General features: G+C 56.8%; 53 protein-coding genes and 1 other RNA gene (2 of these 54 running past the window's edge). 23 read left to right on the top strand and 31 right to left on the bottom strand.

From position 1 onward, the window contains the following. From crcB to gyrA, 13 genes are all read right to left on the bottom strand, one after another. Positions 1-137, bottom strand: the 5' portion of a protein-coding gene (gene crcB / locus AC1RMF_RS08805; RefSeq protein ID WP_342621124.1) for a fluoride efflux transporter CrcB. The gene continues 262 nt to the left of window position 1, outside the view; 137 of the gene's 399 nt are visible here — the first part of the coding sequence; it begins with the start codon at positions 135-137; its stop codon lies beyond the left edge, outside the window. Then, the gene (locus tag AC1RMF_RS08800) at positions 137-427 is read right to left on the bottom strand and encodes a ComEA family DNA-binding protein (protein WP_342616940.1); all 291 of its coding nucleotides are present in this window, start codon (positions 425-427) and stop codon (positions 137-139) included. The genes crcB and AC1RMF_RS08800 overlap by 1 nt, the downstream gene beginning before the upstream one ends. A 5-nt stretch (positions 428-432) precedes the next feature. Continuing rightward, positions 433-1449 carry an ADP-glyceromanno-heptose 6-epimerase gene (gene rfaD / locus AC1RMF_RS08795; protein WP_493141168.1) on the bottom strand — a complete coding sequence of 339 codons (1017 nt, stop codon included), beginning with the start codon at positions 1447-1449 and terminating at the stop codon, positions 433-435. Beyond that, positions 1446-2375, bottom strand: a complete 930-nt coding sequence (rfaE1, locus tag AC1RMF_RS08790) for a D-glycero-beta-D-manno-heptose-7-phosphate kinase (RefSeq protein ID WP_493141167.1) — start codon at positions 2373-2375, stop codon at positions 1446-1448. The genes rfaD and rfaE1 overlap by 4 nt, the downstream gene beginning before the upstream one ends. Positions 2376-2393: 18 nt before the next feature. Then, positions 2394-3551: a lipopolysaccharide assembly protein LapB gene (gene lapB, locus AC1RMF_RS08785; protein ID WP_493141166.1), complete on the bottom strand. Its 1158-nt coding sequence runs from the start codon at positions 3549-3551 to the stop codon at positions 2394-2396. After that, complete coding sequence (locus AC1RMF_RS08780) at positions 3541-3867, bottom strand: LapA family protein (RefSeq protein WP_342616944.1); 327 nt, start codon at positions 3865-3867, stop codon at positions 3541-3543. Before AC1RMF_RS08780 ends, lapB begins: the two co-directional genes overlap by 11 nt. A 39-nt stretch (positions 3868-3906) precedes the next feature. Further along, positions 3907-4230: an integration host factor subunit beta gene (locus AC1RMF_RS08775; RefSeq protein WP_493141165.1), complete on the bottom strand. Its 324-nt coding sequence runs from the start codon at positions 4228-4230 to the stop codon at positions 3907-3909. Positions 4231-4312: 82 nt separating this feature from the next. Next, positions 4313-5992 (bottom strand): 30S ribosomal protein S1, encoded by a 1680-nt coding sequence (gene rpsA / locus AC1RMF_RS08770; protein WP_342616946.1) that lies wholly within the window; start codon positions 5990-5992, stop codon positions 4313-4315. A 121-nt stretch (positions 5993-6113) separates the two neighbouring features. After that, positions 6114-8132 carry a bifunctional 3-phosphoshikimate 1-carboxyvinyltransferase/cytidylate kinase gene (locus AC1RMF_RS08765; protein ID WP_493141286.1) on the bottom strand — a complete coding sequence of 673 codons (2019 nt, stop codon included), beginning with the start codon at positions 8130-8132 and terminating at the stop codon, positions 6114-6116. Beyond that, positions 8132-9007 (bottom strand): prephenate dehydrogenase, encoded by an 876-nt coding sequence (locus AC1RMF_RS08760; RefSeq protein ID WP_342616948.1) that lies wholly within the window; start codon positions 9005-9007, stop codon positions 8132-8134. Before AC1RMF_RS08760 ends, AC1RMF_RS08765 begins: the two co-directional genes overlap by 1 nt. A gap of 17 nt (positions 9008-9024) precedes the next feature. Then, positions 9025-10107 carry a prephenate dehydratase gene (gene pheA / locus AC1RMF_RS08755; RefSeq protein WP_493141164.1) on the bottom strand — a complete coding sequence of 361 codons (1083 nt, stop codon included), beginning with the start codon at positions 10105-10107 and terminating at the stop codon, positions 9025-9027. 6 nt (positions 10108-10113) lie between these two features. Beyond that, complete coding sequence (gene serC, locus AC1RMF_RS08750) at positions 10114-11241, bottom strand: 3-phosphoserine/phosphohydroxythreonine transaminase (protein ID WP_493141163.1); 1128 nt, start codon at positions 11239-11241, stop codon at positions 10114-10116. A 14-nt stretch (positions 11242-11255) separates the two neighbouring features. Continuing rightward, positions 11256-13883, bottom strand: a complete 2628-nt coding sequence (gyrA, locus tag AC1RMF_RS08745; protein ID WP_493141162.1) for a DNA gyrase subunit A — start codon at positions 13881-13883, stop codon at positions 11256-11258. Between the two features lie 242 nt (positions 13884-14125). On the opposite strand from gyrA, the gene ompA reads away from it, so the two are divergent. From ompA to AC1RMF_RS08720, 5 genes are all read left to right on the top strand, one after another. Next, positions 14126-14782, top strand: a complete 657-nt coding sequence (gene ompA / locus AC1RMF_RS08740) for an outer membrane protein OmpA (protein ID WP_493141161.1) — start codon at positions 14126-14128, stop codon at positions 14780-14782. Between the two features lie 71 nt (positions 14783-14853). Further along, entirely contained in the window at positions 14854-15567 is a 714-nt protein-coding gene (ubiG, locus tag AC1RMF_RS08735; protein WP_493141160.1) for a bifunctional 2-polyprenyl-6-hydroxyphenol methylase/3-demethylubiquinol 3-O-methyltransferase UbiG, read from the top strand. A 5-nt stretch (positions 15568-15572) separates the two neighbouring features. Continuing rightward, positions 15573-16241, top strand: coding sequence for an HAD family hydrolase (locus AC1RMF_RS08730; RefSeq protein WP_493141159.1), 669 nt, complete (start codon positions 15573-15575; stop codon positions 16239-16241). 12 nt (positions 16242-16253) lie between these two features. Continuing rightward, positions 16254-16630, top strand: a transfer-messenger RNA (tmRNA) gene (ssrA, locus tag AC1RMF_RS08725). 194 nt (positions 16631-16824) lie between these two features. Continuing rightward, the gene (locus tag AC1RMF_RS08720) at positions 16825-18300 is read left to right on the top strand and encodes a tyrosine-type recombinase/integrase (protein WP_493141158.1); all 1476 of its coding nucleotides are present in this window, start codon (positions 16825-16827) and stop codon (positions 18298-18300) included. A gap of 93 nt (positions 18301-18393) precedes the next feature. Here AC1RMF_RS08720 and AC1RMF_RS08715 read toward each other — a convergent pair whose 3' ends face one another. The 5 genes from AC1RMF_RS08715 to AC1RMF_RS08695 form a co-directional block, all read right to left on the bottom strand. Beyond that, positions 18394-19533, bottom strand: a complete 1140-nt coding sequence (locus AC1RMF_RS08715; RefSeq protein WP_493141157.1) for a YagK/YfjJ domain-containing protein — start codon at positions 19531-19533, stop codon at positions 18394-18396. A gap of 10 nt (positions 19534-19543) precedes the next feature. After that, positions 19544-20635, bottom strand: a complete 1092-nt coding sequence (locus tag AC1RMF_RS08710; protein WP_493141156.1) for a hypothetical protein — start codon at positions 20633-20635, stop codon at positions 19544-19546. A gap of 337 nt (positions 20636-20972) precedes the next feature. Beyond that, entirely contained in the window at positions 20973-21188 is a 216-nt protein-coding gene (locus AC1RMF_RS08705) for an AlpA family phage regulatory protein (protein ID WP_493141155.1), read from the bottom strand. A 731-nt stretch (positions 21189-21919) separates the two neighbouring features. Beyond that, positions 21920-22600, bottom strand: a complete 681-nt coding sequence (locus tag AC1RMF_RS08700) for a hypothetical protein (protein ID WP_493141154.1) — start codon at positions 22598-22600, stop codon at positions 21920-21922. Between the two features lie 510 nt (positions 22601-23110). Then, positions 23111-24085 carry a hypothetical protein gene (locus tag AC1RMF_RS08695; protein WP_493141153.1) on the bottom strand — a complete coding sequence of 325 codons (975 nt, stop codon included), beginning with the start codon at positions 24083-24085 and terminating at the stop codon, positions 23111-23113. 212 nt (positions 24086-24297) lie between these two features. Between AC1RMF_RS08695 and AC1RMF_RS08690 the strand changes: the two genes are divergently transcribed. Beyond that, positions 24298-24624 (top strand): helix-turn-helix domain-containing protein, encoded by a 327-nt coding sequence (locus tag AC1RMF_RS08690; protein WP_493141152.1) that lies wholly within the window; start codon positions 24298-24300, stop codon positions 24622-24624. Between the two features lies 1 nt (position 24625). On the opposite strand, the gene AC1RMF_RS08685 is transcribed toward AC1RMF_RS08690, so the two are convergent. From AC1RMF_RS08685 to AC1RMF_RS08665, 5 genes are all read right to left on the bottom strand, one after another. Next, entirely contained in the window at positions 24626-25258 is a 633-nt protein-coding gene (locus AC1RMF_RS08685; protein WP_493141151.1) for a hypothetical protein, read from the bottom strand. 61 nt (positions 25259-25319) lie between these two features. Beyond that, complete coding sequence (locus AC1RMF_RS08680; protein WP_493141150.1) at positions 25320-26255, bottom strand: recombination directionality factor; 936 nt, start codon at positions 26253-26255, stop codon at positions 25320-25322. A 166-nt stretch (positions 26256-26421) separates the two neighbouring features. Continuing rightward, entirely contained in the window at positions 26422-27420 is a 999-nt protein-coding gene (locus AC1RMF_RS08675) for a YqaJ viral recombinase family nuclease (RefSeq protein ID WP_493141149.1), read from the bottom strand. Between the two features lie 278 nt (positions 27421-27698). After that, on the bottom strand, positions 27699-28667 hold the full coding sequence (locus AC1RMF_RS08670; protein WP_493141148.1) for a DUF932 domain-containing protein: 969 nt from the start codon (positions 28665-28667) through the stop codon (positions 27699-27701). A 120-nt stretch (positions 28668-28787) separates the two neighbouring features. Beyond that, complete coding sequence (locus AC1RMF_RS08665; RefSeq protein WP_493141147.1) at positions 28788-29120, bottom strand: hypothetical protein; 333 nt, start codon at positions 29118-29120, stop codon at positions 28788-28790. Positions 29121-30503: 1383 nt separating this feature from the next. Between AC1RMF_RS08665 and AC1RMF_RS08660 the strand changes: the two genes are divergently transcribed. From AC1RMF_RS08660 to AC1RMF_RS08650, 3 genes are read left to right on the top strand one after another with little or no spacing between them, the layout of a single operon-like run. After that, complete coding sequence (locus tag AC1RMF_RS08660; protein WP_493141146.1) at positions 30504-32576, top strand: AAA family ATPase; 2073 nt, start codon at positions 30504-30506, stop codon at positions 32574-32576. After that, positions 32573-33220, top strand: coding sequence for a hypothetical protein (locus AC1RMF_RS08655; RefSeq protein WP_493141145.1), 648 nt, complete (start codon positions 32573-32575; stop codon positions 33218-33220). The genes AC1RMF_RS08660 and AC1RMF_RS08655 overlap by 4 nt, the downstream gene beginning before the upstream one ends. Beyond that, the gene (locus tag AC1RMF_RS08650; protein ID WP_493141144.1) at positions 33217-34293 is read left to right on the top strand and encodes a hypothetical protein; all 1077 of its coding nucleotides are present in this window, start codon (positions 33217-33219) and stop codon (positions 34291-34293) included. The genes AC1RMF_RS08655 and AC1RMF_RS08650 overlap by 4 nt, the downstream gene beginning before the upstream one ends. A 13-nt stretch (positions 34294-34306) precedes the next feature. Here the strand turns inward: AC1RMF_RS08650 and AC1RMF_RS08645 are convergent, their stop codons facing one another. The 4 genes from AC1RMF_RS08645 to AC1RMF_RS08630 form a co-directional block, all read right to left on the bottom strand. Further along, positions 34307-35488 carry a hypothetical protein gene (locus AC1RMF_RS08645; RefSeq protein ID WP_493141143.1) on the bottom strand — a complete coding sequence of 394 codons (1182 nt, stop codon included), beginning with the start codon at positions 35486-35488 and terminating at the stop codon, positions 34307-34309. Position 35489: 1 nt separating this feature from the next. Next, positions 35490-36185, bottom strand: coding sequence for a hypothetical protein (locus AC1RMF_RS08640; protein WP_493141142.1), 696 nt, complete (start codon positions 36183-36185; stop codon positions 35490-35492). After that, positions 36178-38208 carry an AAA family ATPase gene (locus AC1RMF_RS08635; protein ID WP_493141141.1) on the bottom strand — a complete coding sequence of 677 codons (2031 nt, stop codon included), beginning with the start codon at positions 38206-38208 and terminating at the stop codon, positions 36178-36180. The genes AC1RMF_RS08640 and AC1RMF_RS08635 overlap by 8 nt, the downstream gene beginning before the upstream one ends. Before the next feature lie 137 nt (positions 38209-38345). Then, positions 38346-39686 (bottom strand): SAM-dependent methyltransferase, encoded by a 1341-nt coding sequence (locus tag AC1RMF_RS08630; RefSeq protein WP_493141140.1) that lies wholly within the window; start codon positions 39684-39686, stop codon positions 38346-38348. 66 nt (positions 39687-39752) lie between these two features. Between AC1RMF_RS08630 and AC1RMF_RS08625 the strand changes: the two genes are divergently transcribed. From AC1RMF_RS08625 to AC1RMF_RS08610, 4 genes are all read left to right on the top strand, one after another. Next, positions 39753-40709 (top strand): site-specific integrase, encoded by a 957-nt coding sequence (locus AC1RMF_RS08625; RefSeq protein ID WP_493141139.1) that lies wholly within the window; start codon positions 39753-39755, stop codon positions 40707-40709. Positions 40710-40815: 106 nt separating this feature from the next. Continuing rightward, positions 40816-43227: a Rho GTPase-activating protein gene (locus tag AC1RMF_RS08620; RefSeq protein ID WP_493141138.1), complete on the top strand. Its 2412-nt coding sequence runs from the start codon at positions 40816-40818 to the stop codon at positions 43225-43227. Between the two features lie 14 nt (positions 43228-43241). Next, a complete protein-coding gene (locus AC1RMF_RS08615) occupies positions 43242-44261 on the top strand; it encodes a hypothetical protein (RefSeq protein WP_493141137.1) in 1020 nt (339 codons plus the stop codon). A gap of 431 nt (positions 44262-44692) precedes the next feature. After that, the gene (locus tag AC1RMF_RS08610; RefSeq protein ID WP_493141285.1) at positions 44693-44971 is read left to right on the top strand and encodes a DUF2835 family protein; all 279 of its coding nucleotides are present in this window, start codon (positions 44693-44695) and stop codon (positions 44969-44971) included. 120 nt (positions 44972-45091) lie between these two features. Here AC1RMF_RS08610 and AC1RMF_RS08605 read toward each other — a convergent pair whose 3' ends face one another. Further along, positions 45092-45370: a hypothetical protein gene (locus tag AC1RMF_RS08605; RefSeq protein WP_342616990.1), complete on the bottom strand. Its 279-nt coding sequence runs from the start codon at positions 45368-45370 to the stop codon at positions 45092-45094. A gap of 141 nt (positions 45371-45511) precedes the next feature. Beyond that, positions 45512-45970 (bottom strand): lytic transglycosylase domain-containing protein, encoded by a 459-nt coding sequence (locus AC1RMF_RS08600; RefSeq protein WP_493141136.1) that lies wholly within the window; start codon positions 45968-45970, stop codon positions 45512-45514. 212 nt (positions 45971-46182) lie between these two features. On the opposite strand from AC1RMF_RS08600, the gene AC1RMF_RS08595 reads away from it, so the two are divergent. After that, the gene (locus AC1RMF_RS08595) at positions 46183-46935 is read left to right on the top strand and encodes a FliA/WhiG family RNA polymerase sigma factor (RefSeq protein ID WP_342616992.1); all 753 of its coding nucleotides are present in this window, start codon (positions 46183-46185) and stop codon (positions 46933-46935) included. Here the strand turns inward: AC1RMF_RS08595 and AC1RMF_RS08590 are convergent. After that, positions 46918-47169, bottom strand: coding sequence for a 4Fe-4S dicluster domain-containing protein (locus AC1RMF_RS08590; RefSeq protein ID WP_493141284.1), 252 nt, complete (start codon positions 47167-47169; stop codon positions 46918-46920). The genes AC1RMF_RS08595 and AC1RMF_RS08590 overlap by 18 nt on opposite strands. 67 nt (positions 47170-47236) lie before the next feature. Here AC1RMF_RS08590 and AC1RMF_RS08585 point away from each other — a divergent pair, with 67 nt between their 5' ends. The 8 genes from AC1RMF_RS08585 to ntrC all read left to right on the top strand — a co-directional run bounded on the left by AC1RMF_RS08585 (position 47237) and on the right by ntrC (position 55486). After that, complete coding sequence (locus AC1RMF_RS08585) at positions 47237-47983, top strand: pseudouridine synthase (RefSeq protein WP_493141135.1); 747 nt, start codon at positions 47237-47239, stop codon at positions 47981-47983. After that, positions 47980-48771, top strand: coding sequence for a polysaccharide deacetylase family protein (locus tag AC1RMF_RS08580; RefSeq protein ID WP_493141134.1), 792 nt, complete (start codon positions 47980-47982; stop codon positions 48769-48771). Before AC1RMF_RS08585 ends, AC1RMF_RS08580 begins: the two co-directional genes overlap by 4 nt. 32 nt (positions 48772-48803) lie before the next feature. After that, the gene (locus tag AC1RMF_RS08575; protein WP_493141133.1) at positions 48804-49700 is read left to right on the top strand and encodes an EI24 domain-containing protein; all 897 of its coding nucleotides are present in this window, start codon (positions 48804-48806) and stop codon (positions 49698-49700) included. 11 nt (positions 49701-49711) lie between these two features. Then, positions 49712-50521 (top strand): competence/damage-inducible protein A, encoded by an 810-nt coding sequence (locus tag AC1RMF_RS08570; RefSeq protein WP_342616997.1) that lies wholly within the window; start codon positions 49712-49714, stop codon positions 50519-50521. A 210-nt stretch (positions 50522-50731) separates the two neighbouring features. Further along, positions 50732-52147, top strand: coding sequence for a type I glutamate--ammonia ligase (glnA, locus tag AC1RMF_RS08565; RefSeq protein WP_342616998.1), 1416 nt, complete (start codon positions 50732-50734; stop codon positions 52145-52147). Between the two features lie 188 nt (positions 52148-52335). Next, a complete protein-coding gene (locus AC1RMF_RS08560) occupies positions 52336-52836 on the top strand; it encodes a hypothetical protein (protein ID WP_342616999.1) in 501 nt (166 codons plus the stop codon). A gap of 56 nt (positions 52837-52892) precedes the next feature. After that, positions 52893-53942, top strand: a complete 1050-nt coding sequence (glnL, locus tag AC1RMF_RS08555; protein WP_342617000.1) for a nitrogen regulation protein NR(II) — start codon at positions 52893-52895, stop codon at positions 53940-53942. 26 nt (positions 53943-53968) lie between these two features. After that, positions 53969-55486 (top strand): nitrogen regulation protein NR(I), encoded by a 1518-nt coding sequence (gene ntrC / locus AC1RMF_RS08550; protein ID WP_493141132.1) that lies wholly within the window; start codon positions 53969-53971, stop codon positions 55484-55486. Here the strand turns inward: ntrC and xth are convergent. Next, positions 55478-56260: an exodeoxyribonuclease III gene (xth, locus tag AC1RMF_RS08545; protein ID WP_493141283.1), complete on the bottom strand. Its 783-nt coding sequence runs from the start codon at positions 56258-56260 to the stop codon at positions 55478-55480. The two genes, ntrC and xth, sit on opposite strands and share 9 nt — an antisense overlap. 86 nt (positions 56261-56346) lie before the next feature. On the opposite strand from xth, the gene AC1RMF_RS08540 reads away from it, so the two are divergent. Next, on the top strand, positions 56347-56897 hold the start of the coding sequence (locus AC1RMF_RS08540) for a bifunctional metallophosphatase/5'-nucleotidase (RefSeq protein ID WP_493141131.1). Its footprint extends 1294 nt past the window's final position; only the first 551 of its 1845 coding nucleotides appear in the window; its start codon is at positions 56347-56349; its stop codon lies beyond the right edge, outside the window.

Below are 56897 nucleotides of genomic sequence, written 5' to 3'. Positions count from 1 at the left end.
AAATTGGCCGCCAAGGTGCCCAGCGGGATGACGGTGCCGGGAATGGTCATGGATGTCGGCAGGAACAGCAGGCTCAATTGCCAACGGGCCAGCGCGCCCAGGCTGGCGCCCACGCATATGGCAAGTATGGAAGGCATCATGGCGTCTTGCTTTCTGCACCGTTGGAGTCATAGGGCTGCTGGTTGACGGTGAGGCCTCCGGCAGACAGCTTCTCGGCACTGGCGGGTTTGATACCTTTGACGCGTTTCATCAGGTCGGCCCAGTCCTTGAACGGGCCCGCCTCGCGCGCTTTCAGAATGCGGGCGGTGCTGCTGGGGCCCAGGCCTTTCACGCTGTCGAGTTCAGCCTCATTGGCGCTGTTGATCTCTACCGCCATGGCCGATACGCACAGCGCACAGCACCAGCAGGCCATCAAGTACTTCAACATGGGTCTCAGCTCCGGGACAGCCATTCCACGTATTTGGCAACGCCGGTCTGCACATCCACAAACTGGTGGTCGCAGCCGGTGGCACGCAGTGCGCTCAGGTCGGCCTGGGTATAGCACTGGTATTTGCCGCGCAGCGCATCGGGGAAGGCTATGTACTCGAGCAACCCCTGCTGCACCATGGCGTCCAGCGACAACGCACTTTCACCACGGCTGGCCCGCAGGGTGTTGACCACGGAGCTGGCCACGTCGTTGAAAGGTTGTGCGCGGCCAGAGCCCAGATTGAAGATGCCGCATTGCTCGGGATGGTCAAAGAACCACAGATTGACTGCCACCACGTCATCGATGAAGACGAAGTCGCGCATCTGGCCACCAGGTGCATAGCCGCCGTATTCCCCAAACAGCTTGACCCGTCCCTCGGTCTTGAACTGGTTGAACTGGTGAAAAGCCACACTGGCCATGCGTGCCTTGTGCTGCTCCCGTGGACCGTAGACGTTGAAGTAGCGAAAGCCCACGACCTGGTGCGTGCGGCCCGCCTTGGTGCGCTCAAAGTGCACACCGCATTCGCGGCGCATGCGCTGGTCAAACAGCAGCTTGGAGTAGCCGTACACGTTCAGCGGCGCTTCAAAGGCGGGGTCTTCGCGGAAGGTGTCGGAACCGCCGTAGGTGGCGGCGGACGAGGCATACAACAGCCGGGCGCCGCGCTTCTGGCAGGCCTGGAACAGGTTCCATGACAGGGTGTAGTTGTTACCCATCATGTATTTGCCGTCCTGCTCCATGGTGTCACTGCAGGCACCTTCGTGGAAGACGGCTTCCACCTGGCCGAAATGTCCACCGGCATAGGCGCTGTAGAAGTCATCAGCGTCCACATAGTCGGAGATTTTCAGGTCGGCAATGTTGCGGAACTTGTCGCCCAGGGTGAGGTCGTCCACGGCGATGACGTCGTCAATGCCACGGGCGTTCAGGCCTTTGATGATGTTGCTGCCAATGAACCCGGCAGCTCCGGTTACAACGATGCGGGTCATGCAAATAGTTCCTCGTAAGACACGGTAGCCGTTCCAAATTTGCCCACCACGATACCACCGGCGCGGTTGGCCAGGGGCATGGCTTCGCGCAGGCTCATGCCAGCGCCCACCAGCACGGCCATGGTGGCGATGACGGTGTCACCGGCACCTGTGACGTCGAACACTTCGCGGGCCTGTGCGCTCACGTTGAGTTCGCCGTTGGCGTCAAACAAGGTCATGCCTTCTTCGCTACGCGTGAGCAAGACGGCATCCAGATGCAGTTGTGTGCGCAGATTATGTGCCTTGGTGCGTAGATCGGCTTCGTCATTCCAGTGTCCGATCACTTGCTGCAGCTCAGCGCGGTTGGGGGTAATGATGGTGGCGTTCTGGTAGCGCGCATAGTCGCTGCCCTTGGGATCTACCAGTATCGGCTTGCCCAAGGCGCGGGCGCGCGAAATCATGTCCACTACATGGGCCAGACCACCCTTGCCGTAGTCGGAGAACAGAACGGCATTGTGCGCGGGCAATATGCTTTCAAAGGTCGCGGTTTGGCCGGCCAGGATTTCATTCTTGGGCGTGTTCTCGAAGTCTAGGCGGATGAGCTGCTGCTGCCTGCCGATGACGCGGAGCTTGACGGTGGTCTTGAGGTCGGCATCGCGGCCGAAATAGGTTTCGATGCCGGTGTTGGCGACCAGGTCTTCCAGGTGGTGACTGGCGTCATCGTCCCCGACCACGGTCAGCAGACTTGCATGCGCACCCAGACTCACGGCGTTGTAGGCCACGTTGGCGGCACCGCCAGCGCGCTCCTCTTCACGGGTCACGCGCACCACGGGCACCGGTGCCTCAGGGCTGATGCGGTCCACCGCACCGTACCAATAGCGGTCCAGCATCACGTCGCCCACGACGAGGACGCGGGCCTTGGCAATTTGTTCTTTTGTAATGGTCATCAACGACACCAGTCTTGTCTAAAGTTCTTCCACTCGCAGAGCCGGATAGCTGTCCCACGCCTGGCATCCCGGGCATTGCCAGAAGTGCCGTTTGGCTTCAAAGCCGCAGGCCGCACAGCGATAGCGGGTAAGGGGTTTGACGGCATGGTCCAGCGCGCGCTGCACCTGAGGGTGAAACTGTTCGTGCTCCAGCTTTTCGCCGGCAATCCATTTGGCCGCGGCTACCAGCGAGGGCTCTTTTTCGAGGTGACGCGCATACCACTGACGCGCGGTGACGGCGTTGTCACCATTGGCCGCCTCCAGGTTGACGATGGCATCCAGCACGTCGATGCAGGCGCTTTGTTCGTAACGTGTCTTGAGCAGTGCCAGCGCCGGAGCAATGGCGTGCGCGGCAATGGCTGCGTCTGCCAGCATGGGGGCGATCAGGGGTGTTGCAGCCGGTGATTGCAGCATGGCCTCGGTCAGCGTGGCCAGGGCTGCTTCGTGGTTTCCCTGAGCGCGTTGCAGGGTGGCCAGATCCATGCGCGGACGGGGCGCCTGGGGCGCGGTTTCCATCGCTTGGCGCAGCAAGGACATGGCCTCGGCGGGCTGTTGCGCCGTTATCTGTGCTGCTGCCTGTTCGCACAGGTAATGCGCTTGTCGGCCAGCAAAACTTCCTTGGCCTGCCGCTTCGAGCTTGCTGGCAATGCCTGCTGCATGCTCCCAGTCGCGAGAGCGCTCGTAATTAGCCAGCAGGGCCAGTCGTGCCTGGGCCTCAAATCGCGTGCCCTCGAGCTTGAGCAAGGCCTCTTCGGCACGATCGAGCAGACCGGCCTTGAGGTAGTCCAGGGCCAGTGCGTGCTGGGCGCGGTGGCGGTCGTCTGCAACCAGGTCGCCACGCGAAAGCAGATGCTGGTGCACGCGCACCGCACGCTCATACTCACCACGGCGGCGAAACAGGTTGCCCAACGCGAAGTGCAATTCGGAGGTGTCCGGATCACTTTGTACCGCCTCGATGAAGGCGTCAATGGCCTGGTCCTGCTGCTCATTGAGCAGAAAATTCAGACCCTTGAAATAGGCCTTTGGCGCCTGGCGGCTTTCCAGGCGCAACTGGCGCAGATCCAGGCGAGAGGCCAGCCACCCTAACAGAAACACTACTGGTAATGCCAGCAGCAACAAGCTGAAATCAAACTCCATGGAGGTTCGAGTCGCTGTAGTCCGAGACTGCGGAGGCTGCTGCAACAGGCTTCTTTGCCGGCGCTTCGGCAGGCGGTTGTACGACGGCCTGGGTGCTGCGGTGCTGGCGCCACCAGCGCGGAGCCATGCCCAGTACCCCGATCAGCACACCGAGCGCGAAAGCGCCCAAGACGACGAGCACCATGGGCGCGGTCCACTTCTGTCCGAAGAAGAAGCGCACCGTCACGTCGCCCTGGTTATTGAGTGCGAATGCGAACAGGGTAAAAAAAATGGCTGCTTTAAGTGTCCACTTAAAGAGCCATGCAATTGGTTTCATTGATCTCCTCGGGGCTGAGGTGATTCTACTAGCCGGGGGTCAAGCCTTGCGCCTGGCTTCCAGCACCAGTTCCATTTCGGCGGTGCGTTGGTCCACTGCTTCACGCAGAGCCTTGCCGGGTTTGAAATGCGGCACCCGCTTTTCAGGAATGGCCACACTTTCGCCGCTGCGCGGATTGCGTCCGATGCGGGGAGGGCGGCGGTTGATGGAGAAGCTGCCAAAGCCACGGATTTCTATGCGGTGTCCACGTACCAGCGCGTCGTTCATGGCGTCCAGAATGGCCTTGACGGCAAACTCGGCGTCGCGGTGGGTCAGTTGACCGAAACGATTGGCCAGTTCTTCAACGAGGTCGGAGCGGGTCATCTGTGGGTGCAATAGGTAGGGGTAAGAAAAAACGACCGGTGCAAATACCGCACCGGCCGTTCAATCGGTCAACAGCTAAAGATTAGTTGTTGTCCAGCTTGGCGCGCAGCAGGGCGCCCAGGCTGGTCGTACCAGCATTTTCGCGAGCCGACTGTTGGCTCAGGGATTGCATGGCTTCGTTCTGGTCAGCCATGTCCTTGGCCTTGATGGACAACTGGATGTTGCGGGTCTTGCGATCCACATTCACCACCACAGCGGTCACTTCGTCGCCTTCCTTCAGCACGTTGCGAGCGTCTTCCACGCGGTCGCGGCTGATTTCGGAGGCACGCAGGTAACCGATGATGTCATCACCCAGGTCGATCTCAGCGCCCTTGGCGTCAACGGTCTTGACCTTACCGGTAACGGTCTGGCCCTTGTCGTTGATCGACACGAAGGTGGTGAAAGGATCGGAGTCGAGTTGTTTGATGCCCAGGGAGATGCGTTCGCGGTCCACATCCACAGCCAGCACCAGAGCTTCCACTTCCTGGCCCTTCTTGTATTCGCGCACGGCGGTTTCGCCGGGCTCGTTCCAGGACAGGTCGGACAGGTGCACCAGGCCGTCGATACCGGCAGCCAGACCCACGAACACGCCGAAGTCGGTGATCGACTTGATCGGGCCCTTGACGCGGTCGCCGCGCTTGGTGTTCTGGGCAAATTCTTGCCAGGGGTTGGCCTTGCATTGCTTCATGCCCAGGGAGATGCGACGCTTGTCTTCGTCGATTTCCAGAACCATGACTTCGACTTCGTCACCCAGGGCAACGATCTTGGAAGGCGCAACGTTCTTGTTGGTCCAGTCCATTTCGGACACGTGCACCAGACCTTCGATGCCGGGTTCGAGTTCCACAAACGCGCCGTAGTCGGCGATGTTGGTGATCTTGCCGAACATGCGGGTACCTTGGGGGTAGCGGCGGTTGACGCCCATCCAGGGATCGTCGCCCATTTGCTTGAGGCCCAGGGACACGCGGTTCTTTTCGGTGTCGAACTTGAGGATCTTGGCGGTGATTTCCTGACCGGCTTGCACCACTTCAGAGGGATGACGGACACGGCGCCATGCCATGTCAGTGATGTGCAGCAGACCGTCGATGCCGCCCAGGTCCACGAACGCACCGTATTCGGTGATGTTCTTGACCACACCTTGCACCACGGAACCTTCCTTGAGGGTGTGCATCAGCTTGGCGCGTTCTTCGCCCATGGATGCTTCCACCACGGCACGGCGGCTCAGCACCACGTTGTTGCGCTTGCGATCCAGCTTGATGACCTTGAATTCCATGGTCTTGTTTTCGTACGGAGACAGATCCTTGGTAGGACGTGTGTCGACGAGGGAGCCGGGCAGGAAAGCGCGGATGCCATTGACCAGAACAGTCAGGCCGCCCTTGACCTTGCCTGAGGTGGTGCCGGTGACGAATTCGCCGGATTCCAGGGCCTTTTCCAGGCTCATCCAGGAAGCCAGACGCTTGGCCTTGTCGCGGGAGAGGATGGTGTCGCCATAGCCGTTTTCAACGGAGTCGATGGCCACGGACACGAAGTCGCCAACCTGGACTTCGATTTCGCCCTTGTCACTCTTGAACTCTTCGATTGGCACGTAGGCTTCGGACTTGAGTCCGGCGTTGACAACGACGAAGCTGTGCTCGATACGAACTACTTCAGCGGTGATCACTTCACCTGTACGCATCTCGGAGCGTTGCAGGGATTCTTCAAATAGGGCTGCGAAAGATTCAGACATGTAGTTTGTGGTTTGCACCACGGGGTTAAGTTATCGATCCCCTTGGCCAGTGCGCTGCCGCGCGAGGCGAGCCTTGGGGGCCACGCAAAGGCGTGAGCCTTTGCTTTTCCGGTTCAACCCTTCAGGCGGACCTGAAAGGCTGCTTGCCTTGCCACCACTCCAACACGATTTCGACGGATTTTTCGACCGTCAGATCCGAGTTGTCGAGCAGCTTGGCATCCTCAGCCGGCTTCAAAGGTGCAACGCTGCGGGTTGTGTCCCGCGCATCGCGCGCTTCCAAGTCGGCACGAAGGTCTTGTAGTGTAGCTGAAATTCCCTTTGAAATCAACTGCTTATATCTGCGTTCCGCGCGGCATGCGGCGCTGGCGGTGAGAAACACCTTGAGCGGGGCAGTCGGGAAAATGACGGTTCCCATGTCGCGCCCATCGGCAACCAGGCCGGGCAACTTGCGGAAATTACGCTGGAAGTCGACCAGGGCCTCTCGCACCATGGGAAAAGCGGAGACCTTGGACGCATTCATGCCCGCTTCTTCGGTACGGATGGCATCGCTCACGTCTTCGCTGCCGTCGGAGGATTGCAGCAGGATGCGGCTGCCCTCAAAGCGGATGGGCAGGGCGCGCACGATGGCCGCAATGCGCTCCTGGTTGGCAACTTCCAACGAAATTCCGGCGCGCGTCGCAACCAGCCCGGTGATGCGGTAGAGCGAGCCGGAGTCCAGGAAGTGGTAGCCCAGAATCCGCGCCAATTCGGCCGCCAATGTTCCTTTGCCGGACGCCGTGGGGCCGTCCATGCACAGTACCGGGATGCGCTGCGTGTCTGCGTGAGCCACCGAAAACAGCGTTTCGAAGTAGTCGGGAAAGGTCTTTGCCACACACTTGGGGTCTTCAATGCGCACCGGCAACCCGGCCGGGTTGAAGGCAGCCAATGAAAAACACATGGCAACCCGGTGGTCGTCATAGGTGTGAATGGTTCCGGCCTTCCAATGACCCGCATCTGCCGGTGGCGTCACGCGGATGAAGTCGGCACCTTCTTCCACCGAGGCGCCCAGCTTGCGCAATTCAGTCGCCATGGCCGCAATGCGATCCGTTTCCTTGACGCGCCAGCTGGCGATATTGCGTAAGGTGGTTGTGCCACGGGCGTACAAGGCCATGACAGCCAAAGTCATGGCGGCATCCGGGATGTGGTTGCAGTCCAGGTCAATGGCCTTCAGAGGCCAGGAACCGCGGCGGATATTCAGCCAGTTGGGGCCGCTTTCAATCAGTGCGCCCATCTTCTGGGCGGCTTCCATGAAGCGGATGTCACCTTGAATGGAGTCGGCACCCACACCTTGCACGCGAATGCCGTTGTTGCCCGGCGTACCCGAGGCTATGGCGCCAAGGGCGATGAAATAGCTGGCGCTGGACGCGTCTGCTTCCACGTGCAGGTCACCGGGTGAGCGCAACTTGCAGCCAGCCGGAATAGTGAAGCGCTGCCAACCATCGCGCTGAACCTGTACACCGAATCGGGACAACAGGTTAAGCGTGATCTCGATGTAGGGCCGCGAGATCAGTTCACCTAAGACCTCGATGACGATGTCTTTTTGCGCCACCAGGGGCAGCGCCATCAGCAGCGCCGTCAAGAACTGGCTGGATACATCGCCGCGTACCCGAATGGGCTGATCCAGACACAGAGTGGGCTGGCCGATGTGAAGCGGCGGAAAGCCATCCTGACCCAGGTAATCGATGTGGCATCCAAGTTGGCGCAGTGCATCCACCAGATCACCAATGGGGCGCTCATGCATGCGCGGAATGCCACCCAGTTCAAAGTCGCCACCCAGTACAGCCAAAGCCGCCGTGAGCGGGCGCATTGCTGTGCCGGCGTTGCCCAGGAACAGCTTGGCTTGGGCATTGAGCAGCTTGCCGCCCAGACCGGTGATCTCCACCGTGCTGCCGCTTTGGTTGATCTGGCACCCCAGTGTCCGGAGTGCCACCAGCATCACGCGGGTGTCGTCACTGTCCAGCAGATCGTGGATGGCGGTCTTGCCCTCGCACAGGGCCGCCAGTAGCAACACCCGGTTGGAGATGCTCTTGGAGCCGGGCAGGGTGACGGTGCCGGAAGCTCCGCGTAGCGGGGGGAGGTCGAGAAAGGCGGTGGAAAACATCAGGATTTGTTTCTGGAGTTCATGCTCCATTGGGCGCGGGTCAGGCTGGCCTGTTCAATCAGACTTTCCAGACCTTGGGCATCGCTGCTGGAAATCATGGCTTCCAGCGCCTGCAGGCTGCGTTGAAAAAGCTGGCTTTGCGCCAGCAACTCTTCCCGGTTGGACAGCAAGATGTCGCGCCAGACTTTGGGCTCGCTGGCCGCAATGCGGGTGAAGTCCCGAAAGCCGGGGCCGGCCAGGGACAGGTATTCCTTACCTTGAGGTTGGCCGGATATGGCGTTCATGAGCGCAAAGGCAATCAGATGCGGCAGGTGGCTGACTGACGCGAAGGCAGCGTCGTGTTGCTCCGGTGACATGGTCTGCACGTTGCAACCCAGGCGGCTCCAGACTTCGATGGCCTTTTGCAGCTGCGGCGCCGCAGTGCGTTCAGTGGGAGTGAGGATGACCTGCTTGCCGACGTACAGGTCGGGATCGGAGTGTTCCACACCGGAAACTTCCTTGCCTGCAATCGGATGGGCTGGCACAAACAAATCCACGTGCTCACGCAGGGCGCGCCGGGCGGCATCCACCACATCGCGTTTGGTCGATCCCACGTCCATGATCAGCATGTCGGGCGTGACCAAGTGCTTGATGGCCTTGAAGCTGGCTTCTGTGGCTGCCACCGGCACGGCAATCAAGACAATGTCTGCTCCAGAGACTGCCAGCAGCGCAGAGGGCGCTTCGATATCGATGATGCCCATCTTGCGGGCGCGCTCGGTGGTGCTGGGCGATTTGCTGTATCCCACCACGCGTTTGACCAACCCGGCATTCTTCAGCGCCAGGGCGAAAGATCCGCCCATCAGGCCGCATCCGATCAATCCAAGCTGTTCAAACATGTGCGTTCCTGTGTCGGCTAGTCGGCAAGTGGGTAGGTGCCCAGCACTTTGTAGAAAGCACAAATACCACGCAGGTCCTGCAAGGCGGCAGCGACATTGGGCTCGGACGGATGGCCTTGCAGATCAATGTAGAAAAAGTACTCCCACTGGCCGGAGCGGGCCGGGCGGGATTCAAAGCGTGTCATGGATACGCCATGCTCCTTGAGCGGCACCAGCATGTCGTGCACCGCACCGGGACGGTTGGGCACAGACACAACCAGGCTGGTGCAGTCCTTGCCGGAGGCCTGGGGTGCCGGCATGACGGCAGGCAGGCAGACCATGACAAAACGTGTACGGTTGAAGGCCTCGTCCTGAATGGCTTGTGCTGCCGTGTGCAGACCGAACTCGGCTCCGGCACGCTCACTGGCAATGGCGGCCCAGGCCGGGTTGGCGGCTGCCAGGCGCGCGCCTTCAGCATTGCTGGATACGGCCCTGCGCTCGGCATTGGGCAGGTGCGTGCTGAGCCACTGCTGGCACTGCGCCAGGGCCTGCGGATGGGCCAGCACGACTTCGATGTTCTCCAGCGAAGCCTGGGTGCGCAGCAAATGGTGACGCACCAGCAGGCTGATTTCGCCGACGATGTGCAGCGGTGAGTTCAGCAGCAGATCAAGCGAGCGCGTCACCACGCCTTCGGTACTGTTCTCCACCGGGATGACGCCGAACTCCGCTGCGCCCGAGGACGCAGCATGGAACACTTCGTCAAAATTGGCACAGGGCACGTGCTGGATGCTGGAGCCAAAGAAGCGCAGGGCTGCTTCTTCGCTATACGTGCCCTTGGGGCCCAGGTAGGCCACGCGCTGGGGTGCTTCCAGCGCGCGGCAGGCAGACATGATTTCGCGCCAGATCAGCGCCAGACTGGAGTCCTTGATGGGGCCCTTGTTGGCACTCTGCACACCATGGATGACCTGGGCTTCGCGCTCAGGACGGAAGACGGCAGAACCTTCGGCGCGCTTGATTTCACCCACTTCGTTGGCCAAGGAGGCGCGGCGGTTGAGGGCTGCTAACAGCTCCTGGTCTACAGCGTCGATCAGGACGCGCAATTCGGAAAGCGTTTTGGCCATAGTGCTCTAACCGTGGGTCCGTTCAAACTCTTGCATATAGGAAACCAGCGCCTGCACACCTTCGAGCGGCATGGCGTTGTAGATGCTGGCGCGCATGCCGCCAACTGACTTGTGCCCCTTGAGCTGGAGCAGGCCAGCGTCCTTGGCGCCGATGAGAAAGGCCTCGTTCAACGACTCGTCGCGCAAGAAGAAAGGCACGTTCATACGTGAGCGGCATTCCTTCTGCACCCTATTGAAATACAGCCCAGACGCATCAATGGTGCGGTACAACAACTCTGCCTTGGCCTTGTTGGCTGCTTCCATGGCCACCACACCACCCTGGCGTTTGAGCCATTGGAAAATCAGCCCCGCCATGTAGATGGCGTAGGTAGGCGGCGTGTTGTACATCGACTGGTTCTTGGCGACGGTCTGGTAGTTGAACGCGCTGGGGCAGATGGCCATTGCATGGCCCAGCAGATCTTCACGTACCACCACCAATGTCAGTCCCGCCGGGCCCAGATTCTTCTGGGCGCCGCCAAAAGCCAATCCCACGCGGCTCCAGTCCACGCCGCGCGAAGCGACATGGGAGGAGAAGTCGATGACCAATTCGGCCTTGGAGCCCAGCGCTTTCAGATCGGGCAGCGTATGGAATTCGATACCGTTGATAGTCTCGTTGGAGCAGATGTGCACATAGCTGGCGCTCTCGCTGAGCTCCCAGGTCTGTGGTGCCGGGATGTGGGTAAAGCCTTCAGACTTGCCACTGGCGGCAATGTGTGCGTTGCAGTACTTGCCAGCTTCCGTAAAAGACTTCTCGCTCCAGCTGCCGGTCAGCACAAAGTCGGCACCGCCGGTTTGCGAAGCGCCTGACCGCAGAGTGCAGAGGTTCAGCGGGACGATGGCGTTTTCGGCCAGTCCGCCGCCTTGCATGAACAGAATTTGGAAGTTGGCTGGCACCGCAAGCAGCTCACGCAGATCGGCCTCCGCCTGCGTGTAGATGGAAATGAATTCCTTGCCACGGTGGCTCATTTCCATCACGCCCATGCCGCAGCGCTTGCCGCTGGCATCCGGCCAGTTGAGCATCTCGTCAGCGGCCTGGGTCAGGACTTCCTGCGGCATGGTCGCAGGTCCGGCGGAAAAGTTGTATGGGCGTTGCATTCGTCCCGCCTCTGTTATGCGGTTTCGTCTGCAGGGCCCTCGTCCGCATCTGCCGCCTGGGCATCGTTTTCCACGATGCGCTGCAGACCGCTCAGCTTGGAGCCTTCGTCCAGACCGATCAGGGTGACGCCTTGTGTCGCGCGACCCAGTTCACGGATTTCAGCAACACGGGTGCGAACCAACACGCCCTTGTCGGTGATGAGCATGATCTCGTCATCCACATGCACCAAGGTGGCTGCGACCACCTTGCCATTACGCTCGGATTGCTGGATGGCGATCATCCCCTTGGTGCCGCGTCCATGGCGGGTGTACTCGGTGATGCTGGTGCGTTTGCCGTAGCCGTTTTCGGTGGCGGTCAGAACGCTTTGTTCCTCATCTTCGGCAACCAGCATGGCAATCACGCCCTGGCCGTCTTCCAACATCATGCCGCGCACGCCGCGGGCATTGCGACCCATGGGGCGCACATCGTTTTCATCAAAGCGCACCGCCTTGCCGCCATCGCTGAACAGCATCACGTCGTGCTTGCCGTCGGTGAGCGCGGCACCGATCAAGTAGTCGCCTTCGTCCAAGTCCACGGCAATGATGCCGGCCTTGCGCGGGTTGCTGAATTCATCAAGCGCGGTCTTCTTGACCGTGCCCATGCTGGTGGCCATGAACACATATTGGTCGGCAGGGAAGCTGCGCTTTTCTCCAGTCAGCGGCAGTACCACCGTGATCTTTTCGCCGTCCTGCAGCGGGAACATGTTGACGATAGGGCGACCGCGCGATCCGCGCGATCCCTGCGGAACTTCCCAGACCTTGAGCCAGTACAGGCGGCCCCGGTTGGAGAAGCACAGGATGTAGTCGTGGGTGTTGGCCACGAAGAGCTGGTCGACCCAATCGTCTTCCTTGGTGGCGGTGGCCTGCTTGCCACGGCCACCACGCTTTTGCGCCCGGTATTCGCCCAATGGCTGGCTCTTGATATAGCCACTGTGGCTCATGGTCACCACCATGTCGGTCGGGGTGATCAGATCTTCCGTGGAGAGGTCAAAAGAGGAGTGCTCGACCAGACTGCGACGCGCGCCCAGCTTGGTCTGGCCGAATTCCTGTTTGACGTGGCCCAGCTCTTCACCAATGATGGTGGAGACGCGCTCAGGCTTGGCCAGAATGTCCAGCAGGTCTTCGATCTCGGCCATGACTTCCTTGTACTCGGCCACGATCTTGTCCTGCTCCAGCCCAGTCAGGCGTTGCAGACGCATCTGCAGAATTTCCTGGGCTTGCGTGTCAGACAGGCGATACAGGCCGTCGGAGCCCATACCGTACTGCTTTTCCAGACCGTCTGGCCGGTAGTCATCGGCATTCACCACGCCTCCGTCCGCACGGGTGCGGGTGAGCATCTCGCGCACCAACTGGCTGTCCCAAGGGCGGTTCATCAACTCGACCTTGGCCACCGGCGGTGTGGGTGATTCCCGGATGATGCGGATGAACTCGTCGATGTTTGCCAGCGCCACGGCCAGGCCTTCCAGCACATGTCCGCGTTCACGCGCCTTGCGCAAGTTGAACACTGTGCGGCGTGTCACCACTTCGCGCCGGTGATTCAGGAAGACCTCAATCAGGTCTTTCAGGTTGCACAGCTTGGGTTGGCCATTGACCAAGGCCACCATGTTGATGCCAAAGGTGTCCTGTAGCTGGGTTTGCTTGTAGAGGTTGTTCAGCACCACTTCCGGCACTTCACCGCGCTTGAGTTCGATAACCAGTCGCATGCCGGATTTGTCCGACTCGTCCTGGATATGGCTGATGCCCTCGATCTTCTTCTCATGCACCAGTTCGGCCATGCGTTCCTGCAGCGTCTTCTTGTTGACTTGGTAGGGCAGCTCATCCACGATGATGGCCTGGCGCTGACCTTTGTCAATTTCCTCAAAATGGCAGCGGGCCCGCATCACCACACGACCTCGGCCGGTGCGATAGCCTTCCTTGACCCCGTTGATTCCGTAAATAATGCCTGCGGTCGGGAAGTCCGGCGCCGGAATGATGTCCATCAAATCATCAATGCTGGCTTCGGGGTTGCGAAGCATGTGCAGGCAGGCATCCACCACTTCGTTGAGGTTGTGGGGGGGGATGTTGGTCGCCATGCCGACGGCAATACCGCCGGAGCCATTGACCAGCAGGTTGGGGATGCGGGTCGGCAACACCAGCGGCTCTTTTTCTGAACCGTCATAGTTTGGCCCGAAGTCCACCGTTTCCTTGTCCAGATCGGCCAGCAACTCGTGTGCGATCTTGGCCAGCCGGATTTCGGTGTAACGCATGGCCGCCGCGTTGTCGCCATCTACCGAGCCGAAATTGCCCTGGCCATCGACCAGCATATGGCGCATGGAAAAATCCTGGGCCATCCGCACAATGGTGTCATACACGGATTGGTCGCCGTGCGGGTGGTATTTACCGATCACGTCACCGACGATACGGGCCGACTTTTTGTAGGCCCTATTCCAGTCGTTGTTGAGTTCGTGCATGGCAAACAACACACGTCTGTGCACCGGCTTGAGGCCATCCCGTGCGTCGGGCAAAGCGCGACCCACAATCACGCTCATGGCGTAGTCTAGGTAACTGCGCCGCATTTCCTCTTCGAGGCTGATGGGCAGGGTTTCTTTGGCGAACTGGGTCATGGAGGATTGTGGCTATGTCTGGGACAACCCGACATTGTACGTTCCACCTTCTGGGGTGGTTTGCCCGGTACCTCAACCTGTAATAAGGTGTTTTTTGCATATGGTTTCCCGGGCATATGCTTAGGAAAATTGCTGCGACTGTGGCACAATGGCGGCTAACGCTCTGGGGCTGAGGAAGCCAATCAGGACGTTTTCAATTTAATCGCAGCCCCGCTGCAGTTTGCTCAGTACAAAGGAAAGTCATGAAACTAATCAATAAAGTGGCAATTGTCATCGCTACCGCAGCACTTGCTTCCGTGGCGGGCGCTCAAGAAATCCATAACTGGAAAAGCGGCGCTGGCGATGTCTGGAAAGACGCTGCTGGTGAATGCTGGCGCGATGGCAGCTGGACTCCCGCAACTGCTGCTCCCGATTGTGATGGCGCGATTGCTCCCAAGGCTGCCGAACCAGCTCCCGCTCCTGCACCTGCACCCGCTCCGGCAGCTGCTCCCGAGCCAGCTCCCAAGGCTGCTGCACCAGCACCTGCTCCTGTAGTTGCAGCTCCCGCCAAGGTCACTTACGCTGCTGAAGCTTTCTTCGACTTTGACAAGTCCGTGCTCAAGCCCGAAGGCAAGGCCAAGTTGGACGATCTGGTGAGCAAGGTCAAGGCCATCAACCTGGAAGTGATCATTGCAGTGGGTCACACCGACTCTGTTGGTACCGACGCATACAACCAGAAGCTGTCGGTTGCACGTTCTGAAGCTGTCAAGGCTTACCTGGTGTCCAAGGGCATCGAAAAGAACCGCGTGTACACCGAAGGCAAGGGCGAGAAGAACCCCGTTGCTGACAACAAGACTTCTGAAGGACGCGCCAAGAACCGCCGCGTTGAAATCGAAGTGGTTGGAACACGTGCCAACTAATCTGGCTTAGTCCACTTAGTGAAAGAGCCCGCTTCGGCGGGCTTTTTTCATGGCCGATGGATAATGCACGCATGAACACACACGTCAACGCTGACCCGGCCGAATTGGCCAAATTCTCGGATCTCGCCCACCGCTGGTGGGACCAGGAGAGTGAATTCCGGCCCTTGCATCAGATCAACCCTTTGCGCCTTGAGTGGATCAACGGTATTTGCCCGGTGCAGGGATTGAAGACAGTGGACGTCGGTTGCGGCGGCGGCATATTGACCGACTCCCTTGCACGTAAAGGGGCGCAGGCTTTGGGCATCGATTTGTCTACCAAGGCATTGAGGGTCGCACAACTGCATGCCATGGAAGCCCAGACGCCGAACGTCAGCTACCGCGAGGTAAGTGCCGAGGCGCTGGCTGAAGAGGCTCCTGCCCAATTTGACATGGTTACCTGCATGGAAATGTTGGAGCACGTTCCAGACCCGGCGTCTATCGTCAAGGCCTGCGCGACTTTGGTGAAGCCGGGCGGCTGGGTCTTCTTTTCAACGCTCAATCGCAGTGCAAAATCCTTCCTGCTGGCCATTGTGGGTGCCGAATATGTGCTCAATATGCTGCCCAGAGGTACGCATGAATACGCAAAAATGGTGCGTCCCAACGAGTTGGCGTCCTATTGTCGAGGAGCGGAGTTGGATTTGCGCCACACAAAGGGTATGTCTTACAACCCTTTGACCAAGCGCTACTGGCTCAATAGTGATACCAGTGTGAACTACCTGATCGCCACGCAAAGGCCAATGGCGTAACCCCCATGCGTTTTGAGAACGTGACCGCCGTGCTGTTTGATCTGGACGGCACTTTGATAGACAGCGCCCCTGATTTGGGCGCAGCGGCAGATCAGATGCGGGTAAGCCGCGGTCTGCCATCTTTGCCACTGGAGGCATATCGCCACATGGCCGGCGCAGGTGCTCGAGGGATGCTGTCTGTGGCCTTTGGATTGACACCAAAGGATGCCGAATTCGAGGCGTTCCGGGAGGAGTTCTTCAGCAATTACGAAGCCTGCATGACTCAGCGCACTTATGTGTTTGAGGGAATTGCCGACATGCTCGACGATTTGAGACGACGCGGGCTGCTTTGGGGCGTGGTGACTAACAAGTCCGCCCGCTTTACTGATCCCTTGACGCGCGCAATGCCTTTATTTGCAACAGCCAGTACGGTGATCAGCGGAGACACAACTCCGTACTCCAAACCTCATCCAGAGCCCTTGCTGGAAGCGGCGCGCCGTTTGGGGGTGATTCCTGGGCGTTGCGTCTATGTGGGAGACGATGAAAGGGATATTGTGGCCGGTCGTGCCGCGGGCATGGGGACTGTGGCCGCAGACTACGGATACTTGGGGGAGAAGTCTGATACGGCATCCTGGGGGGCAGATATCCGGATTAATTCTCCAATGGAGCTCTTGCAATGGCTGCAAGCAGCCTAAAATAAGGTCTGAGGGGCTGCACTGGTTTCGACGTGGATTCGGACGCGCAGCAGGGCATGTCGAGCTGAATGCGCTCGTAAAACAGATTCAAACAAACTAACTGCAAACGACGAACGTTTCGCACTCGCTGCTTAATTGCACGTGAGCCTCACAACAGCAAGCCGATAGGCTGGGCAAGGGCGGCGCAAGCTGTCCAGGCTGTGGGGTAATTTCATTCGGCTGGGCCCGTCCTGGGTAACTTAGGGCGGGTCGAGAAAATAGGTTGCTGGCGTCTTGTATAGCGTGCCACTGCGCGATATGAGGGGCGAGATCCAAATCAGACGGCTACACATGTAGAACTGTTCGAAGAAGGTTTGCGGACGGGGGTTCAAATCCCCCCAGCTCCACCAAATGAAAGTCTAAAGGCTTCCGGGTTGATCCAACCGGAAGCCTTTTTTCTTTGAAAATCAATAGCTTATAGTCTAATGCGGTCCAAAGGTGTTTGACTGCTTCCAAAGTTCTGTGGGGGGGCATTCGGGGGTATATCGAGGGGTAGAATGCCAAAAATCAGACTTGTACCCCCATCACCCTGGAGCCTCCCTCTATGCTTACCGATGCCGAGTGCCGCAATGCAGTGTGCCCACCGGGCAAAAAATTTAAACGCTTTGCCGACGCTGGAGGGATGTACTTGCAGGTCAGTCCCGGCGGATCTAAGCGCTGGTTCCTCAAATATCGGATTGATGGCAAAGAGAAGCAACTTGCGCTTGGGAGCTATCCGGCGCAGACCTTGACTGCAGCCAGGAGGGCCAGGGATGCCGCTAAGTTGAAGAAAGCCGCTGGATTTGATCCCGTGCAGGTGCGAAAAATGGATAAATTACGTGCCAGCGGCTTTGGAGGGACCACGTTTAAGGATGTTGCGTTGGAGTGGTATGGTAAGCAGGTAACTCAATGGAGTCCAAGTCATTCAACGCGAATGCTTCGTCAGTTGGAAAGGGATCTATTTCCGTTGTTAGGCAACAGATCCATTGGACAAATACAACCGATTGAGTTGCTTGCTGCGCTCCAAAAGGTCGAGGATCGAGGTGCCCTAGAGACGGCAGACCGTGCATTGATGTTAGCGCGGCAAATTTGGGACTACTGGCTTCCAACCGCAGAGGCTAATCAGCGCAACATCACCGAAGGCTTGAAGGCCAGACTAAAACCTTACCGCGGCAAGAATTTTGCGGCAATACTTGATCCCGTTCGCATGGGTGAATTGATGCGCGCCATTAAAGGTTACAAAGGCGGATCCATAGTGCGCACTGCTTTGCAGTTGACGCCAATGTTGTACCAGCGCCCTGGAAATCTTCGCATGATGGAGTGGAACGAGCTTGATCTTGCTGCTGCGCTTTGGACGATTCCGAGCATGAAGATGAAACGCACGATCCAGGGTAAGGAGCAGGGAGAGCCGCACACGGTTCCGTTGCCCCTCCAAGCTGTCCGGCTGCTTCAGGATATTCAACCGTTAACGGGCCATGGACGCTACGTGTTTCCAGGAGAACGTAGTCATGAACGGCCTATTTCCGATAACTCGGTTCGCAGTGCTTTGTACTCCTTGGGGTTTGGAAAGGAGCAGAGTTGGCATGGATTCAGAGCCAGCGCGCGAACGATGCTCGTTGATGAATTGAACATAGATTACAACGTCATTGAAGCCAATTTGGCCCACTCGGTTCGGGACGCAAATGGCACGGCGTATAACCGAACAAAGTACATTTCGCAGAGATTTGAGATGATTCAACGATGGGCGGACTATTTAGACAAACTCGCACTTGGAGAAGTTGGACAGCATGGTCCCGCTCAAATCTCAGCGAAAAATAGTCCCTTGGGCGCGCAGCCTGCTGAAAATGTGAAGTCAGGTGTGGGGCTGGTCGCTGCTGACGAAGAAAATTCGTCTGACAGCCTTCTGGATGCGTCAGTGCTTGCAGTGACGCCCAAGCCACCATTGACGGACCTTCCGCGTGTCGGCGCGACACGCATTGTCGCCAAGTTGCGTGAGATCGCACCTGGTGTGACGGCCACGAGCATTCCTAGGGCGTCGTAGTTGATTGCTCATTGGCGACACTTATTTTTTTGGGTGCGTGTCACGAGCGCTCCACTGCTGAACTGTATTGCATGCATGGTGAATTCGCTAAGTTTAGGTCGACTGATGGCTGTCGGCCGAATGACCAGAGCGCGCGAATACCCGCCGCGGCGCCCCTCTTTTGATCCTGGATGGTTTTTTAAATAAACCTCTTCGGATAAGGCGATACGTCTTTCCGAAATTTGGCCGGAAAAACTGATCTATCTTGCACAGATACGATACAACATAGCCCTTCAAATTGTTCAAGGTCTGTACATCGCTGTGGTGAAGCACACCAATTCCGCAAGTTCCAAGCCTTCTGAAATCATCTGCTTTTGCATTTGAATTCCAATAATTTCCTATTCCTTCGGTGATTGATTTACACCAGTACTCGCCAATCTCCCTCCCTAAGTACACATCTTTGCGGGGATTTTTTATTGAACCATTAAAAAAAAGAATGCAATGGAAATGTATGCCCTTTGCAACGCCGTATTCGGCTTTGATGATGTGCCCAATGAGTCCCTCAAATAGGCGGTTTGTGCGCCAGTTCGCAATAAACCGATCTAGGTATATGAATGCCTGATCGATCCCAATTTGTGCCGTATAAGTTGCGAGGAAGCTCAAATCGATACGAATGACAACTTGGCGCCCCCGGTATTCCAGAAGCGAGTCCACGTAGGCACAATATTCCCGATAGCGCTTCTTTGCTTCATATCGCTGTGAGTTGATTCTGTCTCGTACAACTTTAGACCTGCAGCGAATCCGAATTGCATTTACCAGGGAATTGAAAGCTTCTGCCGCAGGCTGCAACATTGAATATATTGCAGGCAATCGGAATACCATTTTCCTTTGAGCGTGCTCCGTGTATAAGCCCAGTTCATGGCTACACTCAATGAAAGCTGATAAATGCTCGTTGTAGTCAAACTGACTCGAAAGCAGATCAACAGACTCCAGCATGGAGGGCATTCTCGAAAAATACAAATTCACCAGGTTAGACGGAACATACGTTGGATTGCCATGCACATCAAGGCCTAGTGTGAATGGAATGGAATCATCGGCCAGGGCACTATCTACAAATGCCTCCACATGGACGATTACTGCTGAATGCCAGTTCCTCTTCTCTTTCAAATGGCCATACAGCGTCTCGCTACTGGCCTTATAGAGCAAGTTGCAGACGTGGGAATCAAAGGTAGCGGAATCCTCTTCGGACCTCATGATTCGTTGCTCAGAAAACACCAAACCCAGGCATGCGGCTCCCTGGGCTCAGGTGTGTAAAGGCGGTGGTATTGGGTGATAACTCCTTCGTCTGCAGTTTGACTGCACCGCAATGTTCGTGATCATTGAACGAGGCCAAGCGCAACAAAGTCAACCGTTTGCACCAGATTTTTAATGCGTCCAGGACTGCAGGGTGGTGGGGGTATACCCAGCCGCACCCCTGTCCTTTGTAATGTCCCTGCCAGCTGGAGCAATCAATGCCCAGCCCCGTGCCTTTTGTGACCTGCTCCCATAGGCTTGAGAGTTCAATTGCGAGGTGTTGGGGTGCAGCGTCCGTTGAAAAAATAAAAAGATGGTGATTTACAGCGGCATGCGGCCAGTGAGTCCGATCCCACACGTATCCCGCGATGGAGCCGGAGAAATCGCTTTGCAGTACCTTGGTGAAGGACTGGAAATGCCGCTCCGCGTCGATAATCGCGCCTTCATTTGTCTTGTAGGTGAAGTCAACGCGCATCACGTAGACGTGACGACCGCTGGCCAAGCAGCGCTCCAGAACACGTTGCGAACGACTGAAAAGGTTTGTGGCGTCCTGTGCGCGCTTCTTGCTGTGCGCCTTGAACTTTTTTTGTTGGCAAGCTTCCCTTACGCTTGTTGCCAACGAGTTGATCAGTTCGGCTTCAAGGAATCCATCTGCTCCAATGCACCGTGACGGATCACCGGTCCATTGTGCGTTGCGCAAGCCCGCACGTTCGAAGGCTGACTCGAAGGCCTGGTAGTTTGAGGATGCCTCCCAGCGGTGCATGCCATGACTCGCTGGATTGGGCCTAATGGCGTAGAACTGTTCGAGCAGTGGGTTTTCCTTCTTGATGAAAGTGCCTTGCGTGATACGTTCCACGACACAGGGCAAGGCATTGCTTCGTGCAACCTTGCGAGTGAATTGTTCAACGCTTCTTGCATGATCAATCCATCCATCCAGCAGATAGACAATATTTTGATTTCCTGGTGGTGTGCAGGAGGTTGCATCGGCATATATACAGTTCCAGAGTTCGTCATCAGTTATTGCGGAATTCCTCATTCCGCTTTGTGCCATGTATTGGTTCATGTTCTTTTAATCCTTCTCATCCACTTCCGGTGGGTAATATTCGAATATCGTCCTTGTGTTTGATTTTCAATTGAAAATAAATTAATGAATCTCCACATGCCTGTGTGCAGGCATGGATTGGTATGGTTAGTCGCAGTTAATGGATACTCCTTCTGTTGGGAATGGATAGGTTGTAGGGGTGGTGTTGGTATAGATAGTGATATTTACAAATAACATAGATTACATAAATCAAGCTCTTGATAATCTCCATGAGTTCAAAGGGTTGCTGTTGCTTTATATTCGTGATTCCTTGAGGTTGTTGGCGATCAGATATATACAGAGTTGCTTGATTTGTCCTTCATTGGTTTCGCTTGCAGTTGTTCAGCCATTCGTCAATTTCTGATTCCAGGAAGCCAACTGCCCTTCCGCCAATTGAAAAGCGTTTGGGAAATGTTGGGTCAAAACGAGGTGACTTTTCGTTTATCCAGTCGTACAAAGTCCCCCTGGCAATCGACACTTTGGTCATGACCTGTTTGGGCCGCAAAACACGGTCGGATCGATTTGAGATGAGCATCTTTGGTTCCTTTCGTTCTTGAAACATGGAAGCGATTCTGTCGATGAGGAGAGGCCCCGTCTACGCCGTGTAGGGGTAGACGGGCTGTCTTTTTATCCAGGTTCGGCAGAAGTGGGTGCTTGCCGGAAGACGTACGGGCGGCGGTTGCTTATGAGGGCACGAACTCCTTCTCTGGCGTTCGTATGGGGCACCGAACCTGCGCTTTATTGCAGTGATAGGTATCTAACGGTGACCATGCCCGACCAGGGGTGCGCCAGGGGAATGAACGCTAGAGAAGGCGTACTCATTTACAAGCAGAGACGGAAGCAGTAGTGGGCGGTTCTGTCGCTAGCAGCCTGTTGTGCTGCGCCAAACAGATCAGGGAGTATGTGGGGGACTGCTCCACGAGATGGGTGACATCGACGCCTCACTGCTGAAGCGAAAAGTTCTGCCACCGTGTCACCAGTGGTGCGATTCACCGTAAGATTGCGGGATCAGAGAGTGCGCAACCGGACAGGACGCGGACAATCCGCGACACGGAATTCGGGGGCATTCAAGAAGTGAACGCCACACAGTAAGGGTCCAAGCCACGTCGATACATGTCCGCCACGTAGACCTGTACGGAACCATGGTGAACAGGTGCGGTGACGAGAGGGGCGCGCCTTGGGGTTACTTGCCTAGTTGCGAAAGTGCGTCGGGAAGGCCTCAACGATTGAACCCAGGCGAGCGTTGGCCAAGTCGATGACCGCCAATCATTTGGCAGTGTTCTTTGGGGGAAACAACTTGCCAGTTTCCGGCATTTTTCCCAGCCAGTCAATTATTGTATCTTTATCGAATGGCTGTCCTTTTATAGGGTTCACTATCCTCGATTTCTTGAACTCATTCAATATCCTATTGGCAGCAGCCGATTTTGATTCCCAACCCTTTGGCGAATCGGCGCGCAATGTTTTTGCCAAGCGATAAGCCTCTTCCCTGATTGGAGCAAAGATTTTCCCATCTTTTTTCGAGCCTCCTTGCCTCCCCGCTTCTACCAGCGAAAAAGAAGGTCTGCCATCAGTGCCTACCACTACGCCTGCAATCGCAATTGCATTTCCATACCAATATTGTGCCGATGCCAGGTAGAACCAGCTTCTCTCGAATTCATTTTTCTGGTGAGAATGTTGGGCATTGATGAGTTCTATAGTTGCAATTTCAATTGCTTTTTTTGTGGCTTCTACAGCAGACAACCTTGATGCAGTGCCCAAAACATTCGTCCATCCTTCTAAATGCTGTTCTTTGTGTGAAGCGACCACCTCGTCGGCAGTTTGACAAAAAAAACTTTTGAAATCGACGTTTGGCTGACCGTCATGACATTTCTTGTACAAATCTCCCAAGCCGCTTAGCGTATTGTTAAACAAGCTGACAAATTTCTCCGATGGTGGTGTCGTCGTCATACTTGTATCCTGTACGGTTGCGGTGGTGATCACTTGCCAAGCAGAGCTGGCAGACTGCATCTGCCTGTACCTGATCAGTCGAATGATGGGACCAGGCGCTTGGCCGCATGAATCATAGCTTGCAAGCCAAGTCTGTATAGACCCCAGGCCCTAGGACGCCTGAAAACTGGGCCCCTGTGACGGCGTGATGGGAAGGACGAATCAGGGTAATACTCGCGCCATTGGTCAAAGCGCGATGCCCATCCCTTGGATGGTCGTTAGCTACTTAGGGTGCATCCGGCGTCCCCATGCACGCGGCGGTTTTTGTCGGCTTGCAATGAACCGAAAGCCAGTCACAGGCAAAAAAAGAAGCCTGCCAGTTCCCCATTCCCGAAGGAATGGGGAGAGCTGATAGCAGGCTGTATGTGACTTTGCCCGGTGAATTCCGGTCACTGGAATGGACTCCCAGACGTTGCGCCAGAAATGGGTTTCCGTGGAACAGGAATTACAGAATAAGGCTGCACTACACATTCAATTGCATGGGTCCTTCTCAGGAGTAACAGACTGATAACTGCTTGCCTTTCCTCCAAGCGACTTGTACTTTGCGAACAAATCGGATGCATACCGCTTGCTGGAAACAATATTCTGGCCAGCGGTGTACATCACTGACCTGTCCACCAACCCGGACACTTTACCGATTTCGTTTTGCCGGTCTATCTGACTTTGGTTGTACTGTATCGATCGATTGTTATTGAATAGATCAACTGACAGCTTGTATACCTTGTACGGATTTCCATTGAGGCATTTGTCCAACTGCTCTTTGGCGACTTTTTGTTTTGCTTCCTTTTCTTTTTCTGGATCGGTAATGCTTTTATAGACTTCATTGTCTTGCTGCAAGATCACCTTGTATGCATTTGTCAATTGCGGTACGCGGCTCATGAACTGATCCAGGAAAGCCTTCGCATTTGGCAGGTACCGCCTGCTCATGTCATCCCTCTCGTAGCTTTTAAGTGCTGTCTGTATTGTTTGGGCAAGCGCTGCTTCATTGCTGGGACTGTTGTCGGCAATGTATTTGGCCGCTGCTTCAAAAAAGTACGTGATATAGGTGGAGCCTGGGGAGCCCCACAAGGGATCGCCATTGGTGTCGAAGTATTGCTTTCTAAATCCATCTAGCCGTGCTCGATCAAAACCCTTTATGCTGCTTCTGAATTTAATGTGTCTCTCATCATCGCGTAAGAGAAAACCATAGGGTCTGTCGTCGGGACTTTGCAGTTTGTACAAATAGTAGACATTCGGCAACAAGTCGAAAACTTCCTGCAGGGTGTAAGGTGCTGCTGCTGGCGGTGCTTCCTTGGTGGGTACTTCCTGATTCTTGCCAATCTGATTTGCCAAGTTCAGCAGATCATCCAGTGTAGTGGCACCGGACATTCCTGCAGTGGCAATGAATAAAGCGGCAGTAAGGCATGTGAGTTTCGAAGTGCGCTGACGTGTCGTTGAATTTTTCATGGTTCTATTGAAGTGATTGGGAATGGGTGGAGTCGAGTGAGGTCATTGGCTCGGTTGGATTGCAAACGGGGCATCCAGTTGTGCTTTCGTTTCGATAGGGTTCAAACAGGGTCCTGGGAATAAGCTGGTTCCCGTTATTGCTGGGCTGAAGGCATCATAAAGGGTTTCAAACACCGTGGTATCAAACACCTCTTTTTGAAACGATCAGGGGGATGTCTAAAGCGGTCCCCCGTCCCAATCCCTCTGACAAGCTGTCGTTGCGCCAGGTTTTTGCACGCAACTTACGGTTAGTACGGGTGAACGCAGGCATGTCTCAGGAAGCCATGGCGGATGAAGCGGGGCTGGACCGCGCCTTTGTGGGTACGCTGGAGCGTGGGCAACGCAATATCTCGATAGATAACATCGAGTTGCTCTGCAAGGCTGTTGGTATGCCCGCGCATGAACTCATGGACCCGCACCTGCCAGAGCGCAAGGGTCTTGATGTCACCCGTACACGCTCGCCACGTACGATCCGGGTGCACCCCATCACCCGCCGCTAAATCACTGTCTCAGAACGAGCAGCCCTTGCAGGCGTACCGCACTGGCCTTGCCGTCCAGATGCCGGTAATGCAGCCCGTATCCCGCAGATGCAGGTACCGCACGGCCCGCCTTCCCCTGCAGTTCCAATCGGGTGTTGTGGCAGGTGCCCCAGGGTTCACTTGCTGTGGGGTCCAGCAAGTGCAGCGTGCGGATATGGCCGGCAGTGGAGGCCATCTCCACCCCCGTGACAGTTGCCCACAGGCTGGAGCTTGCGCTGCAGAACTGCACCATGCACATGTGGCCCTGTTGCACTGCTGCGCATGCAGTACTGCCAATGGTGCCTGCCAGCCCCGATTCCACAAATCGCATGCGAATGGATGCCTCACCCAGATGCATCTGAGCACGGTCCATCCCGCGCACCTCTTCCGTGAAGCTATATCGGGACACATGCGCAGCGGCCTGGTCGAAAGGAAGCTTCCCCAGTACCGCCACACACTGCGCCAGACAGAACGGGCCACTGTCAGCAGCCTGCACCGAGTCCGGGTTACCCAATGGCAGATTGCGGTAACGGTGTCCAGAAGCACCCGACACGGTGTACTGCAACTGCGTATCGAAGCGCAGACCTTGCGCAAAGATGTGCAGCAACTGGGTCATACATCCCCCGTTCTGGTTGGAGTGGGCTTGCAGTGCTCAATCTGAGGCATCTGGTTGAGCATCATGATGGCCCTCCTGTGACTGCAGGCGCACTACCAGCCCCTCCCTTCAACACCACAGCCTTTGCATCCAGCTTCTCTTTCAGCGTTCGGTGTGCCTTGGGTGTTCTGGATGCTTGGGCCTGTTGGCCGTCCGGCTCCGGGTAGAACTCTTCCAAAACGGCAGACGCATCCTCATCCGTGTCCGTGAAGAACCCATTGGCAAAGCACAGCCGTGCCGCGTCGTCCAGCGCTGCCTGGTCAAACCCGGCAGTTTGACGCTGTACATGCAATGCGTGGGCCTGGTTCAGGGCCTCTTCGGTCGTGAGTCCTGAGCGCAGCGTCACATCCACGTAGTAGATGGGGGTGCCATGGCTTTGCGTCGTGGACTTGCCCCTGAGCTTCAGTTCCAGCGGCAGACAGGACAAGTGGCCTCCCGAGAGTGCCCGAAAGTACGCCAGCCGTGCCGCCAGGGTGCGAATCGAGTTGTAGCCCGTGGTGCGAAACACAAAGCTGCCCGTGGCATCGTCATCGCCCAGGGTCACGTTCAGGCGTCCATAGGGCTTGCAGGCCCCGTTTGTGCCAAACGTACACACCTGCGGAGTCGGGCAGGGCAGTGTCTCCAGCCCCTTGGGTGTCAGACGCTGGCAGGTCTGCCCGTCACCGCTGCACACCTGCCTGCCGGTGCTTCTGTCAAACGCGGTATACGCTGCCCGGAAGTTAAGGTCCGGGTCATCGAACATCACCCGCACGGAAATGGACCGAATCTTGCCGCCCTGGGCTTTGCGCAATGTTTCATCCATTGGGTGAACCAACCAGATGCCGCCCCGAATTTGCACCTGAGTAGAAATCGTGAACTGGTCGTCGGCAACCGGCAACCGCTTGCCCTCGCGTTCGACCACCTTGCCGATGGAGATGCGCCCCAGCACGGGCGGGGTAATGGCAAATCCCTTGATCATGGTAATCCTTGGTATCAAAAGCACATGCCCGCCCCCAATGACATCGCCGGGGCGGGCACAACAACCCCGGCAACGGGGGCTTTGGGGGTGTCAGGAAAGAAGCGCTACGCCGGTGGCGGTGGCTATATCGGCCATAGCGGCGGTAGCGCCAGCACGATGTGCCCCTTCACTGCACCAGAAACCGCCGTGAACCGGACTTGGCCAGGCTGTAGCGCTGCTGCAGCTCGGGATGGTCTTTGAGCAGCGCTTCGGTATCCAGCATGGAGCCATCCTTGCTGCGCTTCCATGAAACAGAACCCCCATCAAACAGGGCCCTGGAAGCGTCTCCCATGCGTTGCTGAATGCGCTGCTTGAGTTGGGCTTCCAGCTCTACACAGGTTTGGAGATGGGCTCGTATGGCCAGGAGGTCCGAGAAGGTAGCGGACATCACCAGGTCATGGGTGAAGTCCAGCGTCTGACCGGAGTCCTGTGGGTACAGGCAGCGCAGCGCCACATCTGCCGATTCGGAGCCATCGGCGGGTGGTGGTTCATCGGTTTGCACATATCGCCAGAACTGTCGCTCCAGTTCCATCAATTGCTGGATCATGGCCTCATCGCGCTCGATGCGGTGAATCTGCAATTCCTGCCCGCAGATCAGCACGGCTACATCGGCTGCCTGCTTGCCGGTGACGGCCAGTTGATGAACAACCTGGGCTTCCACGTAAGGAGGGACACCTTCCCTCCAGAGCTTGGCACCATTGATGCCAGCGGTTTTGCACTCCAGAATCTGAACACTGGGATCGCCGAGGACCTCTCGATCAATGTTGGCCAGCATCCAGGGTTCTTCAGGATGCTGCAACACGGCATTGACCCTGCGTACCCGGTTGCCGGTGCGTTTGCAGTAATGCGCCGCCACGATAGGCTCCAGCAATGTGCCCCAGTACATGGGGCTGGAGTCATCGTCAGGGTCCGTACTGGGCAGGTTGGTGTCCCGCCCCGTCTTGATCAGCCACAGTTCCAGCTGAGAAACATAGGGATTGAGGCCAACGGCTGCTGCGGCATCGGAACTACCAATGCCACCTTTGCGAACAGAGAGCCAATCTTCACGTGGCATGTCCAGGGTTTTGACCAGCTTGAGGGCCGGTGGATTGCGGCGTGGCCGGTCTGTATTCGGTGCAGTGCTCATGGCAATGCCTTTCAAAAAGTTGTTTCAAATTGCGTTGAAAAAAGTGATTGGTCAAATCGCTGTTTCACACATCTACATGCACAACAACACATCCCTCCAGATGCACCAGCACCCAAAAGACATAAACCCCGCACAGAACTACTCTGTGCGGGGTTTATGACGATATGGACTAGGTAAAGAGTTATTGGGTGGATGCGCGTGTGAAATCGAAATGGATGTAGCAAGGTTCCTCGCAGTCCGCTGGTGGATGCGATCAACCGTGAGACGCAAAGACCATCCTAGGCAACAAGCTGAAGGGCGTGTTCCAGTGCGCGTTGTTTGAGCGCAGCACCTGGACCAAACCACGAACTGTCCAGGCGTGACTCCCGCGAGCGGGCTTGTTTCTCATGGTCCACGAATTCAGTCACCGCGTTGAGCAATCCCCATGCCGTTCCGTTGGCCGAAGCCAGCTCTGCACCTCTGCCTTGCCCTTCGTAGAGCGACTGCACCTTCTTAAGAGCACGCTCGTTCGTAAGACCTAGCGCGGGATCAACATGCTCGTCAGCCTGACAGAGAACCTTCAAAAAATAGTTCATAGCCTCATGGCTTTTGATCTTGCGTTCTGCGAGCGTCTTCATGCGAAACATAAAAACATCCCATTGCGCTACGGCTATGCCAAGTTGCTTTTTCACGGCCTGAGCATCGAAATGGGTACTATGCGGCACCTTGATGGCACCTGTTGCTCCGTTCAGGGCGATGGTCAGCGTGTTGTTGCAAACCACCCGGATCGTGGTGGGTGTGGCGGTCGTTGCCAGGGTTCCATCACATGACGTTGCCAGAAGTAAATAGCCGTTGACCACATCGCCGCCTTTTAGAGAGGCAGATTTTCCCGTTTTTGCCAAGGCCCAGAACTTGCGGCCTTCTTTCAGAACACCGGCAGTTTCCAATTCAAAACCGGCAACCTCGGACAGGTCCCGATAAAACTCAAGAACGTCGCGAGGCTGCACGACGCGATAGCGACCACCGACCACAGACAGCGCTGCTTTGGTGTCGCTGCGATAGAGCACTTTCGCATCGGAAAAAGTCATGATGGCACCCAGTGCACCACTTTGTTCGGCCATGTAGCGCACCGGTGTTTCGCAAATATTCCAATTCATGCCTGCCTCACGCGCCCAATCTTCGAGAGGCTGTTTTGGAGGAAGCGCATTGCCAATTTCATGCCATGGGGCAGTGCCCCGGTAGGCCATGGAGTTCACGAGATGAGCCATGATGAAAGTTCCTTTTTGATTGCGTTTCGACGGCACCATCCCCGATGGTTTACGGGTGACGGTTGTCAGTGATTGAAATGAAGAATGAAAAACCTGAGAGAAAAAGTGACTGCGCGTGTTTTACTCAGCGCTTGCCTTGAAGCGGGAGCCGCAGTCCAGACATCGGTAGTTGTTCAGTGCGTTGCTATCAACGGCCTGTCCGAGGGCCGAACCAATGGCGCAACCCGTGGAGCCGCCAATCAGTCCACCAAGGACAGCGCCAGCAATGACACCCAGCAGGGCACCGACCGGGCCTGCAGTTGAACCCAGTGCGCCGCCAATCTCAGCGCCACTAATGGAGCTTGCGATGCCGCTGGCTGCACCTGCGACCGTACCAATGATGCTGCCAGTCTTTTGCGCTAGGTCACGGGTAAGCACGCGACTGGAGTAGCAATAAGGGCAGGGTGGGAGCATCGGCCTGTCTCCTACAAAGCGTGCAGTTGAGGCAGAAAGAAGGCCGCCGCTACACCTGTGATAAATGTGAGGAGAAAACAGATCAGTAATTGGGCAGGCAAGGAAGAAAGTAGCATGAAAAAGCTCCTGTAAAAAGTGCAGCAAAAAAGAAGGCTCCAACCCGCCCAGGACGAATCCGGGGAAGGTTGGAGCCTTTGTGAAGGCCAGCACAGTGGCTGGCGAGGGAGGGATTGAGAAAATTCCTACGCTAGAGGGCGCAAGAAGATGTGAATTCCTTGGGGGGATTCAAAGGGGTGATATGTGGCTGTAAATTTTTGGAATCACTAGGCGCAGACCATTGCGTCACCATGCCCTTGAGATCGTGATGAATGCGTAGTTAAGTCATCGCTGTGCTTGCAGCCATGCCAGAAGCTTTGGACAGCCGCAGTTCAGGAGGCGTTATTTGTGGGCTGGAATTTGCCCCTATACTAATCGCACAAGATCAATAAAGAATACTCGGTCAGCCAATGCATCGCGCTCCCCAATGGGAGGCTTCCATGGTTCAGGCCGGTGTGCTAGAGGAAAGCCACACCGGTTGCAAGTTCCCTGTATGGGGATTGCGCGCCATGTGTCGCACCCCCTCGAACTATATACATCCCACTAGTTTTTTAGTCGCTGCATATGCAACTCGGTGCATATGCATTGGGCCTACTCGCACGCGTGTGTTTATTCGCGCCTGTGTTTTGTTTCGTGAAGGATTTTTGAGAGTGTTATTGCGCTGGGTTGTTATCGCAGGGTACATCGGTTGCATGGTCGGAGTGGGGCACGCGCATGCACAAGCAATCCCCGACCCCACATCCGAGCTTCGCCGCCAGGAAGAACGCACTCAGGCCCAGCGTCAGCAACAGGAAAAGGCAGTAGACATCAAGTCCACCGTCGTTATCCCCGACGGCACCCGCATACCGCTTGGCGAGTCGCCATGCTTTCGTATCGACGACCTTCAGTTGGTGCAAAAGGGGACGGTGGCGCCTTCTCGGGGTGACACTCCTCCAAACATCATTCCAGCTTGGGAGACAGATCCGATAGTTGTGGCCTTGGCACCGGAGGCCAAATCCTATTCCGACTAGCAGCTCTAAACATGTGGTCTGCTCGGTCATGTTTTAGGGGACTTGCTGCGGCTAGTTGGCCTCGGAATTCTTTGCATTGCGTTGGAGCGAGATTCAGTAGAATGATCGGTAAGCGGGTCAACATATCCGATTTCGCTGCAAACACATTTAGGGACATGCAGAATCAAATTCGACCGCGCCTGCCGGTGGTGACGTCTAATCGCTTCAGCTTTCTGACGCGCATCATGCGACAGGACGAGGTTTTGCATGGTCAGGGTGCATCTATAGGGATGCACCAATGATCAACTTCCCCGTCCTGAAACGCGTTAAGGTCTCAGACTTTGCCATGTACGCTGGCACTGACACCAAGCCAGGGCTAGATCACCCGTTTGTCCCTGGCGTTAACGTCATCGTCGGCATCAATGGTCTCGGTAAGACCACCTTGCTGACCATGCTGCTGCGTGCCCTTTCGGGGGCGGTGGATGTACCTGGCGAAGACGACTTGGGCGACAAGCGGAGGCGGATTGTCCCGGTGGACCGATTCTGGTTTCGCAAGCGGGCGCCTGACGACGCAGTCAATGCGAAGGTAACTATTTGGTTCACTCTCGGCGACCACGAGTTCGAGGTGACCAGGTCGCTGGCGAACCTTGACGTTGTCGAGCTTTCGGTTGATCAGCAACCCTTCCCGACCGCACGTGGCACCGAGATGGAGGCCATCTATCGCGACCAGGTGGTAGCCGCATCGGGCCTGTCGTCTTTCGAGGACTTCGTATTCCTGCTGCGCTACATCGTGTTCTATCTCGAAGACAGGCGCAGCCTCGTCTGGGATGCTGCGGCGCAAGGTGACATCCTGGGCATCTTGGTCGACGTTCAGGGTGGACACCGTGGGCAATACGTCGACCTGTTCAACGAGCTGCTCAGCAAGGACAGTGAGTATCGGAACGTCCATGCGGTCGTATACAAACGGCGTAAGGAGTTTGACAAGCAAACCAGCACGATAGAAGGCGGCCAGATCGAAAGGCTGGTTCAGTCGCTGGAGGAGCGTCGCAAAGATCTGAAGGCACTCGTGGTTCGCAAGAACGAGCTCGCCCAGACGCGTGATCAGTTGCGTGAACAGATGGAGAACCGACGGCAGGAGATTCACGACGGGCGTTCGGCTTTGGCCGCGCAGCTCAACAATTTCTACGAATCATTCTTCCCGCAGTTGGACAGCCCTGCCCGGTACCTTCTGGCGCACTTCGAGGCTGGCGCCGGCTGCCTAGTCTGCGGCACACAGACCCCAGAAGCGATGGAGCGGGTCACCGCCAAACTCTATATGAACACCTGCCCCGTATGCGGCAGTCCGATCGAAGAAGGCCATCGACCTGCGAACGACCCGCATACAGGCGAGGTGATCGAGCAACAACGTGTGAACATCGCGACTGCTGAGGCCGACTTGGCGGCGATGGAGCAACCCTTACGTGACGCAGAGCAGGATTATTCGTCGACGGCGGCGGAACTCATGTCAATCACGTCGCAGTTGGTCTCTTTGGAGGGACAGCTCAAGGCGCTGGGCGACAACTTGCCGAACGTGATCGAGCGGCGAGAAGAGCTCAACAAAACGCTTGGGACTTTTGAGGCTGCGCTGAACCAATTGGAGGTGGAGCGCATCGAGTTGGCTGGGCAGTTCCGTGAGTTGACCGAAGCGATCGATCAGGAAGTTCGGGCAGTCTCCGGCCAGATTGAGCAGGCATTTGCCAAGTACATTCGTGGCTTCTTGGCAGAGCAATGCGAGATCAAGTACACGCCAAGGGTCAGGCGGTTGGGGCAGCGTGCGAACACGGACTTATTCACTTTTCCGCACTTCATTCCGGCGTTGACATCTGGCGTTCATCGGAACGTAACGACGGTGCGCGAAGCCGGTCAATCGGTGTCCGAGTCCCAGAAGGAGTTCATTGATCTCGCCTTCCGCATGGCGCTCCTGGAACTGGCTGCGCCAAATGCGCCCACAATGCTGATCCTTGAAACGCCTGAGGCCAGCCTTGATTCGGTTTTTGTGCCTCGCGCTGCGGACCTCCTACGTCGCTTCGCGACCCGGTCGAACGGCGCTGTCGAGACCCGGTTGATCGCGTCGTCCAACGTCAACCGCGAACAGATGATTCCAGCCTTGTTCGGAGCCTACCCTGACCAGCGCTTCTATGGTCAGGTCGTCGACGAAGCGCCCAGCGAGATGCCGCCAATGATCCCTATCGAGGAGCGGGCGACGCACGTCTTGGATCTGCTAGCCATTGCTGTACCTACCCGGGCGCTCGAGCGCTTCCGAGCCGCCTATGAAGAAGAACGCGACCAGGCAATCTATCCTGACGGCCAGCCGAGCGGCCCGCAGGCATGAATATGGATGTTTCGTCACGACTTGACAGCGCAGGCATGTGGAAGGCATGGGTAGTCCTCAGCATCGCCGAAGCCCGCCGTATGGGCCTGACACCGGTGGCGACTTCGCAACTACACGTCATTCTCTATCTGGCCAACACCTTGGCGGATTTGTTCGGGGTGACCAGGGTGCGTGGCCGAGTACTGAAGCGAGGGGACTACCCGTTTTTCCCCGATGTGCAGCGAGAGATCGACCGCTTGGCGTTCGCTGGCGTGCTGGTCATCGAGCACGTGGAATTCAGTGCGAGGGGGCGCATGGCTGCCCAATACGGGCTCGGACCGAAGGGTACGGAGATCTGTGCGGCAATGCTCGCCCATTCCCCGGAGGCCCAGCGGACCGCGCGACTGCTGCGTGAGTTGGTTTCGGCCTGCTTTGGGCGCTTCCTGACTGCGCGCGCGGACATCGGCGCGGTCGATGCAAACTATGGGAATGCGGCTATTGCTCCAGGTGAGGTTGTCGACTTCTCGGAATGGAGCGCCGACAACAAAAACATGGAGGTTGCTCACTACCTCATCGACCATCTACGCAAGCTTCGACCTGACGCACAGCGTGACGGCGTGCGCTTGTATTGCGACTACCTAGACCGGGCGATGGCAGAAGCATGAAGGTCAGCGGCACGGAAACCATGGGCCTGGGCGGCGCCCTGAAAGCAGCAGTTGATGCTGTCGTCGAGGAGGGGGCAGCTGGTCTTTCGGTGGCAGACGCCGGCACGCGGACAGCCTTCCTCGATGCCTGGACACGGGCCCTCGCGAAACATGCCGGGTACCTTCGTGCCAAAGGCGAAAGCCTCTCGGCTCCCGTAGTGGTCGTGCACGCTGAGAACTGTGCCGACGTGGGCGAAGGGCTGGGCTGGACACGACGGCCTATGTTCGGGGGGGCGCCAACTGATCCGTTTGCTGGCACGCTTGCTGTCGGAACTGGTGAGATCGGCGCCTACGCGCAGCCGGGGTACCTTCCGGATACCAACGCGATGACGGACGCGATCCGCGCCGCAGGTCTAGGGAATTCCCTCACCGTTGCCTTGCTCAGCACGTCCGTGCTGGTCATCTGGCCTGACGGGGTAGATTCAGATGCTTCGCCGGAAATCCGACGCGAGCTTGACGATGCACCCCTGGTGTTGGATTTGGCTACACTGGAGCAGGCCCTGCAACAGTTCTACGAAAGGTCGGCACGCCAGTCCCGCACTTGGTGGAAGGACCGCGCGCAGCGCATCACGGTTGAAGGTCCCGAAGGCGAAGTGCAGCGCGACCTTTTGCATTTCCTGCTCGGCAAGTACTCGGAAGTGGCCAGGGTCAAAGCTGAGACGGTGATTGGCCATGGTCGCGCCGATATCACGCTGACGCCGATGAAGGCTAACGTCTGCAGCGCTGTGCTTGAACTCAAAGTTACTCGTGATTTCATGACGCCAAAACCTGGCACTGTGAAGCCCAACGCCATCAGCCTGCAGGAAAACATTGATTGGGCCAAGTCGGGCGTCTCTCAGACGGCCGCCTACCGCGATGACGAGACCCTGGACGTTGCGTACTTATGCGTCTACGATTTTTGCGCGAACAACCGCGAGGAGGTCAGAAAGGCCATTGAGGAAGCAGCGGCTCCGTACTGCGTGATCGCAAAGCACTACTGGATCACCGCGTCGCACAAAGAACATAGGACAGATCGGTATCCCGATCTGTCCTAATGATTGGGCCATATCAGGTTGTCTTTGGTGAGGTCTTCGCGACGACTCGTTTCTTGGCCGTTGGATTGCTCGTGGACTTTTTTGCCAACGGAGTGGCCCGCGGGACCTTAACAGGCTTGGCGTCAGTGGCAGCGTCGCCGTCGCCTTTTTTGCGCGGCCGAGGAGCTGGGACTGCCATGGGGTGCACCTTCAGCAGGACACCCTTCTCGTCAGCATCCTGCTGAAGCGTCGGCATCTGGTCGTCCTTGCTTCTGCGAGCGTCATAGATGCAGGCAAAGGCGGCGTCCGTGTAGTTCGCCTTCTTGTAGTCATGCGCCTGCTGAATCCCTTTGTGGGCCCACTCCAGGTTCTTTGGATCAGGGGCTTTGGGATCGAGAACCTTTAGCTCGATCATCGTGATGAGGCGGCGGTTGGTCTTGTCGAAACGCACGATCCTGACGTCTACACGTCCTTCGTTCAGCGACACCTCTTCGTCGACAACCGCAACCTTTTCTCGATAGATGCCGCGGAAGAAAGTCAGCAATCCTGACTGCACATGGAGCTCGGGTTTGCGTTTGAGAACTGGCAGCTTCGGTTCCTCGTAGATCTCCCACATGAGGCGCGCAATGGTGCCCCTGTGCGTTGACAATGCGTCGTTATGGAATTCATCCAGTTGCTGCTCTATCATTAGAGGCGTGATCGCGGCATTGGGGATCTGCTTGATTTCGATAACCCGTTGCTTGTGCATCCAGTCCTCAATCGGGACGCCGCTGTCATGCACCAACATTCGACTTTGACCAAGCATCAAGAGCGCAAATGTCTGGCCCTCCTTGAGGTGCTGCTGCACGAACTCCATGGCCTCGGTCGCACCGTCCTTAAAATGGGGCACGAGCTGAATCACCTCGCTCAGGCTTTCACCTGCGACGGCGACACCATCGTCCAACGTGTAGAGAGCGGCGAACACTGCCTTCGGGTTAACGATGACAGTCGCCGGGATGCCGGGCTCCAGTTTGGGCGACTCGGAGTACATCACTAGAAGTGCTCTATCGCGCGTAATGTGCCCGGCTGCAATCGACGTCGCGTTGGCCGCCGACCAACTGACGAAGTAGTCAACCAGCGTTTGGAAGAATCGTTCTTGCGACGACCCTGACACCAGCGAGAGTCCTGTATCGAGTCCAATGATGTCTTGACGCTTGATCGTGGTTGGTTGACTCATATCAGGCCGCCTTCTTCTGAAGCAGCCGCTGATAGACGGTCAGCACGTCGCGACGGTTGACAAACGTTCTCTCCGACAGGTATTTACGGATCTGTCGAAGGCCGGTGAGCGTCGGCGTCGTCTTGTCGTCGGGGGTCTCTTCAACGAACAGCACCTTCCCCGGGCGCTCAAGCGCTTCCTGGTAGGTGAGGTCCTGCTCGAACACCCGTTCCAGACCACGGCGCTCTTGACGGTCGCGCGTGCGCTCGTCGTGCCAGGCGCCTTCGACAACGCCCAGGCAGAGATCAAGTAAGAAGGCGTAGAGCGCTTCACCGCGCTGGGTACTTCGTAACTGGCGGCCGACTTCCAGACCCGCAACGGTTGCACGGAAGTTGCCATCGAACTGCAGGTGCATCGATGACGAATGCGGGGAGAAGTCCCAGACCTCCACCAAACCCGACAAAGTCAGTGCCCCTAGCGCGACGTGTGCTGCCCGGTAGTAGGGTCCCTGCTCAGTTCGTCGTGCCCGCTGACGCAGTGGCTCGATCCCATAGAAGCGGCATGAAGCGAACGAAACGAACAGCAGCAAATGCAACTGCTTGCGGGTTAGTTGGCCGATGCCGGCGGCTTCAGCCGCGTTGATCGTGAAAAGAACCCAGCGCGAGAACCGCAGTCGCTCCTGGACACTCCTAGGCACCGAGTGGGCTAGCTTAGTCATGGAACTTCTCGATCTCTTCTTCGAGCAATGTCCGGGCGGCGCTTTCCTTCAAGGTGTTCGATCTTGCGGTCGCCTTCAGGAGGTCAACGAACTGCGCACCGGTGGTCTTGGCGGCGCGTATGGGTTTTCCGTGCTTGCCCACGCGGCCCAGGAGGGCGGGGATCATGGCGGTGCCATTGAGATTCGAGGTGGCGATCAGGTTGCGCACCGGGCCAGAATCCGCAGGCGCAAACTGGCGCATGAGGGCTGCAGCGCGCAGCATGAACCAGCTATCCAGGCTGGCTTCCGGAGTCTCGATCACGAGCGTCGTCGCCCCGCCCGCGCACACCATGTCTAGAAGCGTCATGCGAAACGCCAGATCGAGGAACTCCTTCTGCGATTCTGAGACGTTGTTACTGGTCAGACGTTCTTTGGGGACCACATGGGTGCTCGACGTCATCAGAATCGAGAACGACGGCATGCCGACTTGGCCAGCGCCAGTGGCGATCTTCACCTTGTCTTGCGCACCGAACTGAACCGTCACCGTCTCCTGAAGGAACGCTTCTGCATAGGCGGTCAGCTTCGCTCGCAAGGTCTCTTTAAACACTTCCATCTCTCCTCGACCCTGTTTGATGAGATCTCGGTAGGTCTCGGCTAGGTCCTTGCGCTCGCTATTCATTAGCTCCAACGCATCGCGTTCTGCCTTCAACTCGGCTTCCAGGGCGTTCCTCGTTTGAGGCGGGTCGGGTAGCTGCGCCTGTAGCATGCCAAATGCCAGCGCGGCCTCTGAGTTCCGTGAGGCGGCCTGGCGAAGCGTTTGAAGTGCGGGTGCAACCTGCTTGTAGATAGCGTCGCGTTGGGCTTCGATCGCCGCTGCGGTGGCTCGGATTTTCTCGAGCGACTGTTCCAGCGAACGCACCTGCGCGACGGCTATGGGCTCCACCTTTGCGTCTTTGCCACGGCCTGAGATCGGGTGATGGCAGACGAAGCAGTTGCCGCCCTTGAGCTGCTTGGTGGCGATCTTCAACTGATTTCGATGTCGGGTGCCGCAAACGAAACAACCCTGACCCGAACCGAGGCCAGCCATCAAAAATTTGGCCTTATCGTCGATGGTTGGCAGCGCCTGCGCGATGAAGGTCGCGTCGGCGTGCTCCAGTTGATCTTCGAGGTCGGCGAGCGTCGCTTCCGCTTGATTGAGGTCGACATCAAGCCGTCGAGCTTCCGCCTGCAGCTCATCGGCAGCACGTTGATGCTTCAGGTATTCCTCTGAGGCCGTAGCGCTTGCCGCCTTTGCGGCTTCGATTCGGGCGAGAAGGTTGCCGGTATCTTGAGCCTCCATTGCGGCTGCCCGGCTCTCCTTGAATCGATCTTCTCGTGGTTTGAGCTGGTGGATACGATTGCGATAGGTCGTGTCCAACCGCTGGATCATCGCGAATGTGTCATCGGTCTCTTTCACGAGTCCCCGGTTGAGAAAGAGCATCTTGAAGAACTCGTACTGCGTCGCAGCGGACCAAAGAATAGGCTGTCGCTCCTCGGTAAAGAACTGGAGATAGCGTACGGTCACATGGAAGTCGTAGGCGGACGCCAGCCCGCAGAGCCTAGCCATCTCCTCAGAGAACTGGAGTTCCGTTGTGACAGAGCGGGTGCGGCCGTTGACTTTCACGGACTTCAGCGCCATTGTCTTGAGGAAGCGGGTCACGGTGATGGCGCGATCCCCCACCGTGAAGTCCAGCGAGGCTGTGGCGTTGTCACCAAGCTCCTCAGGCACGCGGTCCGCGAAGAAAGAGAAGCGCTTGTCCAGCACCAGCTCTCGCTTGCTGATCCGGCTCAGGTCGAGGTCGGACTTGGCTCGGTCCAGCGGACCCAGCAGCATGCGCATGAGCAGGTTCAGCAGGGTGGTCTTGCCGACGCCATTGATGCCGGCGAGGACGGTGACACCAGCAGGAAAATCAAGGTCAAATCCTCGATTGTTGGTCCCGGGGTACAGCGAGTAGTTGCGAATACTCAACCGGACGAAAACCGGCAGTTTGATCTTGGACTTCAAAAAACCTCCCTGGATGATTGTTGTCCGCATAACCTCAAGCGCTCAATCAGTCTTGCACCGGGCTTACGCTCTTTTGTGTGCAATTCGTTACGTATCTTAGCGCCACCGCCCCGATCAATCAGTTGATGGGGCGACAGTCAAAGCGCGAGTTCCACGATGCTTTCAGCGAGTTGGAGGCCACCACCCTGCTGAGCACTCGCGCGCATCTGTCGTACTTCACGCGTTGTGACCCGCCCAAAGCCCATGCTCTTGGCGAGCTCCGCTAGGATCGAAGCGACCTCAATGCGTACGTCGACGTACCGGGAATCGCCGACAACCATAATGACCCGGCCTGTACTCGTAAGCAGTCGCTGGCTCTGCTCCAGCACGAGCTCCAGATCGCGAAAATAGGCCCCGACCATTTCCGGAATGGTTGAGTCCCAGAGCGCCTCGCGACGGCTTCCAAGAGCGTCCAGCGCACTGCTCAGTTTTTCCGATTTATTCTTGGGGCCTTCGTAGCTGCGCCGGATTTGTACATGGGAGCGTAACGTCTGGTTCCGCAGGGTCAGGTTGTCGGCAGAGGAACCAATGTAGCCGAGCACCCACAGTTCGACGTTGTAGATGTCGGTGTAGTCGAAGGAGTTCGGGTACGGCGGTGAAAAGACAATCAGATCCGCCTTCTCCTGTACTTGTTGCAACGCCGTGCGCGAATCTCCATTGATAACGGTGACCTGTGAACGCGGTCTATGTTCGAATCGCAGGACGTCTTCGAAGGATGTGTTGAACTGCTTCCCAAAGTGCTGATCCAGCTTCTCGGGCGTCGGCTGATTCAATTGCCAGGCGCCACGGTATCTGCGTCCCTTTCCGTTGACATATACATTGCTGCAGTTGACCAACACCGACCCGAGTGCCACTCTGAAGAAGCGCTGAACATCGACATCATCAATGGCGTCGATGCACGTCAAGTACTGCGCGAGCCTGCGGGCGACGTCACGCGGAAAGATCCACCGGTCCTTGCCTTCATCCTCAATGAAAGTCGCCGGCAGATGAGTGAGCCGGGACAGATCGGCAGGTGTGTCTTGCAGACGCGCCTGGAAGTCGGCTGCTGCCGATAGCAGCTTCTCGCCAGTCAAGGGGCTCAGCTTGGCCTTGATCACGTCGGCGAGAAACGGGTTGACCTCCACCGTTGTCGCGTTGATCGACAGCAGCTGCGAGGTGATGGCGCTTGTGCCGGACCCTCCAAACGGATCGATCACATGCGTGGGGCGGTAGCCCAGAGATGCGATGGCCGCGCTTACGAACTCCGGAGAGAAGGCTTCCTTGAAGTGGAACCAGCGCTGGAATGCCGTGCCCTTCCCATCTTGGTTCGTCGTCAGCGCCGCGCCGGTGACCGGCGTAAACGCCGCTGGCGGCAAATTTGAGCCCGAATTGAACCACTGCGGGGTTTGCGCGAAATGCTCTCGCAGGGTCTGGAGGTAGCGCTCAGGTGGATTGCGCATAGTTGGCTTTGATTGTGGAAGTGTGTCATCGTACCTTATTTTCGAAATTATGTACATAATTAGGAAATGAATGAAATTCACGTCTCAATCGATCAAGCGCAACGAAGTTGGCTCGGGGCATGTACACATATCCGCGAGGTTACCCGCACGTCTTACGCCGGGGAGGTTCGGCGCTTCCGGGAATATCTGGAGGATGCGGACATCTTTGACACCCAAGCTATTACGGAAGAAGCTTGGCTTGATTACCTCCGCAACCTGACCGAAGCTCGATCAACGGTCAGCGCAAAACGTACGGATGCACTAAAGATTTCTAGCGCGCTTCAAGCTGCGAGGATCACGCGGTCATTTCTGCGGCATTGCTGGATACAGCGTTGGTTGAACTGGGTGCCGGGGTTAGGAAATCAACGATGCAGCCCTACTCAATCCACGTTGACATTTCGGATACCAGACGGTTTGGTGAATTTTTTGCTTGACCCAGGCGAGTTCGACAGCGAGGTGATCAGCCGCTCAAGGTGTATTGTCGGCTTAACTTTTTGGGGGGGATTTCGCCCCAAAGAGATCGCGGAACTCCGAGGGAGCGATTTGGTAATAGGTGAGCATGGTGGTGCAATGCTCCACCCAGATTTCCGGTCTGAGGGCGTAGCTCTGCCGTCCATCATGGTGCAACAGCTCAAGTACTATGTGGCGCTGCGAGCAGCAAACTCGCGGCCTTTGACCTCAGATGCGGCGCTTATCGTCAAGTTGAAGTCGACGAAACCCTTATCCGCTTCGGCAGCTTGGAAGGTGCTCAAGGACTGGATCGCTGCGCAGGCCCCTGGTGACAAGACCTTGAGCACGAGGGTGATTCGCGAAAGTTTCAAGCAACTTGCAGGGGCTGAGGCCGACGACTACATTAGAGTAATAGAGCGGCAGTCTGCGAGCAAACATCGGTTTACTATTGACTCGACGAATCGAATGATCAGTGCTCAGCAAGTCACTGAAGATCTGTTGAAGAAAATGTCGGGATTAGTGCCAGGCCCATAGGCACCGCATCCTCGACTGATGCGAGGGTTCTTTTGTAGACCGTACTTGGTGATACTTTTATATTACGATCAATCAATAACGAGAGCGGTCGAACCCTGCTGAACAAATGACAAAGTCCATCGAAGCCGTGCTTGCCGAAGCTGAAGAACTGATTTCTCGGCGTCAATATAACGATGCTTTCAACAACTTGATAACTCTATTCCAGCAGTGCAGCCAAGTTGATATCAGACGACTTCATGAACCGATCAAGGAGATCATTGGTCGCTTCATGCCGCAAAAGCAAAGAAAGCTTGGCGAGGAGCTGAGTAGCCGCCTTGGGCGAATTGAAGTGGCGGCAAGTGCAGAAGTGCCTGGCAGTCCCTCTGAGCACCCGGTCCGGCTGCAGCAATTCGTCACATCGCTCCAGGACAGATTCTCGGAACTCCGTGAATGGCACATCTTTCAGTGGTCGACCTACTACAGGGACGAGCTCAAGGCGATCATGGCCGATACAGTGGATTTGATGCGCAACAACAGAGACACAGATACTGCGTTTGCCGAGGTGGGCACTGCGATACAGGTGCATTCGAGAGAAATATTTACCAAAGGCTTCAGCAGGATCATGTTGCAGGGACAAGCGACGCCGGATGCCGCGGTAGCAAAGGCTTTAGGTGGGCTGCGTTCGTTTCTTGCACTACCGGTGGAAATCTATGCGGACGAAACCTCGCGGATTTTTGAACCGAGGGGCTGTCGTGCCCTTCGAAAGGTAACTTCCCGCATGTTGCGTGGCATCCTAATTGGCTTCTTGAATTCACGGTTCGGGGAGCTCAACGCGCAGGAGCTTTTGGCTCGCACCGCAAAGTCCTGGGTTCACGTATTGCCGCTTCTCGAAGAAGCAGATCTTAAGTTGCTCGACCAGAGCATAAACCTCTGTACCATTGCGCCCATTCTCGGGCGTCCGCTTGAGCTGCTTGCACGGGAGCTTGACCATGCATCTGCAAAAAGCAGTGTAGATGCTGTAGTAGTGACCTCTGCCATGGTTAACATCGATGATGTCACGATTGATCTAACTCTGCGACCTCCGGCTGACTCCAGTGACACAAAGCCTCTCGAGTTGGGTATTCTGGGAGGGAGTGGAGGGCTCAGATATCAAATCGAACGACGGGCCAAACTTGGGTATATCGCCTGCCTGACACCTAAGCCCGTGCAAGAGTATTGGAAAGGATCATTCCCCACCAAGGAGGCCAAGGGCATCGTCGTGGCGATGCCAGATGAGGGGGGCAATTCCGTCGGTTTCTTGCTTTCGCGTTTGCGGCTGCGTTTCTACGAGAACACGGTAGTCGTTCAACCCAGCGTGCCTCTAAAGACCAACATCGCGGAACGTTTTCCCTTGGAAAATCCCTCACTCATGTCGTACTTCCGGGTTGATCGACCCAGTGTACGGGCCTTGGAGACAACACTGTCTACTCGTACCGGAGTGCTCCTGTGGTGCAGCGTCCGTCGCAGCGGAAAAACCACCGGTGTGAGTGAACTCGCCAGCGGCATTGCTGAGCGAAACGCTGTATTTCAGCGTTGCGAGATGACGGGTGGAGATAAGGCAAGTCGCATGCTGTTCGAGGAGGTTTGCGATGCGCTCGAACCTGCGGAACCACTGCCGCGTGATTTTTTGCGCAGTATTGTAGCGCGTGCGGCCCCAATGGGCGTACAAGAAAACCGTGGCTCGATACTGATCGTGGATGAATACGACCGCCTGTTTGGTTGGTTGCGGGTCATGGGGAGACGCAGTGAGGATGCGCGTACGCTGGTCGTGCAGCCATTGCTGGACCAGTTTGTGGAATTCGCAACGGAGAATCTGCTGATTCTCCTGGGCCAGCAGCCCAACGCGCATTTCATTTTCATGGACCAGAACCAGCTGAGCGCCTACGTCCATCAGGAACCGTATCCACTTTTCAGTCATGAAAATAGTTCACCGGAAAGCGAGTTCCACGAACTGGTGCGGCGAACTTTCCAGAAGACTTTGACCTTCGACACTTCTTTCGTGGATGCAGTCTTCGAGGAGACTGGTGGTCATCCATTTCTTGCCGTCAATCTGCTGCGTGATTTTGTTGATTGGCTCATTGCGCGAAAAATTATTCCCAGCGAAACCCGCCTAACAAGATCACTCTATGAGGAATATGCCCTCCACGGATTGACATTGAGCGCGGTCGGAAGAAGCACGCACTACAAGTTCTTTCGGGGCGCTGCCAGTGAGGCTCTATCGAAAGCAAGTATTGAGCAAGGCCCATGGCTACACACAGCCTATAAACTCCTGCGTCATCTCGCATTGAATGGGGGGGCGGATACGAGCGCAATGAGTTTTCAAAGAGCTGAGGAATATGTCAACTCCACATTGGTGAGTTCCCAGCTCAGCGCCTACACGGGTAATTCTTTTTTGGCCAGTGCGGCGGAAAGCAATTTCATCGAACTTGTCGATGACCAAGTAAGGGCAAAAATTCCGCTGCTTGCACGCATTTCCGCAGCTGTCGGTGTCGCATATTAACTTCCTATTCAAACATGCTCAGTCCTGACACCATTGCGGCTTCGCTCATTCTATTTCATCAACAACAGACAGAAAAGATAGAAGTGTTCTGGATTGAGTCGGCGAGTTCACGCCAGGAGCTAGTGGCAGAGTTGACTACGTGCTTCGCAGGCCTCCCAATCCTAGTTACAACGGTCAACAAGAACCGCTTCCATGATGCAAATGGTGTTTCTGACGACCTCAACCTGACCATCCAGGAAAACGAAGAATGGTTCATTCCTGAGAACCGAGAGTTGGTGGGAGTGTGTCAAAAGTTCAGCCTAGTACTCGTTTCCAAGAGACCGTTAGGTATCCCGCAGATATCATCGCCGGTGACGCTGCCGGACTGGTTTCCGCAATGGCCATGTGAAATACTGACCGCCGAAGTCAAGAGCGTATTTTCTTCCATCACTTTGTCGCTAGGGTCGCCTGATATCCCGCAGTCCGCCATTAACAGCGCACTATTTGAACTAGAACGGGCGCTCTGTCATCGGCTTCATGTAGTAGCCCAATCGAATCCGACAGCGGCGAATGCGCTCATGGCGATGGTAGGTACTGGCGCTGCGCCTGTGAGCGTTACAGATCTCATTGCCAGTTCCAGCCAAGGTCTGCATGCGAGGAACGGCAGTGAGTTCCGGCCGGGCGGCGCGATCAATAGTGATTTCATCGTCTCTCATTTCGCCCGCGTATGGCGCGACTGTCAACCCGTGCAACGCCAAAATCTCTCGGCTCACACGTCAGCAGCACTCGGTTTGGGTCCTGTCAGTTCCATTAGTCCGCAGTATTCCTTGACGGCACTGCTATCTCGTGGAAAAGAGAAGCTTCCGGCTACACCTGCGCATATCACCTTTTCTCGCAACTTGATGGTGACAGTTTCAGACGTGGTTCAATTCGTGAATGCTATTCATCATGCTGATGAATTCCCACAGTTCCCTGCGGTACTCACCATCACTTTTGCTAAAGATTTGGCAAATTCTTGCCGCGTCGCTGCGTCGGCACTCGGCCAGCTCAGTTAGTGTGATGTGCCCAGTAGACGCTTACATTCATACGTAGTAAGGCAGCGGTCAACGACAGTCCGACAGTTCTTGCCTTTTTGCTCCAGCAATGACGAGTTGCAGGTTGTTGGTGTCATGTGTTTCCCAGTTCATGGCACATCGGATAGTGGGATCCGCCTAGTGCCCAGAGATAGCTGGCCTTCGATAGTTTTTGCAAAAAGGTTAAAGCGGGGGTACAAATGGGGGTACAAAACACATTGCAGCACCTAAACACATGTGTTTATGAGGGTTTAAAGCTATCTTTCAAACTCCCCCAGCCCCCTGACAAAGGCCGCCAAGATTAACCGCTTGGCGGCCTTTTTCATTGCAAATTGCCTGCTTGCAGATAAGTTTTGAATTGCACAGTGAAAGTGCCGCTAATTGATCAATTGTGCATTGACTTCATCAAGAAAATGAAGACGTTTGGTACTCATAACTTTCACATCATGAAGCAATTTGTTTTCAGCTTGAATCTGACTACGCAGGAGTACTTGCAGTATTACCGCGGCAGCGTCGATAAGGTCGTAGCCCAATGTGTTGATGGTCGCACGGTCCAGTTCCCGGCCGGACTGTTGGCGCCGCATGTGACCAGCTGGGGCGTTCGAGGGGAGTTTGTGTTGACCTGTGATGAAGATCGCAAAGGCGCACAGCTGATGCGTCGGCAATCCCATGCCATGGCGGCCGCCTTGTAACAGGAAGTGACTCGCCAAGTTTTTGTTCCAACCCGGATAGCAGAACGTCCGCCTACAGACTCCCGATTTACAGGCCGCCGAAGTGATGCACTTGGCGGCCTTTTTCTTGCCAGCAAGGAATCAAAGATCGCCGAAGGCCGAGGGCCGGTAGCTCAGGACTTTGGGGGCGTAGGACCTTTCTGAAAAGGCAGGGAAGACTTGGTCGTGAAGCTGCTGTAGTGTGATAAACGATGCAACCACTCGGAGGGGAAATCCTTCGCGCTGGTGACCACGCGTGTTGGTCAGTAGCTCGTTCATCAGGTCCGTAAATTCCTGGTTGCCCCAGAAAAATTTGATCTTTCTTGCTATTTCCGGATAGGCCTCCAGAACGAGCTGGTAGTTATCTTGCAAAGCGCTCATGATCAATAGAAAGTGGACGGATTCCCATTACAGATCCAGTGTTACTCACTCGCGAAATGCCAGAGCGTTGATGAGCGTTTCTTTTTCCGCTCATTTTTCAGCTTGCAGTGTGCCTCCTCAAGGGCTAGTTGCATCACCATTTCAACTTCCATGGGCGCTGCCTGGCTTGACCTGAAACTGGATGCGCTGATAGATGGACTGCGCGTATTGATCTCGACGCCAGGGAGTGTTGGAATGGAAGGCACCTACGGCTTGCCAAGTGTTTCCGAGCCGAATCATGTGCAGTGACAGGATGTAGGCTCCCACATGCATATTGATGCAAGGGTTGAGCAGGTTCTCTGACGTAATGCCGAACTTGCTCAGGTGCGGCAGCCATTTCGTGTTGATTTGCGTCAGGCCAACGTCCTGGCTACCATCCGCATTCACATGCACTGCGTTCGGGTTCAAACCGGATTCTTGGGCTGCAATGGCGTAGAGAACCTGTGAGTTCACCCCATACCGCTGGGCGGCGCCTTCCCAGCTGCATAGGTTTGTGCTGCCAGCCGAAGCAGTCCAAGACAGCAATGCCGTCAATAAGAAAATTGCAAATTTGAAGTTCATTGCCAGATAGCGGTGGTTTTCGGCATGGGTAAGTTGCTGGCATTGTCTTGTCAAGTGCTTGTTGGCAATGGGCGGAGAAAGGGGACTTTCCCCGCATTTTCTTTTTGGCACTTTGGGCAGCAACGTTGCGAAAAACCTCAACATGGAGCCCGAATCGCACGATATAAGCTTTGAAAGGCAATGCAGAACGCGCTACGCAGCTTGCGGCCACCATGCAAAATATATCGACACAGGAACTTCAGCGGCAGGTCAAGGAGCACACGCCTCTTGTAGAGGCGTTGGCAAGAAGCCTCGCGCGCAAGCTTCCATCGAACGTAGAAGCGGATGATCTGGTGCAAGACGGGCATGTTGCGCTGATCAATTCCATCCTGTCGACATCCAAAAAGCTGACGACGGCACATTTCAAGAATTATTTGGCGATGCGCGTACATGGCGCCATGCTGGACGGATTGCGCGAGCTGGACCACGGTTCGCGCCAGTTGCGCAGAGGCATGCGTGGCGTGGAGCTGGCGATCCAGAGGCTGGGGCATCAATTGGGCCGTATGCCACTGGAGCATGAAGTGGCGACGGAATTGGGCATGACGCTCAAGAAATACCAACGCATGCTGCAGGATGCGTCGGACTATGCCCTGATTTCCCTGGACGACATCATGGAGTCTGACGGGCGCGCAAAGGATCCTTTGGCCAATGTGGACTCCGATCCATTGAAGGTTCTGGAGCGCTCGGCTTTGAAAGATAGTCTGGCGTCAGCCCTGTTGGCTCTATCGAAGCAGAGCAGCGCAATCTTGCGCCTTTACTATGTGGAAGACCTCACGATGGTTGAAATCGGCAAGCTACTCCAGGTCAGTGAAGCGCGGGTCAGTCAGGTTCATGCCCAAGCCATAGCTGAATTGCGGGCCAGATTGCTGGATGGTTCCGGACTGATTCCGGTACTCAAGCCCAGGCGTTCACCCCGCGTTCGCTAGCGCCGGCTGGCTGGGCATTGCAATGCCACCGGTCGTCATTGTTATGGCGCCAACCGGGCAACGCGCCTCGCAACGGCGGCATCCTGTGCAGTTGGCCTCATCCTGCAATACCGCGAATTTGCGCCATTCGATTGTCCGGAACGCGATCAATGGCAAGGGGCAGGCCGCGATGCACCGACCGCAGCCGGTGCAACGGGTGGGATCAATCAAAGGAATCTGCGGCGCACGAGGCATGTCGGAAAGTGTAGCGATCAACGGCAATTTCGGCCAATTGCGGCGCGGCACTGCCATACTACGCGCCATGCAATTGCAGGACATTCTCTATTCCCAAGGCTTTGGCACGCGCCGCGTCTGTGCCGGACTGATTCAGCAGGGCCATGTACAAGTATTCGGTTCCGGAGGAGCGGAGCTATCACAGACTTGTACCGACGCTTCAGCAGAGTTCGATACCGAGGGGCTGCGCTTCAAGGTACAGGGCGTTGTCTGGCCATATGCGGAAAAGGCTTATCTGGTGCTGAACAAGCCCACGGCTACCGAGTGCTCGCAAAAGCCTTCGACCTATCCCAGCATATATACGCTGCTGCCTTCGCCGCTGCGCATGCGGCCGCAAAAGGGCGCGGTCCAAGGTGTCCAAGCCGTTGGGCGGCTGGACCAAGACACCACTGGCATGCTACTGCTGACCGACGATGGCAAGTTCATCCACCGCATGAGCTCGCCGCGCCACCATGTGCCCAAAGTCTATGAGGTGCGGGTGAAGCATCCCCTGGATGAGCGCCAGATCAAGAAGCTGTTGGAAGGCGTGGTGCTGGAAGATGACCCCAAGCCCGTGCGTGCAGCCGCATGCGAGGCGACCGGTGAGTTTGATCTGCGTCTGACCCTGACGGAAGGCAAGTACCACCAAGTCAAGCGCATGCTGGCTGCTGTGAGCAACCGGGTGGAGGGGCTGCACCGATCGCAAATTGGCGGCTTGAAATTGCCTGCGGATTTGGCGCCCGGCCAGTGGCGCTGGCTCTCATCTGATGATCTGGCGTTGATAGCGGGAGCATGAAAAACACCGCGACTCTCCCTCGTGCAATCGGGCTGCTCATGATGTGCGCCCTGGTCCAGCCAGCGCACTCTGCAGAGGCTGGAAGTCCGCAGGCGTGCGCGCAACCGGTGTACCTGACGGTAGCCCCAGGGCACATGGAGTTTGCCCCGCAGGTCGCCGATATATTGCGCAGGCAGCAGGTGACGGCGACCTTTTTTGCCTCCAACCTGGGCACCCGAAATGGTGGCGGAAGTCTGGGGGAGCAATGGGGTAGTTGGTGGAAAGTGATCGCCCAGCAAGGGCATGAGTTCGCGTCACAGACCTATGATCACGTCGTCTGGCGGGGCGATGTGGCAGGCTATAAACCGGCCTTTCGCATGAAGCCGGAATCTGGAGCCTTTGCAGGGCGTGAGTTCACTTTTGATCCGCCCAAGTATTGCGAACAGATCGGGCATGCCGCGGACCGCATTGCCTATTACACCGGAAAGAAACCCTTGCCACTCTTTCATGCCCCGGCGGGAAAGGTGTCATCCAAGCTGCTGGCGGCCGCCAGTGCGTGTGGCTACGCGTATGTCGGAGCGACCGGGGCTGGGCACTTGGTGGGCAGCCTGTCAGTTCGGTCGGCTGCCGCAGATATCCGTGCCGGTGACGTGTTGCTCGTGGATCTGGAGACTTCGGCGTCGGCCAAACCCTGGGCCGTGGATAACCTGGAGGCTCTGATCGTCGGGCTCAAGGAGCGTGGTCTGTGTTTTGAAAGCCTGCGCAAGCATCCCGTTTTCAAGGACTGGATCGCAAACCACGGCGGCTGATGCATGTTTCGGGTACACGGTATGCTCAGCGTATGAACCTGTTTTTGGATTCTTTCTGGCGCGCTGCGGTGTACTGTGTGCGCCCGCGCGTGATTGCGCTCTCTGTCCTGCCGTTGGTGCTGATCGTTCTGCTCACCATGGTTACAGGCTACTTCTTCTGGGACATGGCACTGGATCAGGTGCGCGTGTGGATAGATTCGTTTCCCTATCTCGATCAAGTCTGGCAATGGCTGGAGAGCGTAGGTGCCGGCAAGCTCAAGGCCGTACTGGCCCCGTTGCTGGTGGTGTTTGCCGTGACCCCCCTGATCGTTGTGATCTCCATGCTGACGGTTGCGCTGATGATGACGCCTGCCTTGGTCAATCTGGTCGCGGCGAATCGTTTTGCCGGTCTGGAAGTCCGGCAAGGAGGCGGTCTTGCCTCCAGTCTGGCGTGGTCGTTGTTCTCCACTCTGCTGGCGGCTCTGGCTCTTTTGGTTTCGGTTCCCCTGTGGTTGTTGCCTCCGCTGGTTTTGCTGATCCCTCCTTTGATATGGGGCTGGCTAACCTACCGTGTGATGGCGTTCGATGCGCTGGCCAAACATGCCAGCAAGGAAGAGCGCCGATTGCTGTTCAAGCGACACGGAACCTGGCTGCTGTTGATGGGCGTGATCTGTGGTTACCTGGGTGCATCCCCCAGTGTGGTGTGGGCCATGGGCGCAGGTTTTGCGCCGGCCTTCGTGTTCCTGGTGCCCATGGCCATCTGGATTTACACCCTGGTTTTTGCCTTTGCTTCGCTTTGGTTTACCCACTATTGCCTGGGTGCTTTGCATGCACTGCGTCAACAGGCCAACGCCCAAGCCGAAGTGCCTGCTTCCGCACCTGCCGCACAGGAGGTGACCCCTGTGCCGCTCGTTGGCGGCCCCTCATCTCAGACGCAACCTTCGCCTTAGAAAGTCCGTTTATGCATTTTGGAATCATCATCATTGGCGACGAAATACTGTCCGGGCGCCGTGAAGACAAGCACTTGTCAAAGGCCATTGAACTCTTGGGCGCGCGCGGATTGCCTTTGGCATATGCCGATTACGTCGGAGATTCACCCGATCGCATCACGGCCACGCTCCAGCGTGCATTTGCCTCCGGCGACGTGGTCTTTTCATTTGGAGGTATAGGTGCAACGCCGGATGACCATACGCGCCAGTGCGCGGCGGCGGCCTTGCAACGACCTTTGCTCTTGCATCCGGAAGCCAAACTGCTGATCCAGGAACGCATGCGCGCTTTGGCGCTGGAGAAGGGCGTTCCCTACGAACCTGAGCGGGATGACAACAAGCACCGGTTGAACATGGGCGTGTTTCCCGAAGGCGCCCAGATCATCCCTAACCCGTACAACAAAATACCCGGCTTTAGCTGCACAGGCGCCGCAGAAGGTGCGGTGCACTTCGTGCCCGGCTTTCCCGTGATGGCACACCCCATGGTGGAATGGGTGCTAGACACCTACTATGCAGCCCACTTCCGCCAGGATGCATGGCAGGAGAATTCGCTGATCGTATTTGGTGCCATGGAGGCTACCTTGACGCCCCTGATGGAGCACATTGAGCAGGCACATCCGGTGAAGGTTTTTAGTTTGCCTAGCGTGGACCATCCGGAATACGGTCGTCATATTGAGCTGGGCGTCAAGGGACTTCCCGGGGCAGCAGAGGCCGCATATCGGGAAATGGTCGCAGCGCTGAAGGCAATGGATGTCCCACTGGGTCCCGAAATGGTGCGCAAATAAAACGCACCATATAAGGGCAATTCGTGGTGGCCCCAAAATGGGGCGTCAAGATGGTGCTTGTTTGCCTGTCGTAACCTGATGGGCTGAGAAATCCCTGAATCTCAGGGCAAAATGGCCTGTGTTCTCAGAATGGTTTGCCGGAAGGTTCTGGCACAAAAGCTGCATTGAGAATTCGGCAATCCTTTTTTAACCGTGCAACAGGAGTTATTGATGGCCAAGACCGTCGCAGACGTGATGAAGATGGTAAAAGAAAGCGAAGTCAAGTTTGTTGACTTCCGTTTTACCGATACCCGTGGCAAGGAGCAGCACGTCACTGTGCCAATCTCCGCCTTTAACGAAGACAAATTTGTTTCCGGCCATGCTTTTGACGGTTCTTCCGTCGCCGGCTGGAAGGGCATTGAAGCATCGGACATGCAGCTCATGCCCGACGCCAACACCGCCAACATCGACCCTTTCTTTGAAGAAACCACGCTGTTCCTGCAGTGTGACGTGGTTGAGCCCAGCGACGGCAAGGCCTATGACCGTGACCCCCGCTCCATCGCCAAGCGCGCTGAAGCCTACCTCAAGGCTTCCGGCCTGGGCGACACGGCCTACTTCGGTCCGGAACCCGAATTCTTCATTTTTGACGGCGTGCGTTGGACCAACGAACCCGGCAAGGTGTTCTTCGAAATCGAAGAGTACGAAGCTCCCTGGAACAGCGGCGCCAAGCTCGAAGGTGGCAACCGCGGTCACCGTCCCACGGTTAAGGGCGGCTACTTCCCCGTTCCCCCAGTGGACAGCACGCAAGACATGCGCGCTGAAATGTCCCTGATCCTCGAATCCTTGGGCATTCCAGTTGAAGTGTTCCACCACGAAGTGGCGGGCGCTGGCCAAAACGAAATCGGTACCAAGTTCAGCACCCTGGTTGAACGCGCCGACTGGACCCAGGTCCTGAAGTATGTGGTCTGGAACGTGGCAAATGCCTACGGCAAGACCGCCACCTTCATGCCCAAGCCCTACGCTGGCGACAACGGCTCCGGTATGCACGTGCACCAGTCCATCTGGAAAGATGGCAAGAACCTGTTTGCTGGTGACGGCTATGCCGGTCTGTCCGACTTCGCGCTGTACTACATCGGCGGCATCATCAAGCACGCCCGTGCCCTGAACGGCATCACCAACCCTGGCACCAACAGCTACAAGCGCCTGGTTCCTGGTTTCGAAGCGCCCGTGAAGCTGGCTTACTCTGCCAAGAACCGTTCCGCCTCCATCCGTATCCCGTTTGTGGCGAACCCCAAAGGCCGTCGCGTGGAAGCCCGTTTCCCCGATCCTTCCGCCAACCCCTACCTGTGCTTCTCCGCACTGATGATGGCGGGTCTGGACGGCGTGGAAAACAAGATTCACCCCGGCGAAGCCGCCACCAAGGACCTGTACCATCTGCCTCCCGAGGAAGATGCACTGGTGCCAACCGTGTGCCACAGCCTCGACCAGGCGCTGGACTACCTGGACAAGGACCGTGCGTTCCTGACCAAGGGCGGCGTGTTCACCGATTCCATGCTGGATGCCTACATCGATCTGAAGATGCAGGAAGTGACCCGCTTCCGCATGGCTCCCCATCCGGTGGAATACGACATGTACTACTCCCTGTAATCAGGTGTGTGCGAAGCGTCTCCTTGCGGGGATGCTCACGGGAAGGACTGCGCAAGCAGTCCTTTTTCGTTGGCGGATCTGCTGCCCAAATGGTAAAGATCCAAGGCGGCTTTGAGTACATTCAGTACGCTGCTGTTTTTGGCGCATACTGCTAGCTTGCCCCGACCTTCGCAATGGGTGGACTGATAATGAAATTTGTTTTTTCCGTATGTCTTCTGGTTTCGGCACTCTCGGTGGCTTGGGCTGCCGATGACCGCATCTATCGGTGTGGCAACGAATACACCAATACGGTTTCGGAGGCTCAGGCCAAGAATTGCAAACTGATTTCCGGCGGCAATGTCACGGTCATTCAGGCGGTCAAGCCGCCCCCTGGCAAGTCCAGTGCACCACGCGGTGATTCAGCAGACCAGCGTGCCAAGGATTCCGATGCCCGACTGATTCTGGAAGGTGAACTCAAGAAGGCCGAAGCCAGACAGGCCGAATTGCTCAAGGAATACAACAACGGAGAGCCCGAAAAACTGGGGCCGGAAACCCGCAACTACCAGAAGTATCTGGATCGTGTTGCTGACCTCAAGGCTGCCATTGCCCGGGGCGAAGCCGATATCGCAGGTATCAAGCGGGAACTGGCGCGTGTTGCGCAACAGGGGGGATCGTCTTCCTCCGGCGCGTCCAATTCCAATGGGAAATAGTTCGCTTGAACAAGACTGACTCAACTCCTGAATCTGAAAGTCCACGGAACACGTCCGTGTCTGTCTACCAGTCGTTTGACTTGCTGGCTACCCTGGTCACGGTGGTTGACAGGGATGGTTTGGTCCTTTTCTCCAACGCGGCACTGGAGGATGTGCTGGGCATATCGCGCAGATCCATTGTTGGTTCCGTCTTTGCCGATGCCTTCACTGAGCCCAGTCAGTTGCAGAACGCGCTGGAGGGTGCCAGCGAGAATGAATTCGCCGCTCTACGCTATGACGCCTGGCTCAAGCGCGTGGGTTACGAGGCAATGCCTGTGCATGTCATCGTCACCCGTACCGACCTGGGTGACGAAATCGTGGTGGAGATGGTGCCGCTGGAGCAACAGGCAAGGCAAGACCGTGAAGAGCGGCTGATGGAGCAGGCGCAGACCAACAAGGAACTCATCCGCAATCTGGCACACGAAATCAAGAACCCGCTGGGCGGAATCCGCGGTGCGGCACAGTTGCTGGAGCTTGAGATCGATTCACCGGAACTCACCGAATACACGCAGGTCATCATTCACGAGGCCGATCGTCTGCAGAGTCTGGTGGACCGCTTGCTGGCTCCGCACCGCAGACCCCATCTGGTAGGTGACGTGAACATCCACGAAGTGTGCGAGCGTGTGCGCTCTCTCATACTGGCTGAGTTCCCCAAAGGTCTGCGTGTGTTACGCGACTATGACACCTCCATTCCCGAGTTCCGCGGGGACCGTGAGCAATTGATACAAACAGTGCTCAACATCGCGCACAACGCTGCGCAAGCACTCAGTGAACGCATTGCCGACGGCGATGCAGAGCTGACATTCATCACGCGTGTTGTAAGGCAAATAACATTTGGTAAGCAGCGCTACCGGTTGGCATTGGAATTGCATGTCATCGACAACGGACCTGGCGTGCCAGATTCGATCAAGGACCGCATTTTCTATCCGCTGGTGTCGGGCAGAGAAGGCGGTTCTGGCCTGGGACTGACATTGGCGCAAACCTTTGTTCAACAGCACCATGGTTCGATCGAAGTTGATAGCGTGCCCGGCCGTACGGACTTCAAGATTCTGATTCCGTTACCGTAATGCCAGACACAAGGGACAAGATAACCATGAAGCCGATTTGGATCGTTGATGATGACCAATCCATACGCTTCGTGCTTGAGAAAGCACTGCTAAGAGAGCATTTGCCCACGCGCAGTTTTTCCAATACACGTGACGTTCTGGCGGCGCTATCGACCGCGGCCGAAGACGAAGGCCCGCAGATTCTGGTGAGTGACATCCGCATGCCGGGTGGCTCTGGTCTGGAATTGCTGGAAAAGGTCAAGGCCAAGTATCCCGGCTTGCCGGTGATCATCATGACTGCGTTCTCCGATCTGGACAGCGCTGTCAGCGCTTTTCAGGGCGGTGCCTTCGAGTACCTGCCCAAGCCATTTGATTTGACCAAAGCCGTCGAACTGATTCGCCGCGCCGTGGAAGAAAGCCAGCGCGAAGAGGTCAGTGAAGAGCGCATGGCCGAAACGCCCGAGATGCTGGGGCAGGCTCCCGCCATGCAGGACGTGTTCCGTGCCATTGGACGCCTGTCGCAGAGCAACGTCACGGTGCTCATCACTGGCGAGTCAGGCTCCGGCAAGGAACTGGTAGCGCGTGCACTGCACAAGCATTCACCGCGTGCCAGCGGTCCGTTTGTTGCCATCAACACCGCAGCCATTCCTAAGGACTTGCTGGAAAGCGAGCTGTTTGGCCATGAGCGAGGTGCCTTCACCGGTGCTCAGACCATGCGCCGTGGGCGTTTCGAACAGGCTGACGGCGGCACGCTGTTTCTGGACGAAATTGGCGACATGCCGTTCGAGTTGCAGACGCGTCTGTTGCGCGTGCTGTCCGACGGACATTTCTACCGCGTGGGCGGCCACAGCGCCGTCAAGACGAATGTGCGCGTCATTGCCGCTACGCACCAGGATCTGGAGCAGCGTGTCAAGGAAGGTGTATTCCGCGAAGACTTGTTCCACCGCCTCAACGTGATTCGCCTGCGCTTGCCTGCCTTGCGCGAGCGCAAGGAGGACGTGGCCATGCTGACCCGCCACTTCCTGCAGCAGAGCGCCAAGCAACTGGGTGTGGAGCCCAAGCGCATTTCTGAGGCCGCACTGACCTGGCTGGAAGGTTTTGCCTTTCCCGGCAACGTGCGACAGTTGGAGAATCTGTGCCATTGGCTGACGGTGATGGCGCCGGCCCAACTGATCGAACCCAAGGACTTGCCACCGGAGGTAGGTGTGGCCCGGACCGATCAACCGCCCAAGGTGCCTGTAGCGCCCGGTGCCGGGATTGCGCCTGTGGTGGCAAGCATTCCTGCAGTGGATGCCCCTGTGACCGCAGCGTCCGCCGTCGCACCTGCAGCGACGGTCCAGACCGAGGTGGTTCAGGGCTGGGAAACGGGTCTGGAAGGTGAGGCCATAGCCCTGCTGAGCTCGGGCCGATTGGACGTGTGGGATGAGCTGACCAAACGCTTTGAGTCACGTCTGATCCTGGCTGCGCTGGCCAGTACCAAGGGGCGGCGCATCGAGGCCGCCCACAAGCTGGGCATCGGCCGCAACACCATCACCCGCAAGATCCAGGAGCTGGGCCTAGAGTGAGTTGATCTCCACGACCACGGGAGCGTGGTCGCTGGGGCGCTCATTCTTGCGCGGCGTCTTGTCAATCGTGCAGGCCGTCACCTGCGGTTTGAGCGCATTGCTCACCAGGATATGGTCGATGCGCAGACCGCGGTTGCGCCGGAACGCCATGTCGCGGTAGTCCCACCAGCTGTAGCTCTTGGGCGGTTGCTCGAACAGGCGCAGGCTGTCGGTCAAGCCCAGCGCAATCAGCGCGCGCAGTTGGTAGCGTTCTTCCTCGGTGCAATGGATTTGGTCGCGCATGCCCACCGGGTCCCACACATCCAGGTCATCAAACGTGATGTTGTAGTCGCCCATGAGCAGCAGGCGCGGGTGTGTCACCAGTTCCGCCTTGAGCCAGTTGCGCAGGCCCTTGAGCCATTCCATCTTGTATTCGAACTTGTCGGTGCCCGGTGCTTGGCCGTTAGGGAAATACGCGCCCACGACCCGCACGGCCTGCATACCCTCGCCCACGGTGCCGGTGATCACACGGGCCCCGTCGTCGTCAAAGCCAGGGATGTTTTTCACCACATCGCTGACCGGCAAGCGCGACAGCAAGGCCACACCGTTGTAGGTCTTCTGGCCAAAGCAATGCGGCTCGTAACCGGCTTGGGCAAACGACTCGAATGGGAACTTGTCGTCGGTCATCTTGAGTTCCTGCAGCACCAGCACATCCACCGGGTTGGTGGCCAGCCAGTCCAGTACTTGCGGCAGCCGCACGCTCAGGGAGTTCACGTTCCAGGTGGCGTATTTCATGGATTTGCTCATTGCGAATAGGGTTGTTGAAGGGTCATGCTGCGGCACTATAGTTGATGCATTGTGCCAACTCGCCGGAGCTGTTGATGAAGAAGTGCGCGCCTGCAGACCAGTCTGTTTACTCTCCCATGGCAGCCTTGCGCGCTGTGCGCATTTCCATGGCGCTTGCGGCACTGGTCACGTTGCTCTGCGCCACTCTGGTGCCTGCTGCTCGGGCCGACGAGCCGGTGCATGTGTCGCTGATCGCCATCAATGATTTCCACGGCAACATCCTGCCGCCCGCAGGCAGTGTGCTGATGCCTGATGCCGCCAATGCCAGCGGCACACGCGTGGCTGCAGGAGGCGCTGCCTATCTGGCCAGTCTGGTGCGCGAATTACGCGCCCAAAACCCCGGGCGCACGCTGGTGGTGGGGGCGGGGGACCTGGTGGGGGCCACGCCGCTGGCCTCCGGCCTGTTCCATGACGAACCCACCATCGAGGTGCTCAACCAGATCGGGCTGGACATCTCCAGCGTGGGCAACCACGAATTCGACAAGGGGCGCAAGGAGTTGCTTCGCTTGCAAAATGGTGGCTGCTATCCCCGCGCCGAGGATGGCAGCACCGGGATCGTGGGCAAGGACACCTGCATGAACGCAGG

It is taken from the genome of Rhodoferax sp. GW822-FHT04A08 (genome assembly GCF_058801025.1).
The sequence above is the reverse complement of the archived record's forward strand: the minus strand, read 5'-3'. Positions and strand labels throughout refer to the sequence as shown.

Coding starts and splice junctions, on each gene's coding strand:
- AC1RMF_RS08800 (WP_342616940.1), bottom strand. CDS start 427: ATGTTGAAGTACTTGATGGCCTGCTGGTGCTGTGCGCTGTGCGTATCG.
- rfaD (WP_493141168.1), bottom strand. CDS start 1,449: ATGACCCGCATCGTTGTAACCGGAGCTGCCGGGTTCATTGGCAGCAAC.
- rfaE1 (WP_493141167.1), bottom strand. CDS start 2,375: ATGACCATTACAAAAGAACAAATTGCCAAGGCCCGCGTCCTCGTCGTG.
- lapB (WP_493141166.1), bottom strand. CDS start 3,551: ATGGAGTTTGATTTCAGCTTGTTGCTGCTGGCATTACCAGTAGTGTTT.
- AC1RMF_RS08780 (WP_342616944.1), bottom strand. CDS start 3,867: ATGAAACCAATTGCATGGCTCTTTAAGTGGACACTTAAAGCAGCCATT.
- AC1RMF_RS08775 (WP_493141165.1), bottom strand. CDS start 4,230: ATGACCCGCTCCGACCTCGTTGAAGAACTGGCCAATCGTTTCGGTCAA.
- rpsA (WP_342616946.1), bottom strand. CDS start 5,992: ATGTCTGAATCTTTCGCAGCCCTATTTGAAGAATCCCTGCAACGCTCC.
- AC1RMF_RS08765 (WP_493141286.1), bottom strand. CDS start 8,132: ATGTTTTCCACCGCCTTTCTCGACCTCCCCCCGCTACGCGGAGCTTCC.
- AC1RMF_RS08760 (WP_342616948.1), bottom strand. CDS start 9,007: ATGTTTGAACAGCTTGGATTGATCGGATGCGGCCTGATGGGCGGATCT.
- pheA (WP_493141164.1), bottom strand. CDS start 10,107: ATGGCCAAAACGCTTTCCGAATTGCGCGTCCTGATCGACGCTGTAGAC.
- serC (WP_493141163.1), bottom strand. CDS start 11,241: ATGCAACGCCCATACAACTTTTCCGCCGGACCTGCGACCATGCCGCAG.
- gyrA (WP_493141162.1), bottom strand. CDS start 13,883: ATGACCCAGTTCGCCAAAGAAACCCTGCCCATCAGCCTCGAAGAGGAA.
- ompA (WP_493141161.1), top strand. CDS start 14,126: ATGAAACTAATCAATAAAGTGGCAATTGTCATCGCTACCGCAGCACTT.
- ubiG (WP_493141160.1), top strand. CDS start 14,854: ATGAACACACACGTCAACGCTGACCCGGCCGAATTGGCCAAATTCTCG.
- AC1RMF_RS08730 (WP_493141159.1), top strand. CDS start 15,573: ATGCGTTTTGAGAACGTGACCGCCGTGCTGTTTGATCTGGACGGCACT.
- AC1RMF_RS08720 (WP_493141158.1), top strand. CDS start 16,825: ATGCTTACCGATGCCGAGTGCCGCAATGCAGTGTGCCCACCGGGCAAA.
- AC1RMF_RS08715 (WP_493141157.1), bottom strand. CDS start 19,533: ATGAGGTCCGAAGAGGATTCCGCTACCTTTGATTCCCACGTCTGCAAC.
- AC1RMF_RS08710 (WP_493141156.1), bottom strand. CDS start 20,635: ATGAACCAATACATGGCACAAAGCGGAATGAGGAATTCCGCAATAACT.
- AC1RMF_RS08705 (WP_493141155.1), bottom strand. CDS start 21,188: ATGCTCATCTCAAATCGATCCGACCGTGTTTTGCGGCCCAAACAGGTC.
- AC1RMF_RS08700 (WP_493141154.1), bottom strand. CDS start 22,600: ATGACGACGACACCACCATCGGAGAAATTTGTCAGCTTGTTTAACAAT.
- AC1RMF_RS08695 (WP_493141153.1), bottom strand. CDS start 24,085: ATGAAAAATTCAACGACACGTCAGCGCACTTCGAAACTCACATGCCTT.
- AC1RMF_RS08690 (WP_493141152.1), top strand. CDS start 24,298: ATGTCTAAAGCGGTCCCCCGTCCCAATCCCTCTGACAAGCTGTCGTTG.
- AC1RMF_RS08685 (WP_493141151.1), bottom strand. CDS start 25,258: ATGACCCAGTTGCTGCACATCTTTGCGCAAGGTCTGCGCTTCGATACG.
- AC1RMF_RS08680 (WP_493141150.1), bottom strand. CDS start 26,255: ATGATCAAGGGATTTGCCATTACCCCGCCCGTGCTGGGGCGCATCTCC.
- AC1RMF_RS08675 (WP_493141149.1), bottom strand. CDS start 27,420: ATGAGCACTGCACCGAATACAGACCGGCCACGCCGCAATCCACCGGCC.
- AC1RMF_RS08670 (WP_493141148.1), bottom strand. CDS start 28,667: ATGGCTCATCTCGTGAACTCCATGGCCTACCGGGGCACTGCCCCATGG.
- AC1RMF_RS08665 (WP_493141147.1), bottom strand. CDS start 29,120: ATGCTCCCACCCTGCCCTTATTGCTACTCCAGTCGCGTGCTTACCCGT.
- AC1RMF_RS08660 (WP_493141146.1), top strand. CDS start 30,504: ATGATCAACTTCCCCGTCCTGAAACGCGTTAAGGTCTCAGACTTTGCC.
- AC1RMF_RS08655 (WP_493141145.1), top strand. CDS start 32,573: ATGAATATGGATGTTTCGTCACGACTTGACAGCGCAGGCATGTGGAAG.
- AC1RMF_RS08650 (WP_493141144.1), top strand. CDS start 33,217: ATGAAGGTCAGCGGCACGGAAACCATGGGCCTGGGCGGCGCCCTGAAA.
- AC1RMF_RS08645 (WP_493141143.1), bottom strand. CDS start 35,488: ATGAGTCAACCAACCACGATCAAGCGTCAAGACATCATTGGACTCGAT.
- AC1RMF_RS08640 (WP_493141142.1), bottom strand. CDS start 36,185: ATGACTAAGCTAGCCCACTCGGTGCCTAGGAGTGTCCAGGAGCGACTG.
- AC1RMF_RS08630 (WP_493141140.1), bottom strand. CDS start 39,686: ATGCGCAATCCACCTGAGCGCTACCTCCAGACCCTGCGAGAGCATTTC.
- AC1RMF_RS08625 (WP_493141139.1), top strand. CDS start 39,753: ATGAATGAAATTCACGTCTCAATCGATCAAGCGCAACGAAGTTGGCTC.
- AC1RMF_RS08620 (WP_493141138.1), top strand. CDS start 40,816: ATGACAAAGTCCATCGAAGCCGTGCTTGCCGAAGCTGAAGAACTGATT.
- AC1RMF_RS08615 (WP_493141137.1), top strand. CDS start 43,242: ATGCTCAGTCCTGACACCATTGCGGCTTCGCTCATTCTATTTCATCAA.
- AC1RMF_RS08610 (WP_493141285.1), top strand. CDS start 44,693: ATGAAGACGTTTGGTACTCATAACTTTCACATCATGAAGCAATTTGTT.
- AC1RMF_RS08605 (WP_342616990.1), bottom strand. CDS start 45,370: ATGAGCGCTTTGCAAGATAACTACCAGCTCGTTCTGGAGGCCTATCCG.
- AC1RMF_RS08600 (WP_493141136.1), bottom strand. CDS start 45,970: ATGAACTTCAAATTTGCAATTTTCTTATTGACGGCATTGCTGTCTTGG.
- AC1RMF_RS08595 (WP_342616992.1), top strand. CDS start 46,183: ATGCAAAATATATCGACACAGGAACTTCAGCGGCAGGTCAAGGAGCAC.
- AC1RMF_RS08590 (WP_493141284.1), bottom strand. CDS start 47,169: ATGCCTCGTGCGCCGCAGATTCCTTTGATTGATCCCACCCGTTGCACC.
- AC1RMF_RS08585 (WP_493141135.1), top strand. CDS start 47,237: ATGCAATTGCAGGACATTCTCTATTCCCAAGGCTTTGGCACGCGCCGC.
- AC1RMF_RS08580 (WP_493141134.1), top strand. CDS start 47,980: ATGAAAAACACCGCGACTCTCCCTCGTGCAATCGGGCTGCTCATGATG.
- AC1RMF_RS08575 (WP_493141133.1), top strand. CDS start 48,804: ATGAACCTGTTTTTGGATTCTTTCTGGCGCGCTGCGGTGTACTGTGTG.
- AC1RMF_RS08570 (WP_342616997.1), top strand. CDS start 49,712: ATGCATTTTGGAATCATCATCATTGGCGACGAAATACTGTCCGGGCGC.
- glnA (WP_342616998.1), top strand. CDS start 50,732: ATGGCCAAGACCGTCGCAGACGTGATGAAGATGGTAAAAGAAAGCGAA.
- AC1RMF_RS08560 (WP_342616999.1), top strand. CDS start 52,336: ATGAAATTTGTTTTTTCCGTATGTCTTCTGGTTTCGGCACTCTCGGTG.
- ntrC (WP_493141132.1), top strand. CDS start 53,969: ATGAAGCCGATTTGGATCGTTGATGATGACCAATCCATACGCTTCGTG.
- xth (WP_493141283.1), bottom strand. CDS start 56,260: ATGAAATACGCCACCTGGAACGTGAACTCCCTGAGCGTGCGGCTGCCG.